At 64.5% G+C, this 55,822-nt stretch carries 54 protein-coding genes (1 of these 54 cut by a window edge); 24 read left to right on the top strand and 30 right to left on the bottom strand.

The annotated features are described in order from the left end of the window. Positions 1–119: 119 nt before the first annotated feature. Positions 120–908: a helix-turn-helix transcriptional regulator gene (locus U5A58_RS28010; protein WP_321963832.1), complete on the top strand. Its 789-nt coding sequence runs from the start codon at positions 120–122 to the stop codon at positions 906–908. 24 nt (positions 909–932) lie between these two features. On the opposite strand, the gene U5A58_RS28005 is transcribed toward U5A58_RS28010, so the two are convergent. The 10 genes from U5A58_RS28005 to U5A58_RS27960 all read right to left on the bottom strand — a co-directional run bounded on the left by U5A58_RS28005 (position 933) and on the right by U5A58_RS27960 (position 9,756). Beyond that, entirely contained in the window at positions 933–1,811 is an 879-nt protein-coding gene (locus tag U5A58_RS28005; protein WP_321963831.1) for a LytTR family DNA-binding domain-containing protein, read from the bottom strand. After that, entirely contained in the window at positions 1,808–2,941 is a 1,134-nt protein-coding gene (locus U5A58_RS28000; RefSeq protein ID WP_321963830.1) for a sensor histidine kinase, read from the bottom strand. The genes U5A58_RS28005 and U5A58_RS28000 overlap by 4 nt, the downstream gene beginning before the upstream one ends. Beyond that, positions 2,938–3,315, bottom strand: a complete 378-nt coding sequence (locus U5A58_RS27995) for a DUF2306 domain-containing protein (RefSeq protein WP_321963829.1) — start codon at positions 3,313–3,315, stop codon at positions 2,938–2,940. The genes U5A58_RS28000 and U5A58_RS27995 overlap by 4 nt, the downstream gene beginning before the upstream one ends. Positions 3,316–3,450: 135 nt before the next feature. Further along, the gene (locus tag U5A58_RS27990; protein WP_321963828.1) at positions 3,451–3,918 is read right to left on the bottom strand and encodes a GNAT family N-acetyltransferase; all 468 of its coding nucleotides are present in this window, start codon (positions 3,916–3,918) and stop codon (positions 3,451–3,453) included. Positions 3,919–3,967: 49 nt separating this feature from the next. Continuing rightward, a complete protein-coding gene (locus tag U5A58_RS27985) occupies positions 3,968–5,491 on the bottom strand; it encodes a response regulator (protein WP_321963827.1) in 1,524 nt (507 codons plus the stop codon). Further along, a complete protein-coding gene (locus U5A58_RS27980) occupies positions 5,488–6,894 on the bottom strand; it encodes a sensor histidine kinase (RefSeq protein WP_321963826.1) in 1,407 nt (468 codons plus the stop codon). Before U5A58_RS27980 ends, U5A58_RS27985 begins: the two co-directional genes overlap by 4 nt. Next, entirely contained in the window at positions 6,887–8,029 is a 1,143-nt protein-coding gene (locus tag U5A58_RS27975; protein WP_321963825.1) for an ATP-binding protein, read from the bottom strand. The genes U5A58_RS27980 and U5A58_RS27975 overlap by 8 nt, the downstream gene beginning before the upstream one ends. After that, on the bottom strand, positions 8,014–8,439 hold the full coding sequence (locus tag U5A58_RS27970; RefSeq protein WP_321948645.1) for an ATP-binding protein: 426 nt from the start codon (positions 8,437–8,439) through the stop codon (positions 8,014–8,016). The genes U5A58_RS27975 and U5A58_RS27970 overlap by 16 nt, the downstream gene beginning before the upstream one ends. Positions 8,440–8,483: 44 nt before the next feature. Then, positions 8,484–8,852 carry an STAS domain-containing protein gene (locus tag U5A58_RS27965; protein ID WP_321963824.1) on the bottom strand — a complete coding sequence of 123 codons (369 nt, stop codon included), beginning with the start codon at positions 8,850–8,852 and terminating at the stop codon, positions 8,484–8,486. Between the two features lie 37 nt (positions 8,853–8,889). After that, complete coding sequence (locus tag U5A58_RS27960) at positions 8,890–9,756, bottom strand: STAS domain-containing protein (RefSeq protein ID WP_321963823.1); 867 nt, start codon at positions 9,754–9,756, stop codon at positions 8,890–8,892. 400 nt (positions 9,757–10,156) lie between these two features. On the opposite strand from U5A58_RS27960, the gene U5A58_RS27955 reads away from it, so the two are divergent. The 5 genes from U5A58_RS27955 to U5A58_RS27935 all read left to right on the top strand — a co-directional run bounded on the left by U5A58_RS27955 (position 10,157) and on the right by U5A58_RS27935 (position 14,800). Beyond that, a complete protein-coding gene (locus U5A58_RS27955) occupies positions 10,157–10,387 on the top strand; it encodes a hypothetical protein (RefSeq protein WP_321963822.1) in 231 nt (76 codons plus the stop codon). Between the two features lie 191 nt (positions 10,388–10,578). Beyond that, the gene (locus tag U5A58_RS27950) at positions 10,579–11,229 is read left to right on the top strand and encodes an ABC transporter substrate-binding protein (RefSeq protein WP_321963821.1); all 651 of its coding nucleotides are present in this window, start codon (positions 10,579–10,581) and stop codon (positions 11,227–11,229) included. Positions 11,230–11,418: 189 nt separating this feature from the next. Further along, positions 11,419–13,374, top strand: a complete 1,956-nt coding sequence (locus U5A58_RS27945) for an AI-2E family transporter (RefSeq protein WP_321963820.1) — start codon at positions 11,419–11,421, stop codon at positions 13,372–13,374. A gap of 85 nt (positions 13,375–13,459) precedes the next feature. Then, complete coding sequence (locus tag U5A58_RS27940; RefSeq protein WP_321914078.1) at positions 13,460–13,711, top strand: hypothetical protein; 252 nt, start codon at positions 13,460–13,462, stop codon at positions 13,709–13,711. A gap of 348 nt (positions 13,712–14,059) precedes the next feature. Next, positions 14,060–14,800: a 3-ketoacyl-ACP reductase gene (locus U5A58_RS27935; RefSeq protein ID WP_321914077.1), complete on the top strand. Its 741-nt coding sequence runs from the start codon at positions 14,060–14,062 to the stop codon at positions 14,798–14,800. Between the two features lie 340 nt (positions 14,801–15,140). Here the strand turns inward: U5A58_RS27935 and U5A58_RS27930 are convergent, their stop codons facing one another. Then, positions 15,141–16,433 (bottom strand): D-amino acid dehydrogenase, encoded by a 1,293-nt coding sequence (locus U5A58_RS27930; RefSeq protein ID WP_321963819.1) that lies wholly within the window; start codon positions 16,431–16,433, stop codon positions 15,141–15,143. Between the two features lie 380 nt (positions 16,434–16,813). On the opposite strand from U5A58_RS27930, the gene U5A58_RS27925 reads away from it, so the two are divergent. Next, on the top strand, positions 16,814–17,926 hold the full coding sequence (locus U5A58_RS27925) for an alkene reductase (RefSeq protein ID WP_321963888.1): 1,113 nt from the start codon (positions 16,814–16,816) through the stop codon (positions 17,924–17,926). 555 nt (positions 17,927–18,481) lie between these two features. Beyond that, on the top strand, positions 18,482–18,952 hold the full coding sequence (locus tag U5A58_RS27920; protein ID WP_321963818.1) for a ribonuclease: 471 nt from the start codon (positions 18,482–18,484) through the stop codon (positions 18,950–18,952). 69 nt (positions 18,953–19,021) lie between these two features. Here U5A58_RS27920 and U5A58_RS27915 read toward each other — a convergent pair whose 3' ends face one another. After that, positions 19,022–19,906: a LysR family transcriptional regulator gene (locus U5A58_RS27915; RefSeq protein ID WP_321963817.1), complete on the bottom strand. Its 885-nt coding sequence runs from the start codon at positions 19,904–19,906 to the stop codon at positions 19,022–19,024. 129 nt (positions 19,907–20,035) lie between these two features. Here U5A58_RS27915 and argC point away from each other — a divergent pair, with 129 nt between their 5' ends. Next, positions 20,036–20,965 carry an N-acetyl-gamma-glutamyl-phosphate reductase gene (gene argC, locus U5A58_RS27910; RefSeq protein WP_321963816.1) on the top strand — a complete coding sequence of 310 codons (930 nt, stop codon included), beginning with the start codon at positions 20,036–20,038 and terminating at the stop codon, positions 20,963–20,965. Positions 20,966–21,082: 117 nt separating this feature from the next. Here the strand turns inward: argC and U5A58_RS27905 are convergent, their stop codons facing one another. The 6 genes from U5A58_RS27905 to U5A58_RS27880 form a co-directional block, all read right to left on the bottom strand. Continuing rightward, complete coding sequence (locus tag U5A58_RS27905; protein WP_321914071.1) at positions 21,083–21,604, bottom strand: SRPBCC domain-containing protein; 522 nt, start codon at positions 21,602–21,604, stop codon at positions 21,083–21,085. After that, positions 21,597–22,007: a metalloregulator ArsR/SmtB family transcription factor gene (locus tag U5A58_RS27900; RefSeq protein ID WP_321963815.1), complete on the bottom strand. Its 411-nt coding sequence runs from the start codon at positions 22,005–22,007 to the stop codon at positions 21,597–21,599. The genes U5A58_RS27905 and U5A58_RS27900 overlap by 8 nt, the downstream gene beginning before the upstream one ends. 101 nt (positions 22,008–22,108) lie before the next feature. Then, on the bottom strand, positions 22,109–22,909 hold the full coding sequence (locus tag U5A58_RS27895) for a DUF2182 domain-containing protein (protein ID WP_321963814.1): 801 nt from the start codon (positions 22,907–22,909) through the stop codon (positions 22,109–22,111). After that, positions 22,902–23,504: a DUF1326 domain-containing protein gene (locus tag U5A58_RS27890; protein ID WP_321914068.1), complete on the bottom strand. Its 603-nt coding sequence runs from the start codon at positions 23,502–23,504 to the stop codon at positions 22,902–22,904. Before U5A58_RS27890 ends, U5A58_RS27895 begins: the two co-directional genes overlap by 8 nt. Before the next feature lie 269 nt (positions 23,505–23,773). Further along, on the bottom strand, positions 23,774–24,634 hold the full coding sequence (locus U5A58_RS27885) for a class I SAM-dependent methyltransferase (RefSeq protein WP_321963813.1): 861 nt from the start codon (positions 24,632–24,634) through the stop codon (positions 23,774–23,776). A gap of 34 nt (positions 24,635–24,668) precedes the next feature. Further along, entirely contained in the window at positions 24,669–25,652 is a 984-nt protein-coding gene (locus tag U5A58_RS27880) for a LysR substrate-binding domain-containing protein (protein ID WP_321963812.1), read from the bottom strand. A 166-nt stretch (positions 25,653–25,818) separates the two neighbouring features. On the opposite strand from U5A58_RS27880, the gene U5A58_RS27875 reads away from it, so the two are divergent. The 7 genes from U5A58_RS27875 (at position 25,819) to araH (ending at position 34,763) form a co-directional block, all read left to right on the top strand. Beyond that, the gene (locus U5A58_RS27875) at positions 25,819–27,570 is read left to right on the top strand and encodes an IlvD/Edd family dehydratase (RefSeq protein WP_321963811.1); all 1,752 of its coding nucleotides are present in this window, start codon (positions 25,819–25,821) and stop codon (positions 27,568–27,570) included. A 106-nt stretch (positions 27,571–27,676) separates the two neighbouring features. Beyond that, positions 27,677–29,032, top strand: a complete 1,356-nt coding sequence (locus tag U5A58_RS27870) for an MFS transporter (RefSeq protein ID WP_321963810.1) — start codon at positions 27,677–27,679, stop codon at positions 29,030–29,032. A gap of 40 nt (positions 29,033–29,072) precedes the next feature. Continuing rightward, the gene (locus tag U5A58_RS27865) at positions 29,073–30,002 is read left to right on the top strand and encodes a dihydrodipicolinate synthase family protein (RefSeq protein ID WP_321914063.1); all 930 of its coding nucleotides are present in this window, start codon (positions 29,073–29,075) and stop codon (positions 30,000–30,002) included. Positions 30,003–30,058: 56 nt separating this feature from the next. After that, on the top strand, positions 30,059–30,988 hold the full coding sequence (locus tag U5A58_RS27860; RefSeq protein WP_321914062.1) for a Gfo/Idh/MocA family oxidoreductase: 930 nt from the start codon (positions 30,059–30,061) through the stop codon (positions 30,986–30,988). A gap of 56 nt (positions 30,989–31,044) precedes the next feature. Then, entirely contained in the window at positions 31,045–32,049 is a 1,005-nt protein-coding gene (locus U5A58_RS27855) for an arabinose ABC transporter substrate-binding protein (RefSeq protein ID WP_321963809.1), read from the top strand. Positions 32,050–32,093: 44 nt separating this feature from the next. Beyond that, the gene (gene araG, locus U5A58_RS27850) at positions 32,094–33,662 is read left to right on the top strand and encodes an L-arabinose ABC transporter ATP-binding protein AraG (RefSeq protein ID WP_321963808.1); all 1,569 of its coding nucleotides are present in this window, start codon (positions 32,094–32,096) and stop codon (positions 33,660–33,662) included. Between the two features lie 90 nt (positions 33,663–33,752). After that, positions 33,753–34,763 carry an L-arabinose ABC transporter permease AraH gene (gene araH / locus U5A58_RS27845; protein WP_321914059.1) on the top strand — a complete coding sequence of 337 codons (1,011 nt, stop codon included), beginning with the start codon at positions 33,753–33,755 and terminating at the stop codon, positions 34,761–34,763. Positions 34,764–34,862: 99 nt separating this feature from the next. Here the strand turns inward: araH and U5A58_RS27840 are convergent, their stop codons facing one another. Beyond that, positions 34,863–35,171 carry a hypothetical protein gene (locus tag U5A58_RS27840; protein WP_321963807.1) on the bottom strand — a complete coding sequence of 103 codons (309 nt, stop codon included), beginning with the start codon at positions 35,169–35,171 and terminating at the stop codon, positions 34,863–34,865. Between the two features lie 487 nt (positions 35,172–35,658). On the opposite strand from U5A58_RS27840, the gene U5A58_RS27835 reads away from it, so the two are divergent. The 3 genes from U5A58_RS27835 (at position 35,659) to U5A58_RS27825 (ending at position 38,808) form a co-directional block, all read left to right on the top strand. Beyond that, complete coding sequence (locus tag U5A58_RS27835; protein ID WP_321963806.1) at positions 35,659–36,228, top strand: glycoside hydrolase domain-containing protein; 570 nt, start codon at positions 35,659–35,661, stop codon at positions 36,226–36,228. A 71-nt stretch (positions 36,229–36,299) separates the two neighbouring features. Beyond that, on the top strand, positions 36,300–37,880 hold the full coding sequence (locus tag U5A58_RS27830) for a hypothetical protein (protein ID WP_321963805.1): 1,581 nt from the start codon (positions 36,300–36,302) through the stop codon (positions 37,878–37,880). Positions 37,881–37,908: 28 nt separating this feature from the next. Then, positions 37,909–38,808, top strand: coding sequence for a hypothetical protein (locus tag U5A58_RS27825; protein WP_321948654.1), 900 nt, complete (start codon positions 37,909–37,911; stop codon positions 38,806–38,808). An 8-nt stretch (positions 38,809–38,816) separates the two neighbouring features. Here U5A58_RS27825 and U5A58_RS27820 read toward each other — a convergent pair whose 3' ends face one another. From U5A58_RS27820 to U5A58_RS27785, 8 genes are all read right to left on the bottom strand, one after another. After that, a complete protein-coding gene (locus tag U5A58_RS27820; protein WP_321914052.1) occupies positions 38,817–39,542 on the bottom strand; it encodes a FadR/GntR family transcriptional regulator in 726 nt (241 codons plus the stop codon). Positions 39,543–39,596: 54 nt separating this feature from the next. Beyond that, positions 39,597–40,406 (bottom strand): ATP-binding cassette domain-containing protein, encoded by an 810-nt coding sequence (locus U5A58_RS27815; protein ID WP_321963804.1) that lies wholly within the window; start codon positions 40,404–40,406, stop codon positions 39,597–39,599. Continuing rightward, entirely contained in the window at positions 40,406–41,416 is a 1,011-nt protein-coding gene (locus tag U5A58_RS27810; RefSeq protein ID WP_321948655.1) for an ABC transporter permease, read from the bottom strand. The genes U5A58_RS27815 and U5A58_RS27810 overlap by 1 nt, the downstream gene beginning before the upstream one ends. A 27-nt stretch (positions 41,417–41,443) precedes the next feature. Continuing rightward, positions 41,444–42,547, bottom strand: coding sequence for a sugar ABC transporter substrate-binding protein (locus U5A58_RS27805; RefSeq protein ID WP_158763405.1), 1,104 nt, complete (start codon positions 42,545–42,547; stop codon positions 41,444–41,446). A 256-nt stretch (positions 42,548–42,803) separates the two neighbouring features. Continuing rightward, positions 42,804–43,949, bottom strand: a complete 1,146-nt coding sequence (gene yjfF / locus U5A58_RS27800; protein WP_321914050.1) for a galactofuranose ABC transporter, permease protein YjfF — start codon at positions 43,947–43,949, stop codon at positions 42,804–42,806. A gap of 33 nt (positions 43,950–43,982) precedes the next feature. Continuing rightward, positions 43,983–45,020: an ABC transporter permease gene (locus U5A58_RS27795; protein WP_321914049.1), complete on the bottom strand. Its 1,038-nt coding sequence runs from the start codon at positions 45,018–45,020 to the stop codon at positions 43,983–43,985. Further along, positions 45,017–46,540, bottom strand: coding sequence for a sugar ABC transporter ATP-binding protein (locus tag U5A58_RS27790; RefSeq protein WP_321963803.1), 1,524 nt, complete (start codon positions 46,538–46,540; stop codon positions 45,017–45,019). The genes U5A58_RS27795 and U5A58_RS27790 overlap by 4 nt, the downstream gene beginning before the upstream one ends. A gap of 92 nt (positions 46,541–46,632) precedes the next feature. Next, complete coding sequence (locus U5A58_RS27785; protein WP_415774302.1) at positions 46,633–47,601, bottom strand: ABC transporter substrate-binding protein; 969 nt, start codon at positions 47,599–47,601, stop codon at positions 46,633–46,635. Positions 47,602–47,869: 268 nt separating this feature from the next. Between U5A58_RS27785 and U5A58_RS27780 the strand changes: the two genes are divergently transcribed. Both U5A58_RS27780 and U5A58_RS27775 read left to right on the top strand, forming a co-directional pair. Further along, the gene (locus U5A58_RS27780; protein ID WP_321963802.1) at positions 47,870–49,612 is read left to right on the top strand and encodes an IlvD/Edd family dehydratase; all 1,743 of its coding nucleotides are present in this window, start codon (positions 47,870–47,872) and stop codon (positions 49,610–49,612) included. Positions 49,613–49,892: 280 nt separating this feature from the next. Beyond that, positions 49,893–50,624: a peptidoglycan DD-metalloendopeptidase family protein gene (locus U5A58_RS27775; protein WP_321963801.1), complete on the top strand. Its 732-nt coding sequence runs from the start codon at positions 49,893–49,895 to the stop codon at positions 50,622–50,624. A 62-nt stretch (positions 50,625–50,686) separates the two neighbouring features. On the opposite strand, the gene U5A58_RS27770 is transcribed toward U5A58_RS27775, so the two are convergent. Continuing rightward, complete coding sequence (locus U5A58_RS27770) at positions 50,687–51,700, bottom strand: NAD-dependent epimerase/dehydratase family protein (protein ID WP_321963800.1); 1,014 nt, start codon at positions 51,698–51,700, stop codon at positions 50,687–50,689. Positions 51,701–51,830: 130 nt separating this feature from the next. Here U5A58_RS27770 and U5A58_RS27765 point away from each other — a divergent pair, with 130 nt between their 5' ends. Continuing rightward, a complete protein-coding gene (locus tag U5A58_RS27765) occupies positions 51,831–52,733 on the top strand; it encodes a LysR family transcriptional regulator (protein WP_321963799.1) in 903 nt (300 codons plus the stop codon). An 8-nt stretch (positions 52,734–52,741) separates the two neighbouring features. Here U5A58_RS27765 and U5A58_RS27760 read toward each other — a convergent pair whose 3' ends face one another. Continuing rightward, a complete protein-coding gene (locus U5A58_RS27760; protein ID WP_321936713.1) occupies positions 52,742–53,665 on the bottom strand; it encodes a LysR family transcriptional regulator in 924 nt (307 codons plus the stop codon). Positions 53,666–53,799: 134 nt separating this feature from the next. Here U5A58_RS27760 and U5A58_RS27755 point away from each other — a divergent pair, with 134 nt between their 5' ends. Together U5A58_RS27755 and U5A58_RS27750 are read left to right on the top strand one after the other, a co-directional pair. Next, the gene (locus U5A58_RS27755) at positions 53,800–54,570 is read left to right on the top strand and encodes a transporter substrate-binding domain-containing protein (protein WP_321963798.1); all 771 of its coding nucleotides are present in this window, start codon (positions 53,800–53,802) and stop codon (positions 54,568–54,570) included. A gap of 47 nt (positions 54,571–54,617) precedes the next feature. Continuing rightward, complete coding sequence (locus tag U5A58_RS27750; protein WP_321963797.1) at positions 54,618–55,736, top strand: succinylglutamate desuccinylase/aspartoacylase family protein; 1,119 nt, start codon at positions 54,618–54,620, stop codon at positions 55,734–55,736. Positions 55,737–55,752: 16 nt separating this feature from the next. Here the strand turns inward: U5A58_RS27750 and U5A58_RS27745 are convergent, their stop codons facing one another. Then, positions 55,753–55,822: the final stretch of a sensor histidine kinase gene (locus tag U5A58_RS27745; RefSeq protein ID WP_321963796.1), read on the bottom strand. The gene runs 1,166 nt beyond the window's last position; only the last 70 of its 1,236 coding nucleotides appear in the window; its start codon lies off the right edge, out of view; the stop codon is at positions 55,753–55,755.

The following is a 55,822-nucleotide window of genomic DNA, read 5'->3' as shown; positions in this document are numbered from 1 at the left end:
TAGCAATTCATCGTCATCCGATGCAAAATACGGAACACGACGACCTCGCGCGATGTGCTCACAGAAAATTGCGCAAAAATAGACAAACTTAGGTGAATCAGCGAATAAATTCCGGACTAATGGATCAGATCAGCTGCCATCGACTTGAACGCACGCAGCGCACGTTCGAACGGCCCTTCACGGCGACAAGCCATGAATACGATGCCGGCGCGAGGCAGGCGCGGCGCTCGCACGATCAGGCACAGCTCGTTTTCACCACGAGCGGCGTGCTGCGCGTGGCGACGCCCATCGGCATGTGGACGCTTGGTCCGCATCGCGGGCTGTGGCTTGCGCCGCGCGTGGGCCACGAGTTGATCGCGACGAGCGCGGTGCGCATGCATCGCGTGGTCTTCGAGCCGCAGGCGTCGCCGTGGCCGGAATCCGCATGCCACGCGGTGAGAGTTTCGTCGCTGCTACGCGAACTGGTGGTGGCGATGGTCGAAGACCGCGAGCGCAACGCTCAGTGCCGCCACGCGCTCATTACCCCGCTATTGCTCAGTGAAATGCGCCAATCGCGCGAAGCGTCGGGCGCAGGGTTGCCGTTGCCGCTCGACCGCCGTTTGCGGCAGATTTGCGATGTCCTGCTGGCGGACCCGGCCAATGGCGACTCGCTTTCCGTCTGGGGCGAGCGCGTGGGCGCGAGCGAGCGCACGCTCGCGCGGCTTTTCAAGGACGAAACAGGGCTGACGTTCGGCCACTGGCGCCAGCAGTTGCGCATCGTCGAGGCGGTTTCGAAGCTTGCGCAAGGCGTGCGTGTGGCGGAAATCGCGGCGGAACTCGGTTACGCGAATGCGAGCGCTTTCATCACGATGTTTCGCAAGACGATGGGCGAGACGCCCCAGCGGTATCTAAAAAGCGAGCCGCGCTGAGCCGAGCGCGCCCTCGCGGCCCGCTTACATCTGCCGGAACAGGTGAGCGTACTGCCGGCTTACCGCGAGCGCGCCGGCATGGCCGCGCAGCTGCAGTGTCATCTTCCCGATCGCGCTGACCGAAGCGCTTTCCACCTGATCCACATTGACCACCGTGCCGCGGTGAACCTGCCAGAAGCGCTCTGGGTCCAGTTGCGCGCACAACTCTCGCAGGCTCGTGCGGATCAGCAGTTCGCCGCTGCGCGTCGTGACCACGACGTACTTGTCGGCTGCTTCGAAGTACAGAACATCTTCCACCGGCACCATGCGGACGTCGTTGCCGCTGGAGGCGCGCAGATAACGCAGCGGCGTCGCGCGCGGGGTGTCATCCGCTTTGCCCGCTAGCGCACCGGCCCGCGCTTCGCGAACGTCCTGCGTGATCGCTTCCAGCTGGCGCAGCACGCGTTGCAGATCCGCCTGCATTTGCGGCGCCTCGGTGTCGCTCGCCGCCGATCTCGCGAGCCGTGCGCGCAGGCGCTCCACCGTACGCGCGAGCCGCGCGGTTTCGACGGGTTTGAGCAGATAGTCGATGGCCGCGGCCTCGAAGGCTTCGAGCGCGTAAGCGTCATAGGCGGTGACGAACACGATCTGCGGTGGCGCGGCGAGATTCGCGCAGGCGCGCGCGACATCGAGGCCGGTCGCGCCCGGCATGGCGATGTCGAGGAACGCGACGTCGGGCTGTAGCTTACCGATTTGCTCGATGGCGTCGTGGCCGTTGCCAGCCGTCGCCACGATGCGCAATTCCGGCCACACGGCGGCGAGTTCTCGCGCAAGCGCGGCGGCGATCAGCGGCTCGTCCTCGGCGATCAGCGCACTCAGGGTGTCACGGGTTCGTGTCACATCGCCGGGCGTTTGGTTTTTCATGATCGGGACTCCTGCACGCTCACGTCAACGGTATGACGCAAAGGCAGCCGCACGCGCGCCACGAGGCCGTGCGGCACGTTCTCGATCAGCGTGAGCGACGCATGCTCGCCGTAGAGCGCCGCAAGCCGCTCGCGCACGTTCACGAGCCCGACGCCCGCGCCCTGGGTGCCCGGCGTCGCGCCAAAACCTGGGCCCGTATCGGTCACGGTCAGCTCGACATGTTCATCGACACGCCGTGCGACGACGTCGATTCTGCCGCCCTCGAGCGCGCCCTGAATGCCGTGCTTGAGCGCATTTTCCACGAGCGGCTGCAGCAGCATGGGCGGCACCGGGAGGTCGGCGCAATCGCGCGGCAGGTCGAACGAGTAGACGAGGCGCGCTCCGATGCGCATGGCGTGCACAGCGAGCATCGCGTCGAGCACCTTGAACTGCACCGCAAGCGTTTCGCTTTGGGCGCGCGAGGCCTCCAGCGTCGCGCGCAGGAAACGGTTGAGGCTGGCGAGCAGCTCGCGCGCACGAGGGGGATCGGACGCGATCAGGCTGTCGAGCGTCGCCAGCGTGTTGAAGAGAAAGTGCGGCTCGATTTGCGCCTGCAGCGCCTGCAGGCGCGCGCTGAGCGCTGTGCGCTCGGCGGCTTCCTTTTGCCACGCCGTGCGCGCGACCTGCTCGCTCAGCTCGGCAATGCGCGTGCGCGACCAGCCATACCAGGTGACGAGCAGCGTGGCGGTGAGCGCAATCCAGCCCGTAAGCGGGAGATCTTTCGTCTCGAACGCGTAGCGCAGGCCCAGGCCGAGCACCACGCTCGCAATGGAGCGCCCGAGCTCCGCGCCGAGCATGATGGCCAGCACCATCGCGAGAGCGAGCCGCGGGCCCGTGAGTGCGTTGCGGCGCTGCAGAAAGAAGCGGGCGACGTCGAGCAGCAGCATGATCGAGAGCCCGATCGCCTGGCTGAAGACGAAGTTGTCGATGAATCGGTGAAAGCCAACGGCGGTGAGCGCGACGGCGATCAGTGTGTTCCCGACGACGACGATCGCCCCCTCGCGCGCGAACCCGGCCAGCAGGACATTCGCAGCCGGCGCAGGGTGGCGGGCGGAGGCGTTCGGAAACTCGACGTGCATGCCAGGAATCATGCGATCCAGCTCGTGACGATGAGATTGAGCAGCCGATGTGGCGTCGCAATTGCGGCGAGGCCGGCCGCGACGAGCGCGAAGAACGAACCGCGCATGGCCAGACGGTGGCCGCGGACGTTGCCGTGGCGAATTGCCCAGACGGCGCGCCCGACGCTCGCGAACGTCAGCAGCGAAAGGCCGTGAACCCAGGAAAAATGCCCCGGATTCAGTTCGCGGATGTCGAACGAACTGAGTGCTGTCGCGAACATCATCAGCACCCACAGGCGGCCGAGCCATTTGTGCCGAATGCTGCCTTTTTCGGCCAGCGTGACGGCGGTTCCGAGTATGACAGAAAGCGTAGCGGCGACGACGTGCGCCGCAATGATGACAGGCATGCTGGCTCTCCTTGGCAGGTCGAGCGGAGTCGATGGCTGCAGTGTGGAGAGTGGCACGGCGGTGAGCGAGGGCCTTGCGACGAACGGTGGGAAAGTGGCCGCGAACGGGGCTGGCGCGGCGCGGGTGGTGGTGGATCAGGCGCGAGCGGGCGGCAGCGCCCTCGCCATTTCCGTTGTCGCGCCCCACCCGAGGCCCTCATAGAGCGGGCGCCCCTGTTCGGTGGCGTGCAGAATCGCGTACGTCACCCCTCGCCGGGCGAACGCCTCATCGGCGAGCCGCATGAGTTCGCGGGCGAGACCGCGCCGCCGCGCGTCGGGTTCGACGTAGACGTTGAGCACATAGCCGCGCTGGGCCGTTTCGGGGTGCAGAGGATGCGGAGGCCAGTCGATCAGCATGAGCCCGATGCCCGCGATCGCCACGCCGTGCTCGCTCAGCACGTAGCCAAAGTACGCGCCATTGGCAAGCCGCGGCGCGAGCCACGCGCGAAAATGCTCCGTCATCGTACGCAGCGTGGCCTCGTCGCGGCCCGCTTCGCGGAACATGGCCTCACGATGACGGCAGATCAGTTCGAGGTCTTGAACATCGAGAGGGCGGACATCCATGCGGTTCTTCTCCTGAGAGCGGACCGCACAGATTACCTCAGCCTCAGCCTCAACCCGGCGGCGTGCGTTCGATTTCCCGCAGAATCTCTTCGAACGGTGCGGGCTTCACGAGATGCCGGTCGAAGCCAGCCTCGCTCGCCGCCAGGCGGTCGCGCTCCTGGCCGTAGCCCGTGAGCGCGATCAATTGCACGCGCGCCGTGGCGGGCTCGGCGCGCAGCGCCTTCGCCAGCGCGTGACCGTCCATGCCGGGCAGACCGATATCGAGTATCGCCACGTGAGGCAGGAAAGTCTGCGCGAGCGCGAGCGCACTCGGGCCGTCGTGGGCCACACGCACCTCGTGGCCTTCGAGTTCCAGCAGCATGAGCAGCGACGAGGCGGAATCGACATTGTCGTCGGCGATCAGCACGCGGCGGCGCGACGGCGCAGTGTGTTCTCCGGCGCCCGGCGTCTGCTCGCGCGGGGCTTCGCACTGCGGCGCCCGGGCGAGCGGCAGACGCACGACGAATTCCGAGCCGCGCCCGAGCCCGTCCGAATGCGCGCTCGCCGAGCCGCCATGCAATTCCGCGAGTTCGCGCACGAGCGCGAGGCCAATGCCGAGGCCGCCGTCGGCGCGCTTCACGGCCTCGCGCGACTGCATGAAGAGATCGAACACGTAGGGCAGTTCGTCGTGCGCGATGCCGATGCCGTTGTCGCGCACGCGAATCAGGATCTCGTAGACGTCCGCTTCGAGCCGCAAGGCGATCTGGCCGCCTTCGGCGGTGTACTTCGCCGCATTGGAAAGCAGGTTGCTGATGATCTGCGCCACGCGTATTGCGTCGCCGGTCACATGGCACGGCTCGCAGTCGATCTCGACCGTGAGCGTTTGCGACTTCGCGTCGAGAAACGGCCGGCTCGTCTCCACGGCGATCGCGACGATCTCGCGCAAGTCGAGCGTGCTCATCTGCAGCGTGATCTTGCCGTGAGAGATGCGCGAGACGTCGAGCAGGTCGTCGACGAGACGCCCGAGATGCTCGACCTGGCGGCTCGCGATCTGCCGCGCGTCGGCGCGTATCGTGTCGTTCGCGCCGTGGCGCGGGTCGAGCAGTTCGATGGCGTTGCGGATCGGCGCGAGCGGATTGCGCAGTTCGTGTGCAAGCGTCGCGAGAAAGCGGTCCTTGCGGCGGTCGGCGTCGCGCAACGCTTTTTCGGCGGCGTAGAGGCGCAGCAGCGCGCGCACGTTCGCCACGAGTTCGGCGGGTTCGACGGGTTCGGTCAGGTAGCTGTCGGCGCCGCCGTCGAGCGCGAGAACCTTGTCGCGCGTTTGCACTGCCGCGGCCGAGGTCTGCAGCACGAGCGTGGAGTTCGTTTCCGGGTCCGACTTGATGAGGCGGCACACCTCGATACCGCTGATGTCGGGCAGCTTCACGTCGAGCAGCACGATCGCGGGCGCCTGTTCACGCACGGCTTCGAGCGCGGCCTGGCCTGTGGCGGCTTCGATCACGGCGTAGCCGGCGTGGCGCAGCACGCGAGACTTCACATAGCGCGCGCCTTCGTTGTCGTCGACGTTGAGGATGAGCGTGGCGGGTGCGTTCATGGCGCGTCCCCGGAGGTCTCGCGTTCGTCCTCGAAGGACGTAGCGAGGCGCACCGGCATGGTCAGGCGGAACGTCGAGCCTACGCCGGGCTCGCTTTCCACCCCCACTTCGCCACCCAGCAGCGCCGCGAGCTTGCGGCATAGCGGCAGGCCAAGACCCGTTCCCTTCACGCGCTGCTGCAGGCGGTTCTGCACCTGGCCGAACTCCTCGAAAATGATCTGGTGGTGCTCGGGAGCAATTCCGATGCCCGTGTCTGCGACGAAGAAGGTGATCCGCGCGTCGTCGCCATCGCCGGGCATGCACTGGGCGCCCACGCGTATCTGTCCGTGCTCGGTGTACTTGATCGCGTTCGAGACGAAATTGCGCAGGATCTGCGTGAGCTTCGGTTCGTCGGTGTAAAGCTGCGGCAGGCCTGCCGTGGCGCCAAATTCGAGCGTGACGTGCGGCGTGTCGAGCAGCGGCATGAGCATCGTGCGCAGCGCGGCGAAGAGGTCGGCGGCGTCGAACCACGCGGGAACGACTTCGGTCTTGCCGGCTTCGATCTTCGCGAGGTCGAGCAGATCGTTCACGGTCTCGCCCAGGCTTTCCGCAGACGAAAGAATCAACCGGACCTGGCGTTCCTGCTCCACGCTCAGGTCGCCGTCGAGCCGGTTGAGCAGCAGGTTGGCGAGCGCGCGGATCGAACTGAGCGGCGTGCGCAGTTCATGGCTCATGTTCGAGAGAAAGCGCGTTTTCATCATGTCGGCGCGGCGCAGCTCCTCGGCGCGCTCGTCGAGCTCGGCGTAGAGCGCCACCACACCGCGGTTGGTCGCCTCCAGCTCCTGTGCGAGGCGCGAGAGTTCGTCCTGGCGTTCGCGCAGCTCGTCGAGCGCCGTGACGAGTTCGCGGTTCTGCTGCTGCAGTTCTTCGAGCGAGTCGCCGTGCACGCCCTCTTGCGGACTGCGTGCGGACAGTTCCCGCACGATGCGATCGAGTTCCTGGCCGCCCACCGCGCCGCGCTCTTGCGGCAAGTCGCGGGCCATGGTGACGGTCGTGCCGCTCGCCGAGGAGCGAATGTCGAAGCGGTCCATCAGACGCCGGCTGCCCGTAATGCCAAGGCCCATGCCGCCGGGCGAGCGATATGTGCCGTCGAGCACGGCTTCGAGCTCACGCACGCCGGGGCCGTGGTCGCTCACCTGCACGGCGAGCGCTTCGTGTGAGCGCTCGCTTTCCAGCGCGAAGGTGACTTCGCCTCCGCCCGCATATTCGAACGCGTTGCGGGCGATTTCGGAGACGGCACTCGCAATGCGCGTCTGATCGAGCGGCGAGAAGCCGAGCCCGGCGGCCAGCTCGCGCGCGCGGCGGCGTGCGGCGACGACGTCCTGGGCGGTTTCAAGCCGGATGCGCAGCAGGGGCTTATTCATGATTCAACTGTACTCCGGGGCGGGCGCGCACGACGACGACGGTGGCGTCGTCACGCCGGCGCGCGAAGTCTCGGTAGAGGACGGCCGCGATCACGACGGCGGGCTGGTTGGCGAGTCCGGGCCAGGCGGCAAGATCCCAGCGGGTGCCGATACCATCCGAATGCAGCACGAGGAGCGCGTTCTCGCTCCACGTCAGCTCGAACTGCTGGGTGCCGCGCATCGTGTGGCCCACGATGCCGTTGCGCGAGACGATCTGATAGCACTCGCGCGCGGAAGGTGTGCCGGCGCTGGTGGCCCGGTGCGTATGGCCGGATGGGGCGTGGCTATCGCTGGAGCGGCGTTCCGCGGGGCGGCCCGCGCCGAACGCGACCGCGGAGATGTTGCCCGTGCCGCAGAACGCGAGCGTGCCGCGCGCGAGATCGATGCGCGCGAGCGCCAGCGCGGCCCCGCGCGTGGGGCGCAGCGCCGCGTGCGAGAGTTCCATGAGCGCGGCAGGCGCGAGCCCGGCGCGGCGGCGCAGCACATCGAGCGCGCCCGCGGCGGCCACGTGGGCTTCGGCGCCGTGGCCGAGACCGTCTGCCAGTGCGAGCGTGAGGCCGCTCTGGTCGGCCTGCGCGAGCCACCCGTCGCCACAGACTTCCTCGCCGGGATAGGGCACGCACACCGCGCCGATCTCGGGTCCGGTGAATGCCGCGTGGGCGGCGTTGCCGCCGCTCTTTTGCACGAGCGCGCGCAGCACGGTGCCCATGCCCGGCTGAGCGTAGACGGCGAACTGGTTCGAGAGCCGCCGCATCGCGCCGAGCCCGGTGCCGGGCGTGCCGGCCGTGGAGTGGCCGTCGGCGAGCGCTGCGCCCACGTCGGTCATGCCGGGGCCGCTGTCGAGCGCGATCAGCTCCACCGCACCTTCGAGCGCTCGCACGAGCAGCTCGCCGTGGCCGGCGTGCTTCAGGATGTTGGTGGCCGCTTCGGTGAGCACGATCGCGAGGCGCCCGGCGTCGGTTTCGGTGAGCGCGGCAATGCGCGCGGCTTCGGCTGCGCCGCGGCGTGCATAGGCGACGCTGCTTGCGTCGCCAATCTCGAAGGACCGGTGGCTGCCGCCGGCGGAACCGGCCGCGCCGTCTAGCGTACTTTCCATTTCGTGATGGTGACCGTCGTGCCGGCACCCTGAGTCGATTCGATCGTGAACTCGTCACACAGGCGCCGCGAGCCGCCCAGGCCCAGACCCAGGCCATTGCCGCTCGTGAAGCCGTCTTGCAGCGCGCGTTCGATGTCGGTAATGCCCGGACCCTGATCGACGAACGTGAGCCGCAGGCCCACGCGCACGCCTCGTTCCAGCACTTCCAGCCGCGCGTCGCCGCCGCCGCCGTGCTGCAGCGTGTTGCGCGCGAGTTCGCTCGCCGCCGTCACGAACTTGGTCTGCTCGATGAGCGAAAACCCCTGCGCGATGGCGGCGTCGCGCACGATCTGTCGTAGCCGGACGATTTCCTCGTCCGAGCGCAGGCTCACCTGGGCCGCGAGCCTTCCGGTCGTGTCGTTGCTATTCATGATCGAATGCAAGAGACGTGCTAGCTAACGGAGTCATGAGGGAGTCATGGGACTTGACGGAGCTGGCGCTGCTTGAGCAGCGCCATGCCTTTTTCGACGTTCAGCGCGGTGCGCACGCCCGAAAGCGTGAGGCCGAGCTCGACCAGCGTGATCGCCACCGAAGGCTGCATGCCGACCACCACCGTTTGCGCGTCGAGCACCGTCGCCATGGCGGCCGTGTTGCTGATCATGCGGCCGATGAACGAGTCGACTACGTCGAGCGCCGAGATGTCGAGCAGCACGCCCTTGGCCGACTCCTTCACGATGCGCTCGGTGAGGTCGTCCTGCAGCGCGATCGCGAGGCGGTCGTGCATGTCCACCTGGATCGTGACGATCAGGCAGTCGCCGAGGCGCAGAATCGGAATGCGTTCCATCGTGTGCGGTTCCCGTGCGTCGTGCGTTCAGTGGCATTCAGGCCGCGGCCTTCGGCGTGATGATGGTCGCGCCGATGCGCTGCAGCGCGATGACGAAGGCGTCGGCGAGCGTGGACTTGGTCGTGACGTTGGTGAGATCGACACCGAGGTGCACGATGGTCTGCGCGATCTGCGGACGGATGCCGCTGATGATGCAGTCCGCGCCCATGAGGCGCGCGGCGGCCACGGTCTTGAGCAGATGCTGCGCGACGAGCGTGTCGACGGTGGGCACGCCCGTGATGTCGATGACCGCGAGGCCCGCGCCCGTGTCGACGATCTTTTGCAGCAGGCTCTCCATCACGACCTGGGTGCGCGCGGAGTCGAGCGTGCCGATGAGCGGCAGCGCGAGAATGCCTTCCCAAAGCTGCACGACAGGCGTGGAGAGCTCCAGCAACTCTTCCTGCTGGCGCGCGATGATTGCTTCGCGGCTTTTCTGGAAGACGTCGGTGGTGTAGAGGCCAAAGCCGTCGAGCAGCAGATTCACCTGCCAGCTCACCTGGGCGAGTTCGGCGGGATTGTGCGCATAGCCCTCGCGCAGGCGCGCGTAGAGCGGCTCCTTGAACGAGAACACGAAGGTGGCCGTCTCCACCGGCGTGTAACCCTGACGCGCGCGGTGCGCCGACATGTCCGCGAGGAACGCGCGCACCGGCTCCCATTCGGGGCGGCTCGCATCGAAGGTTTCGGTGTTGGGCAGCGTGTCGAGAAAGACATTGAGGAACGCGGAGAACTGCTCGCGAATTTCCCCTTCCATCGCGAGGCCGCGGCGCAGCGCGATCGGCAGATGCAGGCGCAGCCATTCCGCGAGCAGCGTGTCGCGATGCTGGCCGAGGATGTCCGCAATGCGAACCTGTTCCGGTGTGTTCATGCAATCTCCTGAGCGATGGGGCGCGCGCCTCGTCGTCGAGACGAACCGCTGAACCTTACACCTTTGTATCGATTCGATCCCAATTCGGTTTCGATGGAACCGCGATGGAACCGCGATGGAACCGCGATTGAACCGATTACGTGCGTATGCAAGGCGCGCGGGCGTGCGGCTGCATGCGTTTTTCGTGCCTGCCTGCTCGCGCAACGGCTGCCGGGCCTGGCGCGTGCTGGGTTTTCCGCTTTGCCGTGACGCGCTTGTAGTTTTTACAGAGCGGAAGTCGCGCGACCGATGCGTGACCGGCGTAAGGGCGAGGTCAAGCGTGAAGTCATCGGATGGCATGTGTCTTGCTGCATAGCCTGCGCCAATCACAATCCGGTCCGCACCGAGGAGCACCGTCGCCATGGAGCCCGAATCCCTGTCTCGCCAGCACTCGCCGTTGTCGACGACGTCCGCGCCACTGGGCGGCGCGCTCGCTTCTGGCGAGACCGCGTTGGAGGAGGCCCCTGAGGATGGCGACAGCGACCCGATGCCGGGTGTGCTTTCGCGCCTCTCGTTTTGCGTTGCCTGGCTGTTCGGGCTGGAGGCGTTCATCGCTCAGTCCGATGGGCATGCGGGCCCGCCCCGCGCGTGAATGCGCGAGCGGCGTGAGCCGCACGAGCCGCACAGCGATCCGACCGGACAGCGCCCGACCCGCTAGACTGAGCACTGGCGTGCGCACGCGCGGTGCGTCCGGCTTGCGGCGCTCGCGCGCCGGGATGCCGGTGTTGCCGGCTCATCGACTTCGCGCCGCCTCGCCCCTCCCGCCATTGCCCAGAGATATCGATGACCAGGTTATTCCGTATGACCGCGCTCGTTGCGTGGTGTTTGTCGTTCCTGCCCGCCACGGCGGCATTCGCCCAATCGGCCCAGGTGGACCAGTCGGACCCGCAAGCGCTCATCAAGACCGCCACGCAGCAGGTGCTCGACGAGGTGCGCGCGAAGTCCGTCGCGCCCGACGACATCGCGCGCATTCAGGACATCGTCAACCGCGACATTCTTCCGTACGTCGATTTCCGCCGTACCACGCGCCTCGCCATGGGGCCGCACTGGCGCACGGCCACGCCCGAGCAGCAGGCGCAGATCGAGCAGCAGTTCCAGCTGTTGCTGATCCATCTCTACTCGGGCGCCATCGCGCAACTGAAGCCCGACCAGAAGATCGACTACCCGCCCATGCGCAGCTCCCCCGGCGACACGGACGTCGTGGTGCGCACGCTTGCGCAGACCAACAACAATCCGCTCGAAATCGATTACCGCCTGTACAAGACGCCGCAGGGCTGGCGGCTTTACGACCTGAACGTGCTCGGTGCGTGGCTGATCCAGACCTATCGTCAGCAGTTCAACGAGAAGATCCAGCAGGGCGGCGTGGACGGGCTCATTCAGTTCCTCGTCGCGCGAAATCAGGAACTCGTGTCGGGCAAGACGCAAACGCAGTGACGCGCGTTTTTGCGCCCGACTCGCGTGACCTGCGAAAATCTGGACGGCCGCGCCCGATGTGCGTGGGCGCAGTACCATTTTGAGGTGCACCTCGTGCATGTTTGCGCGTGCTCGTGCGTGTAGAGGGGCCGTGCGCTTGCCCGAGCTGGCGCGGCCCGATGTTCCCTTTTTTTGCCGATCCGATCCGACATGAATTTCCCGCTGCCGCCGCAGGGCCGACGCAACCGGGTGTTTCCGCCAAGCCCGCCCACGCTGCATAGCCTCGCCTCCGTCATTACCGGCGTGGTCGTGGTGTGCGGCCTGTATTTCGGGCGTGCGGTGCTGATTCCCATTACGCTTTCGGTGCTGCTGAGTTTTCTGCTGGCGCCGCTCGTGACCACGCTGCGGCGCATTCATGTGCCGCAGTTCCTCGCTATCCTCGTTGCGGTGCTTTCCACCGTGCTCGCGCTCGCCGGCGTGGGCGCGCTGATCGCCGCGCAGGTCTACCAGCTTTCCGCTTCCCTGCCGCAGTATCAGGAGGAGATCGAGCAGAAAGTGCAAACGGTGCAGGAAAAGACGGTGGGCCGCGCCGATTCGTTGATGTCGCGCGCCGCTACCACCCTGCAGCGCATTACGCCCACACCGCCGCCCGCGCCGCCGCAGCCGCGCGGGCGCGCGGCGCGCAACCAGCCGCAGCAGCCCATGCCGGTGGAGATCCACAACCCCGCGCCCACGCCGCTCACGCTCGCGCAAAAGGCGCTTGCGCCGGCTATCGCGCCGCTCGAAACGACCTTCATCGTGCTCGTGGTGACGATTTTCATCCTGTTCCAGCGCGAGGACCTGCGCGACCGGCTCATTAGCGTGTTCGGCTCGGACGACCTGCACCGCACCACGACCGCCATCAACGACGCCTCGCAGCGGCTCTCGCGCTACTTCGTCGCGCAAGTCGGTGTGAATGTCACGGTAGGCGGGGTGATCGCGCTCGGGCTGGCGGGCATTGGCGTGCCGGGCGCGCTGCTGTTTGGCGCGGTGGCGGCGCTCATGCGCTTCGTGCCGTACATCGGCATCTGGATCGCCGCGATCATGGCGACGCTCGTCGCCGCGGCCACGCAGCCGCAATGGACCATGGCCGTCACGACGCTGATCTTCTTCATCGTCGTGGACGTGGTGGCCGGCCAGTTCGCCGAGCCGATGCTCTATGGCCGGCGCTCGGGGCTTTCGCCGCTCGCCGTCGTGGTGGCGGCGATTTTCTGGAGCTGGCTGTGGGGGCCGGTGGGGCTCGTGCTTTCCACGCCGCTCACGCTGTGCATCGTCACGCTCGGCCGCTACGTGGACCGCCTGAACTTCCTCACGATCCTGCTGGGCGACCAGCCCGCGCTCACGCCCGCGCAAACCTGCTACCAGCGCCTGCTCGCGGACGATCCGCACGAGGCGCTGCTGCAGGCCGACCGGCTGCTCACGACCATGCCGCTCATCGACTATTACGAGCAGGTGGTGTTCGAGGGCCTGCGCTTCGCGCGCAACGACGCCTTGCGCGGCGTGCTGCCCGCCGAGCAGGTGGCGCGCATCAACCAGGCGTTGCTCGACATTGTCGAGGACCTCGAATCTGTAGACGATTCGCGCCACGCCGCAGCCGGGGACGAGAGCGCGAAACGAGCCGCCGAGGGCGCGGACGAAGGCGCGAGGGTCATTGAATTCACGCTCTCGCCGGACGCGGGCGAGGTGCTCTGCGTACCCGGGCGTGGCGCGTTCGACGACGTGGCGGTGGCGATCATTGGCCAGTTGCTCATGCGGCGCAATATTCCGTGTACGGCCACCACGTACGACGAAGTGCGCGCCACGCGCGGGGCCATGATCGATGAGCGCTCACCGGCCATCTGCGTGGTGTCGCTCGACGCGCCCGAGTCGCCGCCGTACCTGCGCAACCTCGTGCGGCGCTTGCGCGAGCGCGCGCCCGGCTCGACCATCGTGGTGGGTGTTGGCGCGGCGCTGCGTGACGAGGGCGCAGGCATTGCCGACGACCCCGGCACGCTCTTTCCCACCTCGCTGCGCAACCTCGTGGAGGAGTGCGGCGTGGCGCTCGTGCCGCCGCAAGCGCCGCCGCCCGAAAAGAGGGCGCCAAGCCCGGATATGCAAGATCAATACAGCGCCGGCGCGAAATTGTGACAGTCATGCCAGTGTCACATTGAACCTCGAATATATGCGGCCCTGTGCCCCCTGGTTGCGGCATGAGAGTTACTGGGAGACAACATTGCTGAGCCCTAAGGAATTCGCCACGCTGATGCTGGTCCGCCATTCGCCGGACCAGATCGACATGAATCGTCAGGAACTGGACACGCTGCTCGAGCGTCAGCTCGTTGCGCTCGAGCACTGGACGGAAGGCCATCGCCGGCTGGCGCTCACGATTGCCGGCCGCTCGCTGCTCGAAGCGGTCGGGCGGCTGGATTATGTGACGGGCCTGCCCGAAGGATTCGGCGACGAGCGGCTCGCCGCTGGTCTCTGACGCCTTCGCAGTCAGCCTGCGCACGGCCCGGCTAGATGCCGGGCCGTATTCTTATGCGAAACACATCTCTACGCGTGTGTTTATTGAGGCATGCCAGGCAAATGTGTGCTTTTGCCCACGTCCGACGTCGCGATCGCCTTGTGTCCCCCAAAAGACGCTGATAGGCTTGTTCGGTCCGCTGGCGACATCGAGACAACGCCAGCACACCCTGTCGTACGGAATGGTTCCGGCAGGCGTTTTCCTGTACGGGTATTTCCCCATCGCCCGGCTGGGTGGCGCTCGTCAAACTGACTCCATCCTCCAGAGTCTTTCCCAACTCACCTACCCCCTAAAGCAAAAGGAGGATCTATGGCAAAGCGTATTGCCTACGTGACCGGCGGCATGGGCGGCATCGGAACGGCCATCTGCCAGCGTCTGCACAAGGATGGCTACACGGTGGTCGCGGGCTGCGGCCCGAACTCGCAGCGCAAAACGCGCTGGCTCGACGAGCAAAAGGCGCTGGGCTACGAGTTCGTCGCGTCGGAAGGCAACGTGGCCGACTGGGACTCCACGGCCGTCGCGTTCGAGAAGGTGAAGAAAGACGTCGGCGAGATCGACATTCTGGTCAACAACGCGGGCATCACGCGCGACGTCGTCTTTCGCAAGATGACGCACGAAGACTGGATCGCGGTGATCGACACCAACCTCACGAGCCTCTTCAACGTGACGAAGCAGGTGATCGACGGCATGATCGAGCGGGGGTTTGGGCGGGTGATCAACATTTCGTCGGTGAACGGGCAGAAAGGCCAGTTCGGGCAGACGAATTACTCCACGGCCAAGGCCGGCATTCACGGCTTCACCATGGCGCTCGCGCAGGAAGTGGCGACCAAGGGCGTGACGGTCAATACCGTTTCGCCCGGCTATATCGGCACGGACATGGTCAAGGCGGTGAAGCCCGAAGTGCTCTCGAAGATCGTCGACAGCATTCCGGTGCGTCGCCTCGGCGAACCGTTGGAGATCGCTTCGATCGTCGCGTGGCTCGCATCCGACGAATCGGGCTTCTCGACCGGCGCGGACTTTTCGCTCAATGGCGGTCTGCACATGAGCTGAGTGTTGCCGTGCATGCTCGCGCGGTGCTGGTGAGCACAACGAAGTGATCTGGCGGGAGCGGCGTGGAGCCGGCTCCCGCTTCGTATTTTGGGGTGCCGGTTTGTGTGACGTCTGGCTGGTTGGCGAAAGAAAAACGCGCCGGGAGCGGGCTCCCGGCGCTCAATTTCGACTCTGCGTGGTCCCCGACAGTTAGGGACAGGGTATGGGGCCTGGCAGGACGATCCGCAAGTCATAGGACCGGCTGCCTTGCTCCATAAGTGAATTAACGGCCGCGCGCGCCTGGGGTTGAGTGCGTGGAAACCCAGGGCGCGTACGCGTAGCGAGGCGCACGCAGTGCTGCCTAGTCCAGTGCGAAATCCGCGGGGGCTGCCGGCTCCTTGTCGTAGCGGAATACGTTCAAATCGTCGTACTGGATGGCGGGCTTTTTGCCTGAAATCAGGTCGGCGAGAAGCTGCGCCGAACCGCAGGACATGGTCCAGCCAAGCGTGCCATGGCCCGTGTTCAGGAACAGATTGGGTACGGCGGTGCGGCCGACAATGGGCGTGCCGTCCGGCGTCATTGGCCGCAGCCCGGTCCAGAACGTCGCCTTCGATGTGTCGCCGCCGCCGGGGAACAGATCGTTCACGCACATTTCGAGCGTCTCGCGCCGCGCCTCGCGCAGGCGCTTGTCAAATCCGACGATTTCGGCCATACCGCCCACGCGAATGCGTTTGTCGAAACGCGTGATGGCGATTTTGTAGGTCTCGTCGAGAACCGTCGAGACCGGCGCGCGAGCCTCGTCGACGATAGGCGCCGTGATGGAATACCCCTTGAGCGGGTAGACCGGAATCTTGACGAGGCCCGACAGGAAGCTCGTCGAATAGGAGCCAAATGCGACAACGAACGCATCGGCATGGATGAGCTTGGTCCCATGGCGCACGCCAACGACTTTGCAGTCTTCGACAACGAGGGTATCGACTGGCGTGTTGTAGCGGAACGTCACGCCCGCCTGCGCGGCGAGCGCGGCAAGCCGGGTGGTGAACAGCTGGCAGTCGCCTGTCTCGTCGCCGGGCAAGCGAAGGCCGCCGGTTAGCTTGTGCGACGTTGCAGTGAGCGCAGGCTCAACCCGCGAGAGTTCGCTTGCGCTCAACAGCTCGTAGGGAACGTTCGCCTCTTTCAGTACCGCAATGTCTTTTGCGGCGCCGTCGAGCTGCTGCTGCGTCCGGAAAACCTGCAGCGTGCCGCCGGTTCGTCCTTCGTACTGGATACCCGTTTCAGCGCGCAGTGCCTGCAGGCAGTCGCGGCTGTATTGCGCAAGCCGCACCATGCGGTTCTTGTTGATCGCGTAGCGCTCGGCGGTGCAGTTCTGCAGCATCTGCCACATCCACTGAAGCTGGAACTGCTTGTCCGCGTCATCCGGGCGGATGGCAAGCGGCGCATGCTTCTGGAACATCCACTTAACGGCTTTGAGCGGAACGCCGGGTGCCGCCCATGGTGCTGCATAGCCTGGAGAGATTTGCCCGGCGTTCGCGAAGCTCGTCTCAAGCGCGGGACCTTCCTCGCGGTCGATGACTGTGACTTCGTGACCGGCACGCGCCAGATAAAACGCGCTAGTCACACCGACGACCCCGCTACCCAATACCAGGACTCGCATACCCGTCCTCTCCCCAGCCCGTAGTGAATGACCGCCGCCGGTGTTTGATCTGGCAGTCGATAACTGGATGCTAGCGACATATGCACAGTTTTCAATAATGTTTGGTCGGCTATTTCTGGTTGAAATTGCTATGCCGACTGGATGAAAAAGTCATTAAGGTTTCCAAACCTGTTCCCGACATGGATGGCGTGGAATAGAAAGAGACTGTTTGCGAAACGCGAGAACAGTATTGCCGGCAATCGCGACAAATGAATCGATATGTGCATATACACTCTAGCCCATCGATGTCGCGGGGAAGTGAGCCAGTTCCGCGGCTTCGGCTTCTGTCACGTCGGACAACCAGAAATCGATGCGCTTTCCAATCTCTTTTGGGGTCAATCATGTCCAAGCTCTTTTCTGAAGTCAAAGTCGGTCCTTACACGTTCTCGCACCGAGTCGTTCTAGCGCCGCTCACCCGTATGCGTGCTGAAAGCGGTGCGATACCCGGCCCGCTCATGGCGGAGTACTACGCGCAGCGCGCTTCGGCCGGCGGGTTGCTGATTAGCGAGGCCACCATTGCTGCGCCGAACGGCAACGGGTATCTTGGTGCGCCGGGTTTGTACGACGACAGTCAGATTGCCGGCTGGAAGCGCGTGACCGATGCAGTCCATGCAAAGGGCGCGAAAATCTTCCTTCAGCTGTACCACGCTGGGCGCCAGTCGAATTCGGAATTGCAACCCGATGGTGGGCGTCCGGTTGGCCCCTCGGAAGTGCCTCACGGCGGTGTCGCATACACGGACGCCGGCTGGGTCCCGAATACGCCGAATCGCGCACTGGAGACGCACGAAATTGCGGGCATCGTCGAAAGTTTTCGCGCGGCGGCAGCACGCGGCATCGCGGCAGGCTTCGACGGCGTGGAACTGCATGCCGCAAACGGCTATCTGTTCGACCAGTTCCTGCAGGACGGCAGCAACAAGCGCACGGACATCTATGGCGGTTCGTTCGAAAACCGCGCCCGTCTGCTGATGGAGTCCACCCGTGCCGTTATTTCAGTGTGGGGAAGCGACAAGGTTGCCTTGCGCCTTGGGCCCAGCGGGTCGTGGGGCGATATGTCGGATAGCGACCCTGTCGGCCTGTTCACGTATGTTGCAGGAGAACTTGCGAAGCTGAATCTCGCGTACCTGCACCTCATCGAGCCCCGCATTCTCGGCAATGTCGAAAACGAAAGCGCCAGCCAGGATCCGGTTGCTGCCCAGATGATTCGCAAGCACTATGCGGGCACCATCATTGCGGCCGGCGGCTTCGACGGTGAAAAGGCCGAAGCGATCCTGCAGGACGGCGATGCCGATCTGGTGGCATTCGGTCGCCACTTCATTGCGAATCCCGACCTTCCGGAGCGGCTGCGTCGCAACCTTTCGCTCAACCCGTACGACCGCCCGACCTTCTTTGGCGGCACGCAAATCGGTTATACGGACTACCCGTTCTATCAGTCTGAGGCGGAAGCTGTCGCCTGAAATGCGAGCTTGTATGGGCGGATGCGCGGACGCATCGGAGCACCGGCAGGCACGCTCGTCAATTGCGGGAACTCGGCGCCATATTGGGCTCGTTTCGGGCAATTGGTTAATGCCTGCTACGTCTACACTGGTTTTCATGGAGCGAGACGTTGGCTCCATCCCAGGACTCCCCTCCTGCGGTCGAGTTGGACCATACCGTGTACCCGTTGCAGTACAGCAGTCCCGCAGCAGTAGTCGTGTCTGGCAGAGCTTAATCGGTTATTGTCGAAGTACCATGCTGTTGAATCGATGAGGAGTGCAGGGAAATACGCTGTTGAAGTGCAGAGCAACACGTAGTTGAAGAGCAGGGCAGCATGCAGTTGAAGTACCGCGTCATCCAGCACTATGTTATTGCAGGTCCAGGCCGCTTACATCGGAACGGGTGTAAGCGGCCGTTGTTCGTTGCCACGTGCCGAGTGCCTGTTTCCTTTCGATCATTGATTCGCTGCGCCATTAGCGCTACCTTTACGTCTATCCTGGTCGTCGAGTTCTGGTCAACGAGAGGAGAACCGTTTCGTGAAGAGAGCGTGGGCTTTCCCCTGCATCGTTGCCTTGAGCGCGATCCTCTGTGGATGCGGCAAGGAGAGTTCGCGAAACGCCACGGAGGCATCGGGCGCATCTGCAAGCCAGGCGCCGGCACAGCCAGCGCAGGGCGCAAGCGGCACACCCGCCGCATCGGGCGCGCAAGTAGCGGGCACGCTGGGCACCGTCACCAGGACACAGTTGCCGGCGGAAGGAACCGAGACGCTACGGCTGATCAAAGCGGGCGGCCCCTTCCCTTTTGCAGACGACGGCGTGTTGTTCCGCAACAGCGCCGCTTTGCTGCCGAAGCATCCACGCGGCTACTACCACACATACACGGTTCGCACCCCTGGCATGACGGATCGCGGGCAGCGCCGGATCGTGTGTGGTGGACCGCGCAAGCAAATTGGCGACTGTTACTACACCGAGGATTACTACGCCAGTTTCAAGCGCATTGCGGAGTGAAGCGGGACTCTGATCTTCGTGAAGGGCTATTGTTTCAGCGAAAAGGGCCCTGGCGGCGAATGGCAACGCCTACGCCAGTCGCAAATCCCACAACACATCCAGGACGTGTTGCGTGGAACGCTCAACGTACCCCGCACGATATGCAATACCGAGCCGTCGCCACAAGGCCGGGCGCAGCGCACGCATGACGATGCGCTTGTCGGGTAGTGGCGTCGTGGCCTCATGTGGCAACAGCGCGGCGCCGTAACCTGCCGCTACCAGACTCTTGATCGCGTCGTTGTAGTTGAGCTGAATGCGCGGCGCAGGATGATGCCCTGCGGTCGCGAACCACTCCGCGGTCAGACGCGAGAGACGCGTGGTCGCGTCATTGAGGATGAGCGGTTGGGTGGCGAGCCATTCAGGCGTAACGCGGGCCGGACACCGCCAATGCGCCGGCACGAAGGCCATCACAGGGTCGCGGCGCCAGGGCTTGATCACGAGTCCGGCCACCGGGGGCTGAGGCAGCGCGATCAGCCCGACATCCAGCGTTCCATCCACCAGCCGGGACAGGGTTTCTTGCGAAGTCAGCACGGCAATTTGAATGTCGATGGCGGGATGGTGCTCGCGCAGGACCTCGAGCGCTTGCGGCAGCAGGTGCGCGATCACGCCCGTGGACGCGCCGAGCCGCGCACGCCCTTCGAGCCCCTCTACCTGGCGCTGGATATCGTCTAACGCCTGCTCCGCGTCGGCCAGCAACCGGCGCGCGCGTTCCACCAGCACCTCGCCGATAGACGTCGGCCCCACATGTCCGCGCTTGCGTAACAGGAGCGGAGCCCCAATGCGGTCTTCGAGTTCCGCGATATGAAGGCTGATCGTTGGCGGCGCCAGGTGCAATGCACGCGCCGCATCGGCAAACGAACCACGGTCGGCAACGGCGACCAGAGTGCGCAAGCGGTCCAGGCTGATCTCTCGCATGGCGGCGTCCAGATTCAGAAAAGCTGAATGTTTGCGTTATTAAATTCAACTTTCTCTATTCTAGCCGTCCGCGCAACATAGGGGCTCGCTTTACCCGTTACAACCCATAGTCAGCGGAGTCATGCACGTATGAGCTCTCCCGTAGTTTTCATCGACGGCGACCAAGGCACCACCGGGCTGCAAATCCACGAGCGGCTGCGCAACCGGACCGACATCAGACTGTTCACGCTAGACGCTGCGGAGCGCAAAGATTCGCGGCGTCGTGCAGAAGCCATCAACGCCTGCGACATCGCCATCCTCTGTTTGCCCGACGCCGCGGCGCGCGAGGCAGTGGGCGCCATTGTCAATCCTGCCGTCCGGGTGATCGACGCGAGCTCCGCCCACCGCACACAGCCGGACTGGACTTACGGTTTTCCGGAAATGACGCCGGGGCAGGCTGAGCAGATTGCGAACGCATGTCGGGTCACCAATCCCGGTTGCTATCCGACCGGCGCAGTTGGCCTGCTGCGCCCGTTGGTGCAGGCCGGGCTCATACCGGGCAATTACCCGATCAGCATTCACGCGGTATCCGGCTACTCCGGGCGCGGGCGCGCCGGCGTGGAGGAGCATGAGGGGCCGCGAGCGGCCGACGCGCCTTCCTATCAGGTCTATGGTCTGGAACTCGCGCACAAGCACACGCCGGAGATCCAGCAGCACGCCTGCCTGGCGCAGCGTCCCATTTTTGTTCCAGCGTACGGAGCGTTCCGCCAGGGCATCGTGCTGACGGTGCCGCTGGCGCTGCGGCTGCTGGCACCGGGCGTGGATGGCGGCACGTTGCACGCTTGCCTCGCACGCCACTATGCCGGGGTCCCTCACGTACGCGTTCTGCCGCTGCACGAATCGAGCGCCTTGAAACACCTCGACCCGCAAGTGCTGAACGGTACGAACGACATGCAGTTAAGCGTTTTTCATGACGTAGAACACAGGCACGTCCTGCTGTCCGCGGTCTTCGACAATCTTGGCAAAGGCGCATCCGGGGCAGCGGTCCAGAATCTGGACCTCATGCTCACGCGGCAGTAGTGGCCAAGGCTTGAGCTAACGTTCGGCCGCGCGTGCGCCGTGCGGTCATCGCTTCGTCAGGCTCTTGTGGGCGGTCGTAAAAGCGCACCGGGAGGCGCGCTTTTTTCTGGTCGCGACTCAGCGATCGGCTTGCCGCTGCGTGAGATAGCGTTCGAGCGCATCCATGCTGCCACCCCAACCTTGAGACATGCTGGCGTGCGAAGCGTCAAAGATGGCTTCTTCGGCTTCGCTGGCGTCCAGCGCGCGCCATTCGAGGCGCATTAGCGTGCCACCTGCGACTTCGCTAAGCGTGGTTGTCGATAGCGTGTACAGCGGCCACTCGCTGGCCATGGGGTGTCGCGTCACGCCACCCTCTGCGTCGCTGAATTGCACGACGACCACAATGCGCTCGGGCGGCGTCAATTCGCGGAACGTCCACTTGCCCCACATGGCAGAGGCGTCGGGCGCGCCGCTCGGCTTCATCGCGTAGTGAAAGACGCCGCCGACACGCGCATCCACCGTGCAATGGGACATTTCCATTCCCGGCGGGCTCATCCATGCGGCAAGATGCCGGGCTTCAGTCAACGCGGCGTACACGAGTTCCCGCGGCGCGGAGAAGCGGCGCTCAAGGATGAAGGGTGCGGACACTTTTTCAGTCATGGTTGCGGGGCTTCCTGGTACGGGGTGAAGAAACGTTGGTGGTCTTCGCGTTGGGCTTCTTGGGTGCGTCCTTGACCTGCGCCTGTTGCAGTTGCTGCAGGTAGCTGTCGAGCTGATCGAGGCGCTGTTCCCACAGCGCGCGGTATTGCAGCGCCCAGTCGGCCGCCTCCTTTAGCGGCTCAGGCACGATGCGACAAGGCCGGAACTGACGGTCTCGTCCTTGCGTAATGAGCCCTGCATGCGCGAGAACACGCAGGTGCTTGCTGATTGCCGGCGGACTCAAGTCGAAGGGCTTGGCCAGATCGCCTACCGTCGCTTCGCCTTGCGCCAGCCTCGCGAGGATGGCGCGGCGCGTCGGGTCGGCCAACGCAGCGAAGGTGGCACTCAGGTGATCCGATTCCAATTACTTTTCCGTTTGTTTAATTAACCGATTGGCGAAGTATAGATGGCGCCGATTTTCGATGTCAATCTGGCTCGGCAATTCGCAACCGCCTGCTCGCAAATCTACCCCCTTGCGGCAACGGTAATGCCCCAGCAAATCAGCAGCGCTCCCTGCGCGAAAGGAAGCCATCGCACTTGCGGAAGCATTTTTTCGAGCATCACGTAGATCGACAGCACAGCAATCCAGAGCACGTTCATCACGCCAAATACGAAGAGGAGCGTCATGAGTAGTCCGCAGCAACCTACGCAATACGCTCCATGACGAAATCCCATGATCCAGGCGCCGAAGGTGCCGTCGCGCCACTCAGTTAGAAGAAAGCCGAGCGGGGACACGCACCTGGCAAGGCACGCATGCTTCGCAGGCGTCAACTGGAAGACCCCGGCAATGACCAGAAGAGCGCCTGCAAGCCATGGCGTCGCGCTCACCATCATCGGCGTAACGAGGCGTGCCTCGAGCAAGCCCCACTGCACAAGCGTCGCAAAGAGGCTGAAGCCGGACCAGACGGCGAGGTAGCCGAGAACGAACACGCTAGTCTGCACGTATGGCCGATGTTGCCCGCGCCGCCGGCTGCTCATGGACGCGAAACCCAGCACCGTTGGCACGATGGACGGAAGCATCATGGCGGCCATCATGACGGCCCACATCGCCACGACCAAAAGCAGGTCGATGGGATGCCAATGTGTCATGCGCGGCATGATGGCCATGGTCGCACCTACCTCCATGTGCTCCATGCCCCAGCTCATATACAGGAGGTAGGCCCACGCCAGCGCCGCGGCAGCCGTGAGCCCGGACAGCGCGACCGCCTGGTCGCGCCGCGGCCACCATCGCGTCGCACGCGTGCCCAGCAAGCCAGGTTCAGTCATGGTAGACGAACGGAGAATAAAAGCCGTTTCGGTCCGAAATTTCTCTGGTGAATCCGTGGTCAGTGAAGCGAAACTCCTTCGATTTTCCGATGACCGCCGCGAACCCCGGGACAGGCGTAAGCGGGTGATTGCTGATCGTGACGTCGCCACCGTCCTGACCCGCCAAGGCTTCGATTTCCATGGCTGCCACGTCGGGAATGTGGAGGCTGCGACGCTTCCCGTCCTGCTGATAACTGATGGCGGCCGGCCTGACGCCCATGACCTCGCCAATCATCGGGCCGAGCGCCGAAAGCGGTCCGCCGGCCTGACCGGAAAATATCTTGCCCAACACGTCGAGTTGCTCAGATGTGCCGCGTTCGTCCAGGTAGAGGGCGACTCTCCACTTGTTTTGCAACATGTGGCCCGGCGAATACGCAAACAGGGCGATGTTGAGGCCGTCCAGCGTCACGGCGGCGAACTTCCCCTGATCGATGTGCCAGCCGATCAGCACCGCGCAGTCTCCATCCGAAGGCGGTCCCAGGCAAACGCAACTGCAAGGGGCATAGCAATTGCAGCTCTCGAAATACGTACCGGCAACCTTCCAGCTCTCGGCCATTGTCTTCACCTCCGACGTCGGTCACGGACAGGATGTGCTCGCGTTCGGGCACGGAACATTCGCGCGCGTGAATATCGACTCCGGCACACCGGATCAAGCTTGCGAATTCCTTAAAGTCTAGGTCGAAACGGTCCAGGGTGAGCGTGCTTCATGCCTCGAGCTTTTTCGCTACTGCAGAAGCGGTGTATGTCCGCAAACAAGCTTGTCCTATTCACAATGGTGCGGGAAAAGCGCCAACCGAGAAAACCGGATGGGATGCCGGCACGGGGTCAAACCGTCGCCACGAGAATCGACTCGCCGCTCGCCGGTTTCAGGCCATCGCTACGGCCTGCGAAATAACGTGCGGTCAGATCCGCGGTCGAAACATGCCGCGCGTCGCGCAACCCTGCAACGCGTGCGAGCGCAAGCATCTCGTCCGGTGCGAAGAAGCTCACGAACGGCGTGCCCGCCGCCCTCGCTCGCTCATACACGGCGGCATGCTGCGAACGTTCGGGCTCGTCGATGAGTTCGAGCGGCAACAGGAACGTCATGACGAGCGTCGAGCCCGGGGCGAGCTGCGCGATCTGCCGCAGCGTCGCGAGGTTCGCTTCGCGCGTGAGATACATTGAGACGCCCGTCGACGCGATCACCGCGGGGCTCGCGGCATCGAACCCGGCCGCGGCGAGCCGTTCCCACCATGTCTCGCCGGCTTCGAAATCCACCGGCACGAAGCGCAGCCAGTCCTGCTCGCGAAACCCCAGCTCCATGAGCCGCTGACGTTTCCAGGCCTGGGTGCCCGGCTTGTCCACTTCGTACACGTGCAGGCGCGAGGCGATCTCGGGATGGCGCTGCGCGAACGTGTCGAGTCCCGCGCCGAGAATCGCGTACTGTTGCGCGAGACCTTTTGCGGTCTGCTCGGTCACGAGGTCTTCGACGAAGCGCGCGCGCCCGACGATCGAAGCGCGATACCCGCGCGTGCCTTCGGGGTGCATGTCGGGCCGCTCGCGCCAGTTCGATGCGGGCGCGGCGATCTGCATGCCGGTTTCGTCTTCGAGCACGTAGGGCGCGTCGTCGACCTGGACGTGCAGCGCGCGCCACAGCGCGACGCGAATGGCGGTGCTGTCGGGAGCGGCGCTCTGGCTGGCGGGCATGGTTCGGTCCTCTGCGGCGGGTTTCGTCGCACGATTATCGCGCGGCTGGCTCCCGGCGGTGGGCCCCGTAAATGTCGGCGCTCACTTGTCGCAACGCCTCGATCATCACGCTGGCCGCGGGCGTGAAGAGGCGGTCCGCGCGTGTGATGATGCCGAAGTCGTCCATCTGGCAATCCATCGGCACGGGCAGGATTTCGACCATGCCGTGCGCCGCGTAGTAGTGCGCCACGTCTTCGGTGAGCACGGCGATCATGTCGCTTTGCTCCAGCACGCGCGTGATGAAGAGCAGCGCCGGCGTTTCCACCACGTTCGACGGGGGCGCGAGGCTCGCGCGCTGGAACATCAGCTCGAAGCGATGGCGCAGCACGCTGCCCACCGGCGGCACGACCCACGTGGCGCGCGCGATATCGGCGAGCGCAATCGGCCGGGCTTCATCCGCTGCCTGCCCGAGCATAGGATGCCCCGGCCGAACCACGGCGCATACCGGCTCGCCCGCGAGCGGCTCGTAGCGCAACTGGAGCTTGTCGTGCTCGGCGGAAAGGCGGCCCAGCACGACGTCGAGCTTGTCTTGCGCCAGATGTTCGAGCAGCACGTTACTCGCGTCGATTTCCACGGAAACGCGCAGGTTGGCATGTGTGCGCTTGACCGCCGCGACGGCGGCCGGCAGCACGCGCACGCCCGGCGAGGTGATCGCACCCACCGCCACGTGGCCAAGGCGCCCCGCCTTGAGCGCGCTCAGTTCCTCCTGCGCCTGGTCGAGGCTGCCGAGCACGGCGCGCGCGTGGCGGATCAGGGCGTCGCCGTACAGCGTGGGCCGCATGCCGCGCGGCATGCGCTCGAACAGCACCGCGCCGAGCATGTCCTCGAGCTCGCGCAGGAGCTTCGACGCGGCGGGTTGCGTCATGTTCAGCGCAGCCGCCGCGCGGTGAATGTTGCCTTCCTCGGCCAGCGCCACGACGAGGAGCAGTTGCCGCGTTTTCAGCCGCGTGCGCACGTACCAGGGGCTTGTATCGAGCATGTCTCCACCTGATTTCCCAAATAGTTTTAGGTGTTTATACCAATGCCGATTTCGATATCGGAAGCGTCCATTTTTTCATTAGAAGGTTATCAGACTTCTCCCTAGACTGTGCCGAATCCATCGCCCGGATGTATCGGCGAATTACCTGCTCCACAAGACGAACACGATGTCGGATACCAAACCCAAACTGCGCTCCCAACAGTGGTTCGGCACCACGGACAAGAACGGCTTCATGTACCGAAGCTGGATGAAGAATCAAGGCATTCCCGATCACGAATTCGATGGTCGCCCGATCATCGGCATCTGCAACACCTGGTCGGAACTCACGCCCTGCAATGCGCATTTCCGCAAGCTCGCGGAGCACGTGAAGCGCGGCATTTATGAAGCCGGTGGCTTCCCGGTCGAGTTCCCGGTGTTCTCGAACGGCGAATCGAACCTGCGCCCCTCGGCCATGCTCACGCGCAATCTCGCCTCCATGGACGTGGAGGAGGCGATTCGCGGCAACCCCATCGACGCCGTCGTGCTGCTGTGCGGCTGCGACAAGACCACGCCCGCGCTGCTGATGGGCGCGGCGAGCGTAGACGTGCCCGCCATCGTCGTGACGGGCGGCCCGATGCTCAACGGCAAGCACGAAGGACGCGACATCGGCTCGGGCACGGTGGTGTGGCGGTTGCACGAGGAATTGAAGGCGGGCGAGATCGACCTGCACCAGTTCCTTTCGGCCGAAGCCGGCATGTCGCGCTCGGCGGGCACCTGCAACACCATGGGCACTGCCTCGACGATGGCCTGCATGGCCGAGTCGCTGGGCGTTTCGCTGCCGCACAACGCCGCGATTCCCGCTGTGGATGCGCGCCGCTACGTGCTCGCGCACATGTCGGGCATCCGCATCGTGCAGATGGCGCTGGAAGACCTGAAGCTCTCAAAGGTCCTCACGCGCGAAGCGTTCGAAAACGCCATTCGCACGAACGCGGCCATTGGCGGCTCGACCAACGCCGTGATCCACCTGAAGGCGATTGCGGGCCGCATTGGCGTGGACCTCGAACTCGAAGACTGGCAGCGCATTGGCCGCGGCACGCCGACCATCGTCGATCTGCAGCCTTCGGGCCGCTTCCTGATGGAAGAGTTCTATTACGCGGGCGGGTTGCCGGCGGTGCTGCGCCGGCTCGGCGAAGCGAACCTGCTGCCGCATCCGGGTGCGCTCACCGTGAACGGCAAGTCCATCTGGGACAACGTGCGCGAAGCGCCCAACTACAACGACGAAGTGATTCGTCAACTCGACAACCCATTGATTGCCGACGGCGGCATCTGTATCCTGCGCGGCAATCTTGCGCCGCGCGGCGCGGTGCTCAAGCCTTCGGCGGCGACGCCCGAGCTGCTCAAGCATCGCGGCCGCGCCGTGGTGTTCGAAAACTTCGATCACTACAAGGCGACCATCGGCGACGAGTCGCTCGATGTCGACAAGGACTCCATCCTCGTGATGAAGAACTGCGGCCCGCGCGGCTACCCCGGCATGGCCGAGGTTGGCAACATGGGTCTGCCGCCCAAGCTGCTGCGCCAGGGCGTGAAGGACATGGTGCGCATTTCGGACGCGCGCATGAGCGGCACCGCTTACGGCACGGTGGTCTTGCACGTTGCGCCCGAAGCGGCGGCCGGCGGCCCGCTCGCGGCCGTGCGCAACGGCGACTGGATCGAGCTGGATTGCGAATCGGGGCGCCTGCATCTCGACATCAGCGACGAGGAACTCGCGCGCCGCTTGAGCGATGTCGATCCGGCGGCCGCGCCCGGCGTGGCGGAGCAACTGGGCAAGGGCGGCTACGCGCGTCTGTATGTCGATCACGTGTTGCAGGCCGACGAAGGTTGCGATCTCGACTTCCTCGTGGGCAAGCGCGGGGCGGGCGTGCCGCGGCATTCGCACTGAGCGGTTGATGTATTGAGTGCGCGCAGGCGAGAAAAAATACAGAGTTGCTTTGCATGGGACCGCACTCAACGCTAAAGCGTCAAGTGCGCTCGACACAGGAGACACGATGACAAATCCGCAGGTGCTGCAACACGATCAGCCCGCTGCGCTGGCAAGCGCCAGCAGCGAGGAAAAGCTCATCGTCGGCCATATCGCGCGCCGACTTCTGCCTTTTCTCGCGCTGATCTACGTGGTGGCGTACGTCGACCGCACCGTGGTCGGCTTCGCGAAGCTGCACATGAACGCGGCTGTGGGCCTTTCCGACGCCGCCTACGGCCTCGGCGCCGGTCTCTTCTTCATCGGCTATTTCCTTTGCGAAGTGCCCAGCAATCTCGCGCTCGCGCGCTTCGGCGCACGCGTGTGGTTCGCGCGCATTCTGTTCACGTGGGGCGTGATCACGATGCTCATGGCGCTCGTGAGCGGCCCGAAGAGCTTCTACACGTTGCGCTTCCTGCTGGGCGCGGCGGAGGCGGGGCTCTATCCGGGCATTCTGTATTTCCTCACGCAGTGGTTTCCCATGCGACACCGCGCGCGCGTGATCGGCTTGCTGGTGCTCGCGCAGCCCATTGCGGGCATCATCACCGGGCCGATTGCGGGCGCGCTGCTCGAAACGCACGGCTTTTTCGGCATGTCGAGCTGGCAGACGCTCTTCGTCGTGAGCGGCCTGCCCGCCGTGCTGCTGTGCATTCCCACGCTGCGCCTGCTGCCCGAGTCGCCCGCGCACGCGCGCTGGCTCGACGACACCGAGCGCCGCTGGATCGAGCGCGAACTCGCCGCCGACCACCGCGCCTACAGGCTCGACACGCACCGCAACCCGTTCAGCGCGCTCAAGGACCGCCGCGTGCTGCTGCTGGCGCTGCTGTTCCTGCCGTTTCCGCTGTGCATCTATGGTTTGTCGCTCTGGTTGCCTACCATTATCAAGGCGTTCGGCGTGAGCGATTCCACGGCCGGTCTGCTCTCCGCGGTACCGTATCTGTTCGCGGTGGTGGGCTTGCTGAGCGTGCCGCGCCATTCGGACAAGCATCGCGAACGCTATGGCCACATTGCCGTGGTCTCGGGCGTCGCGGCGCTGACGATGGCCGCGAGCGCGTGGTTTCACGCGCCGGCGCTGCAATTGCTGTTCATCTGCCTGACCGCTTTCTCGATCTACTCGATTCAGGCCGTGGTTTGGGCGCTGCCCGGCGAGTTCCTCACCGGCGCGAGCGCGGCCGTGGGGATCGCGACGATCAACTCGCTCGCGAATCTCGGCGGCTATCTCGGCCCCTATGGCATCGGGCTCATCAAGGACGCAACGGGCAGCCTGGCGGCCGGGCTTTACTTTCTCGCGGCCACGCTGGTGTTCGCGGTGCTCGTGACGTTCGCCGTGCGCGCGGTGCTGCGCACGCCGCAACGCGGCACGGGCGAGCTGGCGAGCGAATCGTGAAGGCGCGGCCTGACACCCTTTCTCAAGCAGGACTGAAGACATGACTACGAGCCGTACGCCCCGCTACCGGGGCATTTTCCCCGTCGTGCCGACCACGTTCACCGAAACCGGCGAACTGGATCTGGCCAGCCAGAAGCGCGCCGTCGATTTCATGATCGATGCGGGCTCGGACGGCCTGTGCATTCTCGCGAACTTCTCGGAGCAGTTCTCGCTCTCCGACGACGAGCGCGAACTCATCACGCGCACCGTGCTCGAACACGTGGCGGGCCGCGTGCCCGTGATCGTGACGACCACGCACTACGGCACCTCGATCGCCGCTGCGCGCAGCAAGCGCGCGCAGGAGCAGGGTGCGGCGATGGTGATGCTCATGCCGCCTTATCACGGCGCGACGTTCCGCGTGCCCGAACAGCAGATCTACGACTTCTACGCGCGCGTGTCCGACGCGATCGACATTCCGATCATGATTCAGGATGCGCCCGCGAGCGGCACGGTGCTCTCCGCCGCGTTCCTCGCGCGCATGGCCCGCGAGATCGAGCAGGTTTCGTACTTCAAGATTGAAACGCCGGGCGCGGCGAACAAGCTGCGCGAGCTGATCAAGCTGGCGGGCGAGGCGGCCGAAGGCCCATGGGACGGCGAAGAAGCGATCACGCTGCTCGCCGATCTCAACGCTGGCGCGACCGGCTCGATGACGGGCGGTGGCTTTCCGGATGGCATTCGCCCGATTATCGAAGCGCATCGCGAAGGCCGCACCGACGACGCATTTGCGCTCTATCAGAAGTGGCTGCCGCTCATCAATCACGAGAACCGCCAGGCGGGTCTGCTGGCCTGCAAGTCGCTGATGAAGGAAGGCGGCGTGATCGAGTGCGAACTGCCGCGCCACCCGCTGCCCGCGATGAATCCCGCCACGCGCGCCGAGTTGATCGAGATTGCGCGCCGCCTCGATCCGCTCGTGCTGCGCTGGGGTAAATAAATCGTTCGTCATCCAGAATAAAAAATTTCCCTGAAACGAAGGGGCGGAGATACGTCATGAAAGCGTCCTATACGTTGGGCATCGTCGGCGTGGGCAAGATTGCGCGCGACCAGCATCTGCCGGCTATCGCAGGCAATCCCGGGTTTGAACTCGTTGCGGCCGCGAGCCGCAATGCAGAAGTGGAGAACGTGCGCAACTACAAGGACATTGGCGCGCTGCTGGCCGCCGAGTCCGACCTCGACGCCGTCTCGCTGTGCGCACCGCCGCAGGTGCGTTACGCACAGGCACGCGCGGCGCTCGAAGCAGGCAAGCACGTGATGCTCGAAAAGCCGCCGGGCGCGAGCGTGAGCGAAGTCGAGGCGCTGCGCGAACTCGCACAGAAGCGCGGGCGCACGCTGTTCACCACGTGGCATTCGCGTTGCGCGAGCGCCGTGGAACCCGCACGCGCGTGGCTCGCCGCGCGCACGATCCGCGCCGTGCACGTGCGCTGGAAAGAAGACGTGCGCCGTTGGCATCCGGGTCAACAGTGGATCTGGGAACCGGGCGGCCTGGGCGTGTTCGATCCGGGCATCAACGCGCTTTCCATCGTCACGCGCATTCTGCCGCGCGAAGTGCTGCTGCGGGGCGCAACGCTGCATGTGCCGAGCGATTGCGCGACGCCGATCGCCGCTGAACTCGACTGCATCGACACCGACGGCGTGCCCGTGCGCGCCGAGTTCGACTGGCGCCATGGCCCGGTCGAGCAATGGGAAATCGATGTGGAGACAACGGACGGCCTGCTTTCGATCGCGGAAGGCGGCAAGCGCCTCGCGATTGCGGGCGAGCCGGTCACGCTCGAAGCCGAGCGGGAATATTCGGCGCTCTACGAGCGTTTTCACTGGTTGATCGCCCACGGCACCGACGACGTGGATGTACGCCCGCTGCGCCTCGTGGCGGACGCGTTCCTGCTTGGCAGGCACGTCGAAGTCGAGGCCTTTGGCCACTGAGCGCTTCTTTTATCACGATACACACGCAGCAAAACCACACCTGAGGAGACAGGAGCATGACCAGCAAGATCCGCCGCTTGACCCTTCGTGCCGCATTCGCGGCGATGTGCATCGCCCCGCTCGGCATGAACGTGGCGGCGCACGCCGACTCGCCCGTGAAGATCGGCTTCCTCGTGAAGATGCCGGAACAGGCATGGTTCATCAACGAGCAGAAGGCTGCCACGGCGCTCGGCCAGAAGGAGAACTTTTCGGTGGTGAACATCGGCACGCCGGACGGCGAGAAGGTGCTCGCCGCGATCGACAACCTCGGCGCGCAAGGCGCACAAGGCTTCGTGATCTGCGCGCCCGACGTGCGTCTCGGACCGGCCATTCAGGCGCGCGCCAAGCGCTACAACATGAAGTTCGTGACGGTGGACGACCAGCTCGTGGACTCGTCGGGCAAGCCGCTCGCGAGCGTGCCGCACCTTGGCATGTCGGCGTTCAAGATCGGCAACCAGGTGGGCCAGGCGATCACCGACGAAATGAAGCGCCGCGGCTGGAAGCCGGAAGAAGTCGGCGCGCTGCGTATTACCGACTATGAACTGCCTACGGCCAAGCTGCGCACGGACGGCGCGACGCAATCGCTGCTGGCGGGCGGCTTCAAGAAGGAAAACATCTTCGACGCCCCGCAAAAGACCACCGACGACGAAGGCGGCTTCAATGCGGCGTCGCCGGTGCTCGCCCAGCATCCGAACATCAAGAAGTGGGTGGTGTTCGCGCTCAACGAAGAAAGCGTGCTGGGCGCCGTGCGCGCGACCGAGCAGCTGCACATTCCGTCGGCTGACGTGATCGGCGTGGGCATCAACGGGGCCGGCGAAGCGTTCGCCGAGTTCCAGAAGAAGCAGCCCACGGGCTTCTACGGCACGATCGCGGTAAGCTCGACGAACCATGGCAAGGACAGCGCCGAGAACCTCGTCGACTGGATCCGCAACGGCAAGCAGCCCGCCGCCGACACGCAGACCACCGGCAAGCTGATGACGCGCGAGAACTGGACGGCTGTGCGCAGCGAGCTGGGTATCTAAGGACTGCGTAGAAAGATCGACGCGACGCAAAGGGCAGGGATGCAATGACTGAAACGATGACGGATGCGAACGCGCAGGCAGCGGCGAACGCAGCGCGGGACGCAAGTGCGGGCGCTCAACAGGGGAATCGCGCGTATCTGGAGCTCGACGGCATTACCGTGAGCTTTCCGGGCGTGCGTGCGCTCGACCGCGTGGCGCTGGAAGTGCGTGCCGGCGAGGTGCATGGCTTGATGGGCGAGAACGGCGCGGGCAAATCCACGCTACTCAAGGTGCTCTCGGGCGTGAACCAGCCGCAGGAGGGCACGTTGAAGCTAGGTGGCGTGGAGCAGCGCTTCACGACCACGAAGGCGGCGCTCGAAGCGGGTATCGCAATCATCTATCAGGAACTGCATCTCGTGCCCGAGCTGACGGTGGCGGAAAACCTGATGCTCGGGCAATTGCCCAACCGCTTCGGCGTGCTCGACGAAGGCACGCTCGTCAAGCGCGCGATGGATGAACTCCAGCGCCTTGGCGAGCGCATCGATCCGCGCACGCCGGTGAAGAATCTCTCGATCGGCCAGCGGCAGATGATCGAAATCGGCAAGGCGCTCATGCGCGACGCGCGTGTGATCGCCTTCGACGAACCGACCAGCTCGCTCTCGGCGCGCGAGACCGAGAACCTCTTTCGCATCATCAACGCGCTGCGCGCGGACGGCCGCGCGATCATCTACGTCACGCACCGCATGGACGAAGTCTATGAGCTGTGCGATCGCGTGACGGTGTTCCGCGACGGCAAGCGCATCGAAACGTTCGATTCGGTGGCGGACCTCGATCGCAATCGCCTGATTGCCGCGATGGTGGGCCGCTCGATCGAGGACGTGTACGGCTATCGTCCGCGCAAAGCGGGCGAAGTGCTCATCGAAGCGAAAGGCCTGCTCGGGCCGGGACTGACCGAGCCGGTGTCGTTCACGGCGCGGCGCGGCGAGATCGTCGGCTTCTTCGGGCTCGTGGGCGCGGGGCGCTCGGAACTCATGAAGCTGATTTACGGCGCGACGCGTGCAAGCGCGGGTCACGTCGAACTCGGCGGCAAGCGCGTGAATTTCGCCAGCCCCCGCGACGCCGTGCGCGCGGGCCTCGCGCTATGCCCGGAGGACCGCAAACAGGAAGGCATCGTCGCGATTGCCTCGGTGGCCGACAACCTGAATATCAGCGCGCGCCGCCACTTCAGCCCCGCGCGCTTCCTGCTCGACGCGCGGCGCGAACGCGATCTCGCGCAGGACTACATCAAGAAACTCGCGATCAAGACGCGCAACGGCGACACGGCCATCGGCACGCTCTCGGGCGGCAACCAGCAGAAGGTGATTCTGTCGCGCTGGCTCGCTGAACGCATCGAGGTGTTCCTGATGGACGAGCCCACGCGCGGTATCGACGTGGGCGCGCGCGCCGAGATCTACAACCTGCTGTACGAGCTTGCGGAAGCGGGCAAGACCGTGATCATGGTGTCGAGCGATCTGGCCGAGGTGATCGGCGTGTCGGACCGCATCATCGTGATGCGCGAGGGCCGCATTGCGGGCAGCTTGCCCAAGGCCGAAGCCTCACCCGACGAACTGATCAAGATGGCGCTGCCGCGCTAGCGCACGCGCCTTTTGTTTTTTGCCTTGCCGGTTGCGCGCGCAGCGAAATAAAGCGAAGCAGCGCAACCGATCCGAAACGATGAACCAGAAATGAGTGAAGCCATGCAGCCACAGGGCACGCCTACCGTCAACGAAGCCGCCGCGCCCATTACCCCCCAGCGCGCGCGTGCATGGGACATGATCAACAAATCGGGCATCGTGGTGGTGTTCGTGGTGCTGTTTGCGGTGCTATCCGCAACGGTCCCCGACTTCCTCACGACCCGCAACATTCAAGGCCTGCTGCTCTCCGTCACGCTGATCGGCTCGATTGCGGTCACGATGATGTTCGTGCTCGCGCTCGGCGAGGTCGATCTTTCGGTCGCCTCGATCGTGGCGTTCTCGGGCGTGGTGGCCTCCACGGTCATCACGCAGTCGCATAGCGTATTGCTCGGCATAACGGCGGGCGTGCTCGCGGGCGGCGCAGTGGGGCTCGTGAACGGCGTGCTGATCGCGCGCTTCAAGATCAACTCGCTGATCGCTACGCTGGCGATGATGGAAGCGGTGCGCGGCCTCGCGTTTCTCACCTCGAATGGCGACGCCGTGATGATCTCGGAAGAGCGCTTCTTCGATCTGGGCGGCGGCTCGTTCCTCGGCATTTCGTTTCCGATCTGGAGCAATATTATCGGTTTCGTGGTGTTCGGCTTTCTGCTCAAGAAGACCGTGTTCGGCAAGAACGTGCTCGCGGTGGGCGGCAATAGCGAAGCGGCGCGCCTTGCCGGCCTGCCGGTCACGCGCATCAAGATCACGGTGTTCGTACTGCAAGGGCTCATTACGGGCTTTGCAGGCGTGATGCTGGCATCGCGTATGAGCCTTGGCGACCCCAAGACGTCTGTTGGCCTCGAACTCGGTGTGATCTCGGCATGCGTGCTGGGCGGCGTGTCGCTCACGGGCGGCGTGGCGACGATCTCGGGCGTGCTGGTGGGCGTGCTCATCATGGGCGCGGTGCAGGACGCCATGAGCCTCATGAACGTGCCGACGTTCTATCAGTATCTGATTCGCGGCGGCATTCTGCTGCTCGCGGTGCTGTTCGACCAGTTCCGCCGCAGCAAGCGCGCGGTGTGAGACGGGCAGCGTTTTGATTCGCATCGGTTGCGGGTGAGGCTTCAAAAAAAGCAAAAAATTGATCTGTCGGCAGGGCGTTTCCTGGAGCGAACAGCGTGGCTAGCATGCTGGAGCGCTGTCAATCACGGCTTCAGGGACCCCGACCGATGCAGTTACATCCACCCGCTGGCTTGGCACGACGTGATGCTTTGCGCGGTCGATACGATCAACGTGCCGCTCGCCGCACGCGCGATCGACAAATCGCTGTCCTGATGCGCGTTCGGCGACGCGATCCTCTTCACGGACGCTATCGTGCCGACGCAAGCGCGCATCGCGACCATCGATCGCCTGCGCTACCGAAGACACCGGGGTGCCCAGGCGTTTCTTGAAGGCCTCGTGCGCGTCGGCGTGCAAGGCGAATTTGCGCAACGCTACGCGGATCTTTGCGAAAACGCGTGAACGGTCTTCCGGCGCCGGTGGGCTTGTTTGTCATCCGAAGTTTGCAAGCATCGCTTCAGTGTGCCGAAGCGGCACGAACGATGCGCGCGTAGCGCTTCAGATCCGTGCATCGCGGTGCAATGCCGCCATTGATGCCATTCGCATAAAGCGCAAACTGCGCGCGCCGCCTTTGTTCGCTGGCGTACATTCTCGGCGCGCGTTCGCGGTGTAGTTTTTTCTTGCAAGATCCCCCAACAGTCCCGCGTTACGCAACTGGGATTCCGCGCTCCGCGCCGCTCGGCTAGTCGCTTCGTGCACAAATTTTGTCGCCAGGCAGACCATTCAAGCAATGAAGCCGCGCCGTCATTTTATAGAGGATGCCGAAATGGTAGCGAATGGCGATTTTTCTCAATCCCTGCCGGTCGGAACGCATGCCTTCGATTGTGTGACGCCCGTGTCTTCCAGTGCGGCTTCAGGCATGAAGGCAGCCGGTTTCGGCGCCTGCATCCGCTATCTCTCGCGCTCGGAGACGCAAGGGGCTGTCGACCTGAGTTCCAGCGAGGCCAATGCGGTGCTCGGCGCGGGTCTTGCGCTCGGCGTGGTGCAGCACGTGAGCGCCGAGGGCTGGTCGCCTTCCGCAACGCTAGGCGCGACCTACGGTGCGAATGCGGCCGGCAATGCCCAAGCGGTTGGCGTGCCGCCGGATGTGACGGTATGGCTCGATCTCGAAGGCGTGAACAAAGCCGTGGGTTCCGGCGACGTCATCGCCTATTGCAACGCGTGGTTCGCAGCGGTCAAGAGCGCCGGTTATCAACCCGGCATTTACGTGGGAGCCAACTGCGGCTTGACGGGCGATCAGTTGTTCTGGAATTTGCAGACGCAGCATTACTGGAAGTCTGGCAGCACGGTACCCACGCTCCCCGAGCGCGGCTATCAGATGACACAGCGCATTACCGCAGCGCCAGACATGCTGTGCGGGCTGAGCATCGACAGAAATCTGGCGCTTGCAGACAGCCTGGGTGGTCAGGCGACATGGTGGTGCCGCTGAGCGACAACGTTCGCGTTGCATGAATTGTTGAAGTGGATATTTAGTATGACTGCGTAATGGGAGAGAATCTCATGATCGCGAAAACGAAAGAGGAGGCGAACCGGGAGTGGGCGCAGCGCCTGTTCACGGAAACGCACTGGTTAGCGAGGGGGCGGCTGTGGCTGCTGGTGCTCGTTGTGATCTTCGTGAACCTTGCGGGCGATGCCATTGCGTTGTTCGCCGTGAACCTGCCGAGCGCGCCCACGTCGTCTACGTCTGCAAGTACGGGTGCTGTTGCCGGCGATGCAGCGAAATCGAAAGCGGAAAATGCAGGGCGGAAAGCCGCGAACGGGCCTGCGCTGCAACCCGCGAAGGTCGCGTCCCAGACACCGCCCGCAGGTGCGCCGAAACTGGAAGGACATTCGCACCAGTTCAGGTTCAAGGTATGGCCGCTGCCGATCTTTCTGCTTGCGGCCCTGACCACGGCGCTCGCGTCGGCGCCGTTCGTCGCTTTTCTCACGCTCGGCTGGTATGTGCGCTATCGTGAGTTTGAGAATAGCCTCAAGTGCGCAGCGCTTTCTGCGTATCTCCAGCGCTTCTGGTCAAAGTGGCTAATCGATGCGATCAATGGTGCATTTCCGGGCACGATAGCTTCGACCTCGGCAGCCGCAAACGCCGCGCCGTCACAAGGCGACAGCAAGGATTGGCGCGTCCAGGCCGATAGCAACCTCCAGCTATGCGACCAGTTGTTTTCGCACATCTACCACCAGCAATACGGTCTCGGGCCTTTCGTGCCGCCGTATTGCATTCTCGTCGTAATGGTCTATGCAGCGTCCGCGATTGTGGGTTGGGTTTATATGTGCGCGCCGTGCGGCAGCGCGAGCGCAGCCACCTGCCTGTTTGGATTGACCGTGCCGGGCATTCTGGCCGCGTTCGGCGGCGCTTTTTTCTTTGTCGCGAGTGATTCCGTTCTTGCGGTGAGGCGCCGCGCGCTCAACGTTTCGGATATCTACTGGTATTCGCTGCGGCTTCTGCTCGCCATTCCGTTCGCATTGATCGCGGGCGCGATTGACGGCGCAGGCACGGGGGCAACGCTGCTGACATTCGTCATCGCCACCTTGCCGCTAGGCGAGATTGTGAAGCAGGTGCGGCGCGTAGCGGCAAAGAATGTGACGACCTTTGAGGCGGAAAAGGATCAACCCGATCAATTGTTGAATCTGAGCGGCGTGACGAAGTCCGTTTCGCAAGCGCTGCAGGTCGAAGGCATCGAATCGATCGAGCAGGTGGCGTCGGCGGATCCCGTCACACTCTCCATTCGCACGGGGTTTCCGTTTCGCTTCACATTGCGCCTGGGTTCGCAAGCGATCGTGCGCCGTCATTTAGGGGACGACGCCGCGAAACTGCTGCCAATCGGTTTGGGCGATGTCGTACCGATCTATCTGCTCGTGCAGGCAATGGACGGCAAGGGATCGCCCGCCATCCCCTTGCCGCCTGGCGCCGTGCCTCAGCCCGACGAAAAGGACCTCGTCATCACGAACGCCGCCGCGCGCCTCTTTCCCAATGACGTCCCTGCGCAGCGCGAGGCCATTGTGAAGATGAAATTCCGCCAGATCGCGGCCGAGGAGTACACGCTCATGCTGGCGAAAATCACGCCGCTCGACCCCGCCCTCTAACGCACGGTGAAATTCGAAGGAGACGACCATGTCTTTCGACTACCCGTTGGCCGTCCTGCAGCCAGGCGACCTGAACAATGCGCGCGGCGACGTCCTCACCGAATCGACGTGGCGCTTCCTCGCGCAAGGCGACTCCTGGTTCTCCATTGGACAATTGCCGCCCTGGGCCACTTCGAACATCCTTTTCAGCCTGCGCTTGCCGAACAGCGCGGCGGCGCTTTCGCTCGCTTCGCCGGGAAAGACGCTCGCGCAAATGGTGGATTGGACCCGTGAGGTCAAGTTCGTCACCTACCTGGCGGGCGGAACGCTCTCGTACAAATGGGATGCCATTCTGCTCTCGGCGGGCGGCAACGATCTGTTCGACGCAATTCTGACGTTGCCGACCGAAACCGATCCCGCGAGAGCGGCAGTACGCGTGCTTCAGGCGCCCAATCTCGTGCCCGCGGGCACGGATGTGAAGCGTTACGTGAGAAGCGCCGGGCTGAGCGCATTTTTCAACCTGCTGGTGGGTTACTTTGCGCAGATCGTGGCCAAGCGCGACGACCCGAAAAGTCAGTCCGCAGGCGTGCCGATTTTCGTGCACACCTACGATTGCCCACAGCCGCGCGACGCGCAAGCCGGGCCCGGTGTCGGCCCCTGGCTCGCACGCGCGTACACCGCCTATCAGATTCCGGCCGTGGACTGGCTGCCGCTCACCACGTATCTGATTCAGCAATGGGCGCAGTTCCTGGCGTCACTGAACGGATTGCTCGCCGCGAGAGGCGTGGCGAACGCGAACTTCCGCCCGGCTTATCTGATCGGTACGCTCAACCCCGCGCCGGCAAGTTCGCGCGGGCCGACGGGCGACTGGGAAAACGAAATCCACCCGTCGCCGCAAGGCTACGCGAAGCTCGGCATGGCGTTCGAAAAGCAGATCAACCTCGCGTAGCCCTCGAATCAGGTTTCCAGTCCCGCTCCGCCCAGAATCGATTTGGCATCGGCGCGCGCGTTGTCGAGCTGCACGACGCTCGCTTGCCGTGCCGCGAGCGCGTCGCCATGCTCGATGGCCGTGAGAATCGCCTTGTGGCGCGGCAACGAAAGCGCATGCGTGTTGGGATGGCGGCTCGTGAGTTTGATCGACTCGGAAAGCGCGAGCGAGAGCATGTTGCCGATATACGCCAGCATGTTGTTATGCGTGGCGGCCATGATCGCGCGGTGGAATTCCAGATCGGGCTCGAGCAGATCGGCGGCGGTTTGCGCTTTTTCCATGCGCGCGTACGCGGCGGAGATGCGCGCGCGGTCTTCGTCGGTGGCGGAAATCGCGGCAAGCGCCGCGGCGGCGGGCTCGATGATCTGCCGCACTGTCATGAGCGAGCGGAAGAACTCGCCTTCGGGAATGCTGTTGACGGTCCAGTACAGCACGTCGGGGTCGAGCATGTGCCATTCTTCGCGCGGCCGTACCACACTGCCCACGCGCGGCTTCGATACCACGAGCCCTTTGGCGACCAGCACGCGCGTGGCCTCGCGCAGCACAGGGCGGCTCACGCCATAGGTTTCGCACAGCGTGGGTTCTGCGGGCAGGCGCTGCCCGGGGGCGAGCGTGCCGCCCACGATCTGCATGCCGAGCTCCTGCACGATGCGCGCGTGCATGCTCTTGCGTTTCTCTAGATTGCGGTAATCCATGATTGTCCGGCCGGGGGCTACCCGATCGGAGCGTCCCCCTGTTTGTAGAGCCCTTTACGCGCTGGTGGCGCGCATGGCCCGATATTCCCGCCGCACGATGTCCATCAGTTCAGCCACCGATGTATTGGCGCTGTGCTGTTCGTATGTCACGCGGCCTCGCTGCATCAACATGATGCGATCCGCAATATCGAGCGTCTGCGCATAGTTGTGCATGATCATGATAATCGATAGGCCGCCTTTTTCCTTCAAACGCATGATGAGATCGATGATCAGACCCGCTTCCCGTGCGCCCATCGCGGCGAGCGGCTCATCGAGCAGGAGGATTTTGGCGTTCGAATGGACGGCGCGCGCCACCGCGATGGCCTGGCGCTGGCCGCCCGAAAGCCGCTCCACAGGCAGATCTACAGAAGGCACGTGCACGCCGATGTCGTCGAGCAGTTGCGCCGCGCGCGCACGCATCTGCTTGTGGTCGAGCAGTCTGAAGGGGCCGCGCCGCACGATCTCGCGGTTCAGGAACATGTTGTGATAAATGCTCAGCGAATTGGCGAGCGCGAGGTCCTGATAAACGCATTCGATGCCGAGCGAGCGCGCGTGATCCACCGAGCGCAGCAACGTTTCGGTGCCGTCGATCTGCAGCGTGCCGCTTGTCTGCTGGTGAAAACCCGTGAGGATTTTCACGAGCGTGGACTTGCCCGCGCCGTTGTCGCCGAGAATGCCGAGGATTTCGCCGCGGCCGAGCGTGAGCGAGACGCCGTCGAGCGCCGTGACCGCGCCGAAGCGCTTCACGATGTTGTCGCCGCGCACGGCGAGCGGGGCGTCGGCTGTGGCGCTCGCGCCGCCGGGGGAGGCTTGCGATTCGTCCATCATCGGCTCCCTTTGCGGCGCAGGCGCCCAACGTGGATGTTGAAGATCATGGCCGCGAGAATGGCGGCGCCAAGAATGATGTTGAACGTGAATGCGTTGATGCCGATGAGGGTGAAGCCGTCGTTGAGAATGCCGAGCACCGCCGCGCCGATCAGGCCGCCCACGATCGTGCCCGAGCCGCCCGTGAGCGGCGTGCCGCCGATCACGGCCGAGGCCACGGCGAGGAACATGATCTGGTTGCCGCCGGCCTGCGGATCGATCGAGGTGATGCGAAAGCCTTCCAGAATGCCGGTGAAGCCAGCGAGCACGGCGGCAATGATGAAGTTGCCAAGGCGCAGACGGTTCACATGAATACCGGCTTCGCTCGCGCCTAGCGGATTCGCGCCCGCCGCCTGCGTATGCAGGCCCCAGCGCGTGTGGCGCAACAGCACGTGCATGGCGAACGCGATCGCCACCGTCCAGAGGATCTCGCTATAGCCCCACGCACCCATGAAGGCCGCAAACTCGGGCGAGCCCGGCGTCTGCACCGGCGTGCCGCGCGAAACCGTGAGCGTGATGCCGTTGATGAGAAAGAGCGTGCCGAGCGTGGTGACGAACGAGGGCAGCCGCAGCCATACGGTCACGGCTCCATTGACGAAGCCGATGATCGCCGCGGCCACGAGCCCCGCGATCACGGCGAGCCACATGGGCGCGCCGGCGTCGTTGGCGAACACCATCATGAACGGCGCGAAGGCGAACACCATGCCTGCCGAGAGATCGATGTCGCCGCCGATCATCAGCATGATTTCACCGAACGCGATGATCGCCACCGGCGCGATGAACTGCGAGAGGTTGACGAGACTCGCGTTGGTGAGCAGGAAATCGCGGTTGGAAAACTCGAAGTACGCCGCGAGGATCACCGCCACGAGCAAAATGCGCAGCTCGGGCGCCCACGCGGAGAGCCATTGCCCGCGCGGGCGGGCAGCCCGCGCGGAGACTTCTGCCTTGCCGGTTTCGTTCACAGAGTTCATTACGCGTCGTTCATTGCCCGTGGGTCGTTACGACTTGATCCCGCCGCTCATCGGCACGATTTGCGGCTTGGTGGTCTTGCCTTCGTAACGCGTCGAGGTATTCAGGTACGGCTCGACGGTGTCCTTCGTCACGAACTTCAGGCCCGTGTTCGTATCGGCCGGGCCGACCAGGCCGCCCGATGCGAGCGTCACGAACGCCTGCATGACCGTGTAGAAGCCCTGCACGTACGGTTGCTGGTCGATCGTGAAGTCGAGAAAGCCTTCGTGAATGAGCTGGACCGTCGTGGGCAGCAGGTCGAAGCCGCCGCCATGCACACCCTTCGCAGGCAGGTTCGATTCCTTCATCACCTGTGCCACGCCCTGGGTGCTGCCCGCGTCCACGGCGAACATGCCCTTCACGTCCTGGTGGCCGAGATAGAACGACTTGATCTTCGAGAGCTCTTCGTTGACGGTCGCGCCCGTGGCCACGGTCTGGATGTCGATCTTCTTGCCGGACTTCTTGATGGCGTCGCTCGCACCGTCCAGGCGCGGCTGGATGTTGAGCTGGCCGGGCGTGGCGATGAAGAGCGCAACCATGCCGCTGTCGATGAGGCTCACGATGCGCTCGCCCATCTGGTAGCCCGAGAGATACAGGTCCTGGCCGATATACGCGAGGCGCGGATTCTTCTTGCCGCGCGGCGCATCGGCGTTATACGCGAAGACCGGTATGCCCGCGTCGAGCGCAGCCTGAATGGGCTTGTCGAAGGCGGTGGGGTCGACGATCGGCACCGCGATCGCGTCGGCCTTGGCCGCAATGGCCGAATTCACGGCGCGCACCATTTCGCCCGCGTCGGACGTGGCGGAGCCCGTCCACTGATAATCCATGTTGAGCAGCGAGCAGGCGTCCTGAATGCCGTATTGCGTCGGCACGAAGAACGGATTCGTGGTGACGTGATTGACGAACACGATCTTCCACTTCTTGTGCGAAGGGAACCCCGATTCGGCCGCCTGCGCCGTGGAAATCAATCCGCCGCCGCCCACGGCGCCGAGCAGCGAAAGCGCCGCGCCCAGTCCCGCACCCTGCATCAGGCCGCGCCGGCCCGTGTCGATCAAGCTCTTGCCGTCTTTTGCGTCATCCCGATCCTGCGCCATGTCTTCCTCCGGTCTTGTCTTCGTGGTCGATGTAGTCGACTTTTCGTCGAAAAGCGTGCAGATGCTGGCCAGTACCGGGGTTCGCGTGCGCATGGCGCTCATTGGATCGAGTCATCACGCGCGAGACATCCGTAGCGAACGCGGGTTCGCCAGGCGCCGACGGTACCGCAAAAATCTTAGTGCAGCGTGATGAGGCCTCCTAATCCATGTATACCCGTAACTAATCCATAAGGCCGCAGCGACGATGACAAGCGCCTTACGCGCCGCCCTTCGCTTCCTGCATGTGTGGCGGCGGGCTGGCGAGCTTGGCCTGGTCCATCGGCGTGGCGGTTTGCGTGCGCGGACCGGCCGTGCGCGGTGCGCCGCGTCCCGTACCGGTGGACTTGCGGCGCGCGGCATGGCGCTCGGTCGCGCGCTGCATGAGGCAGAACGCGCAGAGCAGCGCGCCGATCACAATGCGCGTCCACCACGAACTGAGCGTGCCGTCGAAGGTAATGAGCGTCTGGATCGTGCCGAGGATGCCCACGCCGAACACCGAGCCGATCACATAGCCCACGCCGCCCGTGAGCAGCGTGCCGCCAATCACCGTTGCCGCAATGGCGTCGAGCTCCATGCCTTGCGCCTGCAGCCCGTAGCCCGAGAGCACATAGAGCGTAAACACCACGCCGCCGAGCGCCGAGCAAAAGCCCGAGAGCGCGTACACGCCGATCTTGGTGCGCGCGACCGGCAGGCCCATGAGCAGCGCGGAGCGCTCGTTGCCGCCGATCGCGTAGACGTTGCGCCCAAAGCGCGTGAAGTGCGCGATGACGATGCCTGCAACGAGCATGGCGATGGCCGTGAGCGACCCCGTGGTGAGCGAGCCGCTGCCGACCGGGATGTTGAATTCGGAGAGCGCGTGAAAGCCGGGGTCGTTGATCTGGATGGATTCGGTGGTGATGAGAAAGCAGGTGCCGCGCGCGAGGAACATGCCCGCGAGCGTGATGATGAAAGGCTGCAGCCGGAAGAAGTGGATCAGCGCGCCCATTGCCGCGCCGTAGAGCGCGCCGCAGAGCAGCACAAGCGGCACGACCACGAGCACGGGCCAGTGCAGCTTTTCGGTGCCCACGGCGCAGAGAATCGTGGTGAGCGCGACCACCGCGCCCACCGAAAGATCGATGCCGCCGGAGATGATCACGAACGTCATGCCGATGGCGACGATCAGCAGGAACGCGTTGTCGACCAGCAGGCCGAACGCCACCTGAAGCGAGAAGAACCCGGTGTACATGACCGAGCCGAAGCCGAACAGCACAGCAAAGAGCACGACGGTCACGACGATGGGCAGCACGCGCGGATCGACGAAGCGGGTCGCGCCGCGCCGGCACGCTGCGAGCGTGTTCGAGAATGACAGGGCAGGGCGGTTCATGCTCGGCTTCCCCCGTATGGGTGCGCTTCGTGCTCAGGCGCGCGCGCGGCGTGCGAGAGCAATACGCTTGAGTTGTTGGAACGCGAAGGTGCGCGCGGCGGGCGACTGGATCAGGCACACGAGCAGCACGACCACGGCCTTCACGACGAGCGTGGCCTCGGGCGGCACGCCGATCGAATAGGTGGTGTAGGTGAGCGTCTGAATGATGAGCGCGCCGAGCACCGTGCCCGCAAGACTGAATCGCCCGCCCAGCAGCGACGTGCCGCCGAGCGTCACGGCGAGAATGGCGTCGAGTTCGAGCAGCAGGCCCGCGTTGTTGCCGTCCGCGCTGCGCACGTTCGAACTGATGAGAATGCCCGCAATCGCTGCCGTCACGCCGCAAAACGCATACGCGCCGAACACCACGGCTTGCGACGACAGCCCCGCGAGGCGCGCAGCCACCGGATTCACGCCGATCGAGCGGATGAAGAGCCCGAGTGCGGTGCGGTTGACGATGAGCGCGGTGAGCACGGTCACGGCGAGCGCGATCCACACGGCGCACGGAATGAGCGCGAAATAGCCGCCGCCCGCGAACAGATAGCCCGGCGCGCCGATCGGGATGATCTGGCCGCCCGTGAGCAACTGCGCCACGCCGCGCCCCGCCACCATCAGAATGAGCGTGGCGATGATCGGCTGCATGCCGACGAACGCGACGAGCAGCCCGTTCCAGATGCCTGCAAGCAGACCCACGGCGAGCGCCGCACCGAACGCCATGCCCACACGCGAAGGATCGGCGGAGAGCACGGTGGCGGCCGCCGCACCCGCAATCGCCACGACGGCGCCCACGGAAATGTCGATGCCGCGCGTGGCGATCACGAGCGTCATGCCGAGCGACACCACGACGAGCGGCGCGGCGCGCATGAGGATGTCGATGGGCGCGCCGAACAGGTGGCCGCCCAGCATCGTGATCGAGAGGAAGTTGCCGCGATGCGCGACATCGACGACGAAAAGGGCGATGAGCGTGACCGCGGGCCACACCAGCGGATGCCGGAGGACGAGCGAGAGCCAGGCGGGAAGGGCGGGGCGCGTCATCGACGGTCTCCGGCAATGAGGTCGTAGACTTCGTGCTCCGAGCGCGCCGCGCCCGAAAGCTCGGCCACCTTGCGCCGGTCGCGCAGCACGGCAATGCGGTCGCTCACGCGCACGACTTCGCTGATCTCCGACGAAATGAACAGAATGCCGAGGCCTTTCGCGCAAAGCGCGCGCACGCGGTCCATGATTTCGAACTTGGCGGCGACGTCGATGCCGCGTGTGGGTTCGTCGAGTATCAGCAAACGCGGCTTGGTTGCGAGCCAGCGCGCGAGCAGCACCTTTTGCTGATTGCCGCCGGACAGCAGGCCGATGGGCTGCTCGGCGTCGCGCGCCTTGATGCCGAGTTGCTCGATATATTCGTTGGCCAGTTCGCGCTGGCGCGAGCGCCGGATCATGCGCCACCAGCCCAGTTGCGCCTGCAGCGCGAGCACGATGTTCTCGCGAATCGACAGATCGGCGACGATGCCTTCTTTCTTGCGGTCTTCAGGACAATAGGCCATGCCGTGACGCACGGCGTCGCGCGGCGAGGAAAGCTTCACGGGCTTGCCGTTGATGTGCACCGTGCCAGCATCGGCTTTATCCGCGCCGAAAAGCAGGCGCGCGGTTTCGGTGCGGCCCGAGCCGAGCAGGCCTGCCAGGCCCAGAATCTGGCCCGGCTGCACTTCGAGATCGAGCGGATTGAGCACGCCGCGGCGCGCCACGCCTTGCGCGGCGAGATACGGTTCGGCATTCGTTGCCGCCGTTTCGCTGTGCGCGGCTTCGGCGTGCGTGAGCCGCTCGCCTGCGTTCTGCAGGCCCACCATCTTCGCGACTAGCGTTTGCACCGGCAGATCGGCCGCGAGATAGTCGCCTTCGCGCTCGCCGTTGCGCATCACCGTGATGCGATCGGAAATGGCGTAGGTTTGCTCCAGAAAATGCGTGACGAACAGAATCGCAATGCCCGACGCTTTCAGCTTGCGCAACACGTCGAAGAGACGCGCGACTTCGCCTTCGTCGAGGCTGGAGGTCGGTTCGTCGAGAATCAGAATGCGCGCATCGACGGACACCGCGCGCGCAATCGCCACCATCTGCTGCATGGCGATCGGGTAGGTGTCGAGCGATTGCGTGACGTCGAGCGAGAGATTCAGTTCCGCGAGCGCTTCTTCAGCGCGGCGATGAATCGTTTTCCAGTCGATGAGGCCGAGGCCGCGCTTGCGCGGCTGGCGGCCCGCGAAAATGTTCTCCGCAACCGAGAGGTTGGGGCAGAGATTGACTTCCTGGTAGAGCGTCTGGATGCCGGCGGCCTCCGCCATCTGCGGCGTCGGGAAGTGCACCGCCTGGCCCGCCAGGCGAATCTCGCCAGCTTCGGGCTGGTGCACGCCGGTCAGCACGTTGATGAGCGTGGACTTGCCGGCGCCGTTCTGCCCCATCAGCGTATGGATTTCGCCGGGGTACAGACGAAAATCGACCCGGTCGAGCGCGCGCACGCCGGGGAAGGTTCGGGTAAGACCGACGGTTTCGAGTATCGGGGAAACGCTCATGGGCAACCGGGAAAGAGGCCAGAGCGCGCGGCGCCTCGTGAATCCCTTAAATACTAAGGGCTACGAAGCACGCCGCGCCGCTTGCACCGAGTTTAGTACTTGCGCGTCGGCAGCACCTGCGCCGCCACGTCCATCGGGAACACCGTTTCGTTCGTCACGATGCGCTTGGGCAACGGCTTGCCCGCCACCACATCTTTCACGGCGCTCATGAGCTGCGGCCCGAGCAGCGGGCTGCACTCGACGTCAACATTCATCTTGCCGGCGATCATCGCCTCGAAGCCACCCTTGGTGGCGTCGAACGACACGACGCTGATGTCCTTGCCCGGCTTCATGCCGGCTTCTTCCATGGCCTGGATCGCGCCGAGCGCCATGTCGTCGTTATGCGCGTAGACCACGTTGATCTTGTTTCCATAGGTCTTCGCGAACGCTTCCATGACCTGCTTGCCGCCAGCCAGCGTGAAGTCGCCGCTTTGCGACGCGATGATCTTGAACTTCGGATCGTTCTTGATCACTTCCATGAGGCCCGAGTGACGGTCGTTGGCCGGTGCGGAACCCACCGTGCCCTGCAGCTCGACGATATTGATCGGGCCGGGGTTGTCCTTGTAGTGCTCTTCAAGCCACTTGCCCGCGCGGCGGCCTTCTTCCATGAAGTCCGAACCAATCATCGTCACGTAGAGCGACTGGTCTTTCACGTCGATGTTGCGGTCCGTGAGAATCACGGGAATCTTGGCGCGCTTGGCTTCCTGCAGCACCGGCTCCCAGCCTGATTCAACCACGGGCGAGAACGCGATCACGTCCACCTTCTGGGCGATATAAGAGCGAATCGCCTTGATCTGGTTTTCCTGCTTTTGCTGGGCGTCCGAGAACTTGAGGTTGATGCCGGCGTCTTTCGCGGCCTGTTTGACCGACACCGTGTTTGCCGTGCGCCAGGCGCTTTCCGCGCCGACCTGCGCAAAACCTAGCGTGATCTGCTTGTCTTCGGCGTGTGCAACACCCGCCGCCAACGAGAAAGCGGCCGCCGCAGCGACCAGCCCGCCTACCATGCGTGTTGCCAGTTTCATGCGTGTCTCCGATGTAGCTCTGTGCGTTGTATTTCTTTAATTCATGGCGCTACACCCGCGTCCATCACGGCCGGACAGTATCACGAGAAGTATCGCGCCATCCCTGGCCTCCGGTTATATCCTTTCGATATACCGTTGGCCGCCCCTGCTGACCACAATAGACAAACTATATGCAACGTCAGGAACGGTTTCGATTAGCGTTTTCCCGATAAGCCTGACTCATATAGTCATGCTATTTATTGGACTTTCTCACTAAGTGGGCAAAGCCATGAACACCCGTAAGCCCAAGCTTCGCTCGGCCGCGTGGTTCGGCACCACGGACAAAAACGGCTTCATGTACCGGAGCTGGATGAAGAATCAGGGAATCCCGGATCACGAATTCGCCGGCAAGCCGATTATCGGCATTTGCAATACGTGGTCGGAACTCACGCCCTGTAACGCGCATTTTCGAAAGCTCGCCGAGCATGTCAAGCGAGGCGTCTACGAAGCCGGTGGATTTCCTGTCGAGTTTCCTGTGTTTTCGAACGGCGAGTCGAACCTGCGGCCCACGGCCATGTTCACGCGCAACCTCGCTTCGATGGATGTTGAGGAATCCATACGAGGCAATCCCGTCGATGCGGTCGTGCTGCTCGTGGGTTGCGACAAGACCACGCCGGCATTGCTGATGGGCGCGGCGAGCTGCGACGTGCCGGCGATTGCCGTGACGGGCGGCCCGATGCTCAACGGCAAGCACGAAGGGCGCGATATCGGCTCGGGCACCGTGGTGTGGCAACTGAGCGAGCAGGTGAAGGCGGGCAAGATTTCGATTCACGAGTTCATGTCGGCGGAGTCGGGCATGTCGCGTTCGGCAGGCACGTGCAACACCATGGGCACGGCTTCGACCATGGCGTGCATGGCCGAAGCGCTCGGCGTCACGCTGCCGCACAACGCCGCGATTCCGGCTGTGGACGCGCGCCGCTACGTGCTCGCGCATATGTCGGGCATGCGCATCGTGGAGATGGCGCTTGAGGACCTGCGTTTGTCGAAGCTGCTCACGCGCGAAGCGTTCGAGAACGCGATTCGCACGAACGCGGCCATCGGCGGCTCGACGAATGCGGCGATCCACCTGAAGGCGATTGCGGGCCGCATAGGCGTGCCGCTCGAACTCGACGACTGGACGCGCATTGGCCGCGGCACGCCGACCATCGTCGATCTGCAGCCCTCGGGCCGCTTCCTGATGGAGGAGTTCTATTACGCGGGCGGCTTGCCTGCCGTGTTGCGGCGCCTCGGCGAAGCGAACCTGTTGCCGCATCCCGACGCGCTTACCGCCAACGGCAAAACGCTCTGGGAAAACGTGCGCGAAGCGCCCATCCATAACGCCGAAGTCATTCGCCCGCTCGACAATCCGCTCGTGCAGGACGGCGCGTTGTGCGTGCTGCGCGGCAATCTCGCGCCGAACGGCGCGGTGCTGAAACCTTCGGCGGCCACGAAAAAATTGTTGAAGCATCGCGGGCCCGCCGTGGTGTTCGAGAACTTCGACGACTACAAGGCGCGCATCGCCGACCCCGAACTCGACGTCACGGCCGATTCCGTGCTCGTCATGAAGAACTGCGGGCCCAAGGGGTATCCGGGCATGGCCGAGGTGGGCAACATGGGCTTGCCGCCGAAGCTGCTCGCTCAGGGCGTGACCGACATGGTGCGCGTGTCGGACGCGCGCATGAGCGGCACGGCGTATGGCACGGTGGTGCTGCACGTCGCCCCTGAAGCGCGTGCAGGCGGGCCGCTCGCGATCGTGCGCGATGGCGACTGGATCGAACTGGACTGCGAGAGCGGCGTGCTGCGCGTGGATATCGACGACGAGACGATCGCGGCGCGGCTCGACGAATGGGCCGCGAATCAGCAGCCCATCCCCGCCGATCGCAGCGGTTATCGCAAGCTCTACGTCGAGCACGTGCTGCAGGCCGACGAGGGCTGCGATTTCGACTTCCTGGTGGGCTGCCGCGGCTCGGACGTGCCGAGCCATTCGCATTGACCTCTCTCGCGCGGAACCTGCGTTGCGGCAGACGTGGGTTCCCGTCCTTGCATCGAAAATTAAAACTTCGACGGGGCTTTGTCGGCGTTTCCTTACCTTCGTTTTCCTGATTGTTTAGGGTTTTGCGCAACGTTTGATCGTGTGCACGCAAAGGCTTGTCATGCGTCATATGCGGCGGTCAACGCGAAAACATGGGTCGCGTTAAGCGGAGGCCAGCCGGCGGGCTGGCGCCTGTGACCTATTCAGCCATTCGCGGAGATTCGCCATGAAACAACGATGCATGCCAACCCGTCTTCGCTCATGGCGATGGCGCACGAGCGCGGCGGGCGCACTCGTCGCGCTGGGGCTGCTTTCGGGCTGTGTCGCCCAGCGGCCGTTCAGCATGCCCAGTTACGAAGCCGGGGCATGTGTGAGCGCCGCCGCCGGTTACTACTGCGTGCAGCCCGGCGATTCGCTCGACTCGATTGCGACTTCGTTCGGGCGGCGGCCTGGCGAGATTGCGCAATGGAACGCCATGGAGGCGGCTTCCACCGTGCGTGCAGGGCAGATGCTGCGCGTGGGGCCGCCGTCGGGCATTGCGAGCGTTTCGCCTGCGCCGCCGTATGCGGCCGCGCAGCCTGAGGGCGCCGCGCACCGCTTCGTCTGGCCAGTTGCAGGCACCGTGGTGCGCGAGTTCGGTGCGCAAGGTTCGCGCGGCATCGAGATTGCCGGGCGTCCCGGCACGCCGGTCAAGGTAGTGGATGGCGGCCGGATCGTCTACGCCGGCGACAAAATCAAGCAATACGGCCTCATGGTCATCGTGAAGCACGACGACCACTTCGTCACCGCGTATGGCAACAACCGCCGGCTCATGGTGGCCGAAGGCGCGAGCGTGCCGCGCGGCACGACCATCGCCGAGATGGGGACGGGCCGCGACGGTCAGGCGGTGTTGCAGTTCGAAATGCGTGAGGATGGCCGCCCCGTGGATCCACTCGCGTATTTGCCGCCGGGGTCGGGGCCGGTCACGCCTTGACGGTGCCTTTAGATATGATTTGGAATCCGTAACAAATTGGCTGGCGTGTAAAAACGCAACCATCAGGCCGCTTTTGGCGCACGCTCATCGACGCCGAGGCAGTCCAGGCCCAGAAGCGTGGCCTCGACGGCTTCGTCGAGCGGCGTATGAGGCTCGCGCCCGAGTTCCCTCACGAGCCGGGCGTTGTCGAGCTGCAACGGCTCGCGCCACAAATAGCGCATCTCCATCAGTTCGCGCAGCGTCGTCACGAAGGGCGAGATGGCGCGCACGAAGGCCCAGGCGAAGGGCTTGCTTTGCGGCTTCAGCCCGTGATTGCGGGCGACGCGGCAAATCGCTTCGACGATCTGCGAGCCGTCGGCGTCCCAATGGCCGGCCATGTGGAACGTCGCGAACGCGGGCAGCGTGTCGCGCTTCTCGATCAGTTCGAGCATCGTGCGCGCGACGTCGGGCACGTACGACCACGCGTGGCCCACGCCGCGCGTACCCGGCTGGCGCACGACCTGCACCGGCGCGCCGCGCTTCACGAGCCCTTGCGCAAACCAGCTATTGCCCACGCGCGGCCCGAAAAAGTCCCCCGCACGCACGACGATCGAGCGCACGCCATGCTCGCTCGCGGCCCGCATGCGCTGCTCCAGTTCCACGCGAATCGCGCCCTTGCGCGTGAGCGGTTGCTGCGGCGAGTCCTCGCGCAGCAACGGGAAGGTGTCGGGCCCGTAGTTGTAGACCGTGCCCGGCAGCACGACGCTCGCGCCCGAGGCGGCCGCGGCGGCGAGCGTGTTGTCGATCATAGGCAGCACGACCTGCGCCCAGCGCCGGTAGCCCGGCGGGTTCACGGCGTGCACGATCACCGAACAACCCTGCGCCGCGCGTACCACTGCTTCGCGCGAGAGCACATCGCCGTCCAGCCATTCGATCGCGCTTGCCGCAACGGCAGCCGTGGCCGGCGCGCCGCCGCGCCGCAGCGCGCGGACTCGCCAGCCGGCGTCGAGCAACTGGCGCGCGACCTCGCTGCCGATTCCGCCGTTTGCGCCAAGCACGAGCGCGCGGTTCTGTCGATTGATGGGGCTGGCGTTCATGCCGGTTCTCCTTGCGGGTGAGCTGTCATGAAGGGCATTCTGTGCCGCTTGCCGTCAATAGAAAATTGCCGAAAGTAGGGGATAGACTATACATTTACGTATAGCCTGCGATCTGAATAGGGAACCGGATATGGCCGAAAAGGAACCGAGCTGGGAGTGGTACAGGAGTTTTCTCCAGGTCCTGGAGAGCGGCTCGTTGTCGGCCGCCGCCCGCGCGCTGGGCATCACGCAGCCGACTGTCGGGCGGCACGTCGACAGTCTGGAAGCGGCGCTGGGACTCACGCTGTTTACCCGTTCGTCCGATGGTTTTTCGCCAACCGCGGCGGCCAATGAACTGAGGCCGTACGCTGTCGGCATCGCAATGACCACGGCCGCATTGCGCCGCGCGGCAAGCAGTCATGGGTCGGGCGTGCGCGGTACGGTGCGGCTGACGGCGAGCGAAGTCATCGGCGTTGAGGTTCTGCCGCCGATACTGGCAGCCCTGCGCCACGACTATCCGGAACTGTCGATCGAACTGGTGCTATCGAACAAGGCTGACGACTTGCTCCGTCGTGAAGCGGACATCGCGATACGCATGTTCCGGCCCGTGCAGGAGGCGCTGGTCGCCAAACGGATTGGCGCGATCGAAGTCGGCTTGCACGCCCACGAACGCTATCTGGCGCTTCATGGCGTGCCCAAGTCGATGAAGGAGTTGGCGCGCCATACGATCATCGGCTTCGATCAGGAAAACGCGTTCATTCGCTCGCTCCAGTCCAGGTTTCCGGCCTACAACCGCAACAGCTTTGCATTTCGGGCCGACAGCGATCTTGCCCAGTTGGCCGCGATACGCGCGGGATTCGGTATCGGCGGGTGCCAGTCGCCGTTGGCAGCAAAAGACCCGAAACTGGTCCGCGTTCTGCGCAAGGAGTTCTCGCTGACGCTCGATACGTGGGTGGCCATGCATGAGGACTTACGCACGAGCGCGCGCTGCGCCGTGACCTTTGCAGCGCTTGCGTCTGGGCTGAATGCGTATATCCACGGACAAGGCGCGTAGCGGCCGCCTCAACGCGGCGCGCGGCCGGCCCGTGCATACGAAGCCAGCATCGTCGCGAGTTCCTGCGCGGCAGGCGTGAGCGGCACGGCCGCGCGCTGCAGCAGACAAACCTGCTGCGCCGCCGGCCGCTCGGCGATCTTGATGCGCGCAAGCCGCTCGGCAAACGGCCCGCGCCGCGCGACCACCGACGACTCCAGCGCGAGGCAATCCGTCTCGCTGACCCAATGCAACGTTTCGAAAAGCCCTTCCACCGTCGCGACGATGCGCGGCGGCGGCAAGCCGTGGTCGGTGAAGAACGTCGTGAGCCGGCTCGAAGCGAAGGCGTCCGCGATATTGGGCGAACGCGTTGCGAGCCAGTCGCAGTGCGTGAGCGCGCGCAGCGAGCGCGCCCCCGCCTTCGGATGGTCGCGGCGGCAAACGACCACCGGATCCGATGGGTAAAGCTCCGTCACCGAAAGATCGGTCGTATCGGTCTGGTCCGAAACGAGCGCGAGCGCGAAATCGAGCGTGCCTTCGCGTATCCACGAAATCATCATGCGCGAGGTGCCGGTGCGCAGGCGCAGCGCCACGCGCGGAAACCGCGTGCTGTACTGGCCGAGCACGGGCACGAGCGCGTCCATGAGCGGGTCGGTCGTGAGGCCGAACGCCACTTCGCCCGCATAGTCGCCACGCAACTGCTGTGCCTCTTCGCTTGCGCGCTCGCACTCGCCGAGAATCGACGCCGCGCGCACCAGCAGGCGCTGCCCGAGCACCGTGAGCGTCACGCCGCGATTCGTGCGCGTGAGCAGGGCGCCGCCCAGTTCGGCTTCGAGATTCTGCAGTTGCTGCGTCACGCCGCTTTGCGCCACGCCGAGCGCGCGCGAGGCCGCCCGCACACTGCCGCGCTGGGCGACGGCGACGAAAACCCGCAACTGGGAAAGCGTGAGACTCATGGGCGACGATTTTCGGTGATCGGTAGATGTGATCATGATAGATGAATCCGGGCTTTTCCCGAACGCTGCGGCGTCCTACCATCGGGCGGGCAAGAGACTCCCTACTTTCCGCCGCCGTTCATCACGCGTTCATCATGAAAAAAATCCCGTCGATCTTGCTTTCCCTTGCACTGGCCCTGAGCAGCGGTGCCTTCGCGCGCGAGGGCGACACCGTGCGCCTCGGCATTGATCCGACCTATCCGCCCATGGACGCCAAGGCGCCCGACGGCTCGCTCAAAGGATTCGACGTCGATCTCGGCAACGAGATTTGCCGCCGCATTCACGCGCATTGCCAGTGGGTCGAACTGGAGTTCTCGGGCATGATCCCGGCGCTGCAGGCGCGCAAGATCGACGCGATCATGTCGTCGATGGCGATCACCGCGAAGCGCGAGCAGCAAATTCTCTTCACGTCGAAGCTGTTCCAGTTCAAGTCGCGGCTCGTCGCGCGCAAGGGCGCTCCCTTCGGCGCTACCGCGCAGTCGCTGGCCGGCAAGTCGGTCGGCGTGCAGTCGGGCACGCAGTTCGAGACGTATGCGCTCGCAAACTGGGCGCCGGCGGGCGTGCATGTGGTCACCTACAAGAGCCAGGAGGAAGTATTCGCCGACCTCGTCAACGGACGGCTCGACGCCGCGTTGCTGGGCTATGTCGAAGCCGACTACGGCTTCCTGCGCACGCCGCAGGGCAACGGCTTCGCGTTTGCCGGCGGCCCGATTGCGATGGGCGACCGCGGCACGGGCATCGGCATGCGCAAGGACGAAACGGCGCTTGCCGCTCAGATGAACGACGCGATTGCGGGCATGCTGAAGGACGGCACGTACGCGCAGATCGCGCGCCGCTATTTCGACTTCGATCCGTACGGCAACTGAGCCGCCGCACACTTCGCCGCTCACTTATTTGAAACCGCATTCAATCCATGAACCAGCAATCGACTCCGCTTTTGAGCGCCACGCCGGGCACGCACCGCGAACTGACCAGCTTCCATTTCGGCCCCGCCGACGCGCACCAGAAGATCTATATCCAGGCATCGCTTCACGCCGACGAAACGCCCGCCATGCTGGCGGCGGTGTTGTTGCGCGCGCAGCTGGCGGAACTCGAGGCGCAAGGCGCGCTCGCCGCGCAAGTGGTGCTCGTGCCGCTCGCCAATCCCGTGGGTTTGAATCAGCATGTGCTCGGCCAGTTCATCGGCCGGTTCGATCTTGCGAGCGGCAAGAACTTCAACCGCCATTTCCACGCGTTTCCCAAGCTGCTCGCACGCGCGAAGGAGACGCTCGGGGCGGACGTCGATCGCAACCGCGATCTGATCCGGCAACTGATGCGCGAAGCGCTGGACGCGCAGGCGCCGCTCACGGAATTCGATTCGCTCCAGTTGGCGCTATTGAGGCTTTCGCACGATGCCGATCTCATCATCGACCTGCATTGCTCGCTCGAAGCGGTCATGCACGTGTACACGAGCGAGGCCGGCTGGCCTGATGTCGAGCCGCTCGCCCGCTACCTCGGCTCGCGCGCGCAGCTACTGGCGACCGACTCCGGCGCGCAGGCATTCGACGAGGCGCATAGCCTGCTGTGGTGGCAACTGCGTCAACAGATGCCGGCCACGCAGCCCGTGCCCACCGGCCCCACTGCGGTGACGGTCGAGTGCCGCGGCCAGCGCGATGTGTCGTGGGAATGCGCGCAGCAGGACGCCGATGCGCTGATCGACTACCTGCGCTGGCGCGGCGCGCTCGTCGGCGGCGGCGTGAAGCCGCTGCCGGAACTGCTGATGCCGGCCACGCCGCTAGCCGGCAGCGCGCAATTCTATGCGCCGCGCAGCGGCATTCTCGTGCACCGCGCGAAGATCGGCGACTGGATCCGCGAGAACGACCCGCTCTTCGATATCGTCGACCCGATGACAGGCGAGACGCAGACGGTGAAGAGCACCGCGGAAGGCGTGTTCTATATGCGAAGGGCGATTCGTTTTGTCACGGCCGGCGCGCCGCTCGGCCGTGTAACGGGCACGCGGCCGATACGCAGCGGCGTGCTGCTCGGGGCTTGAGGCGAGGGGATGCCCGTCAGGCTTGACGGGTTTTGTGCATCGGCACGATCACGCGCACCCAGAGGCCGCCCTCGGGGTGATTGCCG

The sequence above is a fragment of the Paraburkholderia sp. J7 genome (assembly GCF_905220155.1).
GTDB lineage: Bacteria > Pseudomonadota > Gammaproteobacteria > Burkholderiales > Burkholderiaceae > Paraburkholderia.
Note: the sequence above shows the minus strand (reverse complement) of the source record. Positions and strands in the feature narration are given on the sequence as shown.

Excerpts from the sequence above, each read along its gene's own strand:
- U5A58_RS27795 (WP_321914049.1), bottom strand. The coding sequence starts at position 45,020 with ATGACGCGCCCCGCCCTTCCCGCCTGGCTCTCGCTCGTCCTCCGGCAT.
- U5A58_RS27750 (WP_321963797.1), top strand. The coding sequence starts at position 54,618 with ATGAACCAGCAATCGACTCCGCTTTTGAGCGCCACGCCGGGCACGCAC.
- U5A58_RS27855 (WP_321963809.1), top strand. The coding sequence starts at position 31,045 with ATGACCAGCAAGATCCGCCGCTTGACCCTTCGTGCCGCATTCGCGGCG.
- U5A58_RS27930 (WP_321963819.1), bottom strand. The coding sequence starts at position 16,433 with ATGCGAGTCCTGGTATTGGGTAGCGGGGTCGTCGGTGTGACTAGCGCG.
- yjfF (WP_321914050.1), bottom strand. The coding sequence starts at position 43,949 with ATGAACCGCCCTGCCCTGTCATTCTCGAACACGCTCGCAGCGTGCCGG.
- U5A58_RS27985 (WP_321963827.1), bottom strand. The coding sequence starts at position 5,491 with ATGAACGCACCCGCCACGCTCATCCTCAACGTCGACGACAACGAAGGC.
- U5A58_RS27945 (WP_321963820.1), top strand. The coding sequence starts at position 11,419 with ATGAATTTCCCGCTGCCGCCGCAGGGCCGACGCAACCGGGTGTTTCCG.
- U5A58_RS27905 (WP_321914071.1), bottom strand. The coding sequence starts at position 21,604 with ATGACTGAAAAAGTGTCCGCACCCTTCATCCTTGAGCGCCGCTTCTCC.
- U5A58_RS27950 (WP_321963821.1), top strand. The coding sequence starts at position 10,579 with ATGACCAGGTTATTCCGTATGACCGCGCTCGTTGCGTGGTGTTTGTCG.
- U5A58_RS27825 (WP_321948654.1), top strand. The coding sequence starts at position 37,909 with ATGTCTTTCGACTACCCGTTGGCCGTCCTGCAGCCAGGCGACCTGAAC.
- U5A58_RS27895 (WP_321963814.1), bottom strand. The coding sequence starts at position 22,909 with ATGACTGAACCTGGCTTGCTGGGCACGCGTGCGACGCGATGGTGGCCG.
- U5A58_RS27785 (WP_415774302.1), bottom strand. The coding sequence starts at position 47,601 with ATGAAACTGGCAACACGCATGGTAGGCGGGCTGGTCGCTGCGGCGGCC.
- U5A58_RS27915 (WP_321963817.1), bottom strand. The coding sequence starts at position 19,906 with ATGCGAGAGATCAGCCTGGACCGCTTGCGCACTCTGGTCGCCGTTGCC.
- U5A58_RS27880 (WP_321963812.1), bottom strand. The coding sequence starts at position 25,652 with ATGCTCGATACAAGCCCCTGGTACGTGCGCACGCGGCTGAAAACGCGG.
- U5A58_RS27885 (WP_321963813.1), bottom strand. The coding sequence starts at position 24,634 with ATGCCCGCCAGCCAGAGCGCCGCTCCCGACAGCACCGCCATTCGCGTC.
- U5A58_RS27780 (WP_321963802.1), top strand. The coding sequence starts at position 47,870 with ATGAACACCCGTAAGCCCAAGCTTCGCTCGGCCGCGTGGTTCGGCACC.
- U5A58_RS27815 (WP_321963804.1), bottom strand. The coding sequence starts at position 40,406 with ATGGACGAATCGCAAGCCTCCCCCGGCGGCGCGAGCGCCACAGCCGAC.
- U5A58_RS27935 (WP_321914077.1), top strand. The coding sequence starts at position 14,060 with ATGGCAAAGCGTATTGCCTACGTGACCGGCGGCATGGGCGGCATCGGA.
- U5A58_RS27990 (WP_321963828.1), bottom strand. The coding sequence starts at position 3,918 with ATGGATGTCCGCCCTCTCGATGTTCAAGACCTCGAACTGATCTGCCGT.
- U5A58_RS27805 (WP_158763405.1), bottom strand. The coding sequence starts at position 42,547 with ATGGCGCAGGATCGGGATGACGCAAAAGACGGCAAGAGCTTGATCGAC.
- U5A58_RS27760 (WP_321936713.1), bottom strand. The coding sequence starts at position 53,665 with ATGAGTCTCACGCTTTCCCAGTTGCGGGTTTTCGTCGCCGTCGCCCAG.
- araH (WP_321914059.1), top strand. The coding sequence starts at position 33,753 with ATGAGTGAAGCCATGCAGCCACAGGGCACGCCTACCGTCAACGAAGCC.
- U5A58_RS27775 (WP_321963801.1), top strand. The coding sequence starts at position 49,893 with ATGCCAACCCGTCTTCGCTCATGGCGATGGCGCACGAGCGCGGCGGGC.
- U5A58_RS27925 (WP_321963888.1), top strand. The coding sequence starts at position 16,814 with ATGTCCAAGCTCTTTTCTGAAGTCAAAGTCGGTCCTTACACGTTCTCG.
- U5A58_RS27860 (WP_321914062.1), top strand. The coding sequence starts at position 30,059 with ATGAAAGCGTCCTATACGTTGGGCATCGTCGGCGTGGGCAAGATTGCG.
- U5A58_RS27810 (WP_321948655.1), bottom strand. The coding sequence starts at position 41,416 with ATGAACTCTGTGAACGAAACCGGCAAGGCAGAAGTCTCCGCGCGGGCT.
- U5A58_RS27865 (WP_321914063.1), top strand. The coding sequence starts at position 29,073 with ATGACTACGAGCCGTACGCCCCGCTACCGGGGCATTTTCCCCGTCGTG.
- U5A58_RS27830 (WP_321963805.1), top strand. The coding sequence starts at position 36,300 with ATGATCGCGAAAACGAAAGAGGAGGCGAACCGGGAGTGGGCGCAGCGC.
- U5A58_RS28010 (WP_321963832.1), top strand. The coding sequence starts at position 120 with ATGGATCAGATCAGCTGCCATCGACTTGAACGCACGCAGCGCACGTTC.
- U5A58_RS27820 (WP_321914052.1), bottom strand. The coding sequence starts at position 39,542 with ATGGATTACCGCAATCTAGAGAAACGCAAGAGCATGCACGCGCGCATC.
- argC (WP_321963816.1), top strand. The coding sequence starts at position 20,036 with ATGAGCTCTCCCGTAGTTTTCATCGACGGCGACCAAGGCACCACCGGG.
- U5A58_RS27870 (WP_321963810.1), top strand. The coding sequence starts at position 27,677 with ATGACAAATCCGCAGGTGCTGCAACACGATCAGCCCGCTGCGCTGGCA.
- U5A58_RS27965 (WP_321963824.1), bottom strand. The coding sequence starts at position 8,852 with ATGGAACGCATTCCGATTCTGCGCCTCGGCGACTGCCTGATCGTCACG.
- U5A58_RS27755 (WP_321963798.1), top strand. The coding sequence starts at position 53,800 with ATGAAAAAAATCCCGTCGATCTTGCTTTCCCTTGCACTGGCCCTGAGC.
- U5A58_RS27790 (WP_321963803.1), bottom strand. The coding sequence starts at position 46,540 with ATGAGCGTTTCCCCGATACTCGAAACCGTCGGTCTTACCCGAACCTTC.
- U5A58_RS27890 (WP_321914068.1), bottom strand. The coding sequence starts at position 23,504 with ATGGCCGAGAGCTGGAAGGTTGCCGGTACGTATTTCGAGAGCTGCAAT.
- U5A58_RS27875 (WP_321963811.1), top strand. The coding sequence starts at position 25,819 with ATGTCGGATACCAAACCCAAACTGCGCTCCCAACAGTGGTTCGGCACC.
- araG (WP_321963808.1), top strand. The coding sequence starts at position 32,094 with ATGACTGAAACGATGACGGATGCGAACGCGCAGGCAGCGGCGAACGCA.
- U5A58_RS27960 (WP_321963823.1), bottom strand. The coding sequence starts at position 9,756 with ATGAACACACCGGAACAGGTTCGCATTGCGGACATCCTCGGCCAGCAT.
- U5A58_RS28005 (WP_321963831.1), bottom strand. The coding sequence starts at position 1,811 with ATGAAAAACCAAACGCCCGGCGATGTGACACGAACCCGTGACACCCTG.
- U5A58_RS27970 (WP_321948645.1), bottom strand. The coding sequence starts at position 8,439 with ATGAATAGCAACGACACGACCGGAAGGCTCGCGGCCCAGGTGAGCCTG.
- U5A58_RS28000 (WP_321963830.1), bottom strand. The coding sequence starts at position 2,941 with ATGATTCCTGGCATGCACGTCGAGTTTCCGAACGCCTCCGCCCGCCAC.
- U5A58_RS27835 (WP_321963806.1), top strand. The coding sequence starts at position 35,659 with ATGAAGGCAGCCGGTTTCGGCGCCTGCATCCGCTATCTCTCGCGCTCG.
- U5A58_RS27770 (WP_321963800.1), bottom strand. The coding sequence starts at position 51,700 with ATGAACGCCAGCCCCATCAATCGACAGAACCGCGCGCTCGTGCTTGGC.
- U5A58_RS27765 (WP_321963799.1), top strand. The coding sequence starts at position 51,831 with ATGGCCGAAAAGGAACCGAGCTGGGAGTGGTACAGGAGTTTTCTCCAG.
- U5A58_RS27980 (WP_321963826.1), bottom strand. The coding sequence starts at position 6,894 with ATGAATAAGCCCCTGCTGCGCATCCGGCTTGAAACCGCCCAGGACGTC.
- U5A58_RS27975 (WP_321963825.1), bottom strand. The coding sequence starts at position 8,029 with ATGGAAAGTACGCTAGACGGCGCGGCCGGTTCCGCCGGCGGCAGCCAC.
- U5A58_RS27955 (WP_321963822.1), top strand. The coding sequence starts at position 10,157 with ATGGAGCCCGAATCCCTGTCTCGCCAGCACTCGCCGTTGTCGACGACG.
- U5A58_RS27995 (WP_321963829.1), bottom strand. The coding sequence starts at position 3,315 with ATGCCTGTCATCATTGCGGCGCACGTCGTCGCCGCTACGCTTTCTGTC.